Origin of the sequence: Brachybacterium squillarum M-6-3 (assembly GCF_000225825.1) — a bacterium.
GTDB lineage: Bacteria > Actinomycetota > Actinomycetes > Actinomycetales > Dermabacteraceae > Brachybacterium > Brachybacterium squillarum.
The window spans coordinates 279286-336196 of record NZ_AGBX01000001.1; the positions used below are offsets into that span (position 1 = coordinate 279286).

At 72.9% G+C, this 56911-nt stretch carries 46 protein-coding genes, 1 tRNA gene and 2 pseudogenes (2 of these 49 running past the window's edge); 37 read left to right on the forward strand and 12 right to left on the reverse strand.

The genetic code is table 11. The features are described from left to right. Nucleotides 1-136: pseudogene (locus tag OM98_RS01365) on the forward strand (ABC transporter ATP-binding protein) (its annotated part extends 458 nt beyond the left edge of the window); the annotation flags it as partial. A 145-nt stretch (nt 137-281) separates the two neighbouring features. Next, the gene (locus OM98_RS14945; protein WP_083837662.1) at nt 282-1805 is read left to right on the forward strand and encodes a glycosyltransferase; all 1524 of its coding nucleotides are present in this window, start codon (nt 282-284) and stop codon (nt 1803-1805) included. Between the two features lie 22 nt (nt 1806-1827). On the opposite strand, the gene OM98_RS01380 is transcribed toward OM98_RS14945, so the two are convergent. Further along, entirely contained in the window at nt 1828-3318 is a 1491-nt protein-coding gene (locus OM98_RS01380; protein WP_010532768.1) for a CDP-glycerol glycerophosphotransferase family protein, read from the reverse strand. A gap of 2 nt (nt 3319-3320) precedes the next feature. Between OM98_RS01380 and OM98_RS01385 the strand changes: the two are divergent. Together OM98_RS01385 and OM98_RS01390 are read left to right on the forward strand one after the other, a co-directional pair. Then, nucleotides 3321-3701: pseudogene (locus OM98_RS01385) on the forward strand (ABC transporter ATP-binding protein); the annotation flags it as partial. A 99-nt stretch (nt 3702-3800) separates the two neighbouring features. After that, complete coding sequence (locus OM98_RS01390) at nt 3801-5414, forward strand: glycosyltransferase (protein WP_010532770.1); 1614 nt, start codon at nt 3801-3803, stop codon at nt 5412-5414. Between the two features lie 62 nt (nt 5415-5476). Here OM98_RS01390 and OM98_RS01395 read toward each other — a convergent pair whose 3' ends face one another. Next, on the reverse strand, nt 5477-7303 hold the full coding sequence (locus tag OM98_RS01395; protein WP_010532771.1) for a CDP-glycerol glycerophosphotransferase family protein: 1827 nt from the start codon (nt 7301-7303) through the stop codon (nt 5477-5479). 445 nt (nt 7304-7748) lie between these two features. On the opposite strand from OM98_RS01395, the gene OM98_RS01400 reads away from it, so the two are divergent. Both OM98_RS01400 and OM98_RS14950 read left to right on the forward strand, forming a co-directional pair. Continuing rightward, a complete protein-coding gene (locus OM98_RS01400; RefSeq protein ID WP_010532772.1) occupies nt 7749-8435 on the forward strand; it encodes an IspD/TarI family cytidylyltransferase in 687 nt (228 codons plus the stop codon). After that, the gene (locus OM98_RS14950; protein ID WP_010532773.1) at nt 8428-9135 is read left to right on the forward strand and encodes an SDR family NAD(P)-dependent oxidoreductase; all 708 of its coding nucleotides are present in this window, start codon (nt 8428-8430) and stop codon (nt 9133-9135) included. The genes OM98_RS01400 and OM98_RS14950 overlap by 8 nt, the downstream gene beginning before the upstream one ends. Before the next feature lie 100 nt (nt 9136-9235). Here OM98_RS14950 and OM98_RS01410 read toward each other — a convergent pair whose 3' ends face one another. Next, nucleotides 9236-10798, reverse strand: a complete 1563-nt coding sequence (locus tag OM98_RS01410; protein ID WP_029362620.1) for a DUF3375 domain-containing protein — start codon at nt 10796-10798, stop codon at nt 9236-9238. Between the two features lie 166 nt (nt 10799-10964). Here OM98_RS01410 and OM98_RS01415 point away from each other — a divergent pair, with 166 nt between their 5' ends. Beyond that, nucleotides 10965-13964, forward strand: a complete 3000-nt coding sequence (locus OM98_RS01415) for a glycoside hydrolase family 2 TIM barrel-domain containing protein (protein ID WP_010532775.1) — start codon at nt 10965-10967, stop codon at nt 13962-13964. Between the two features lie 173 nt (nt 13965-14137). Here the strand turns inward: OM98_RS01415 and tgt are convergent, their stop codons facing one another. Next, nucleotides 14138-15463 (reverse strand): tRNA guanosine(34) transglycosylase Tgt, encoded by a 1326-nt coding sequence (tgt, locus tag OM98_RS01420; protein WP_010532776.1) that lies wholly within the window; start codon nt 15461-15463, stop codon nt 14138-14140. 441 nt (nt 15464-15904) lie between these two features. Between tgt and OM98_RS16325 the strand changes: the two genes are divergently transcribed. From OM98_RS16325 to OM98_RS01445, 5 genes are all read left to right on the forward strand, one after another. Continuing rightward, complete coding sequence (locus OM98_RS16325) at nt 15905-16036, forward strand: hypothetical protein (protein WP_280990795.1); 132 nt, start codon at nt 15905-15907, stop codon at nt 16034-16036. 71 nt (nt 16037-16107) lie between these two features. Further along, nucleotides 16108-17082 carry a hypothetical protein gene (locus OM98_RS01430; protein WP_010532778.1) on the forward strand — a complete coding sequence of 325 codons (975 nt, stop codon included), beginning with the start codon at nt 16108-16110 and terminating at the stop codon, nt 17080-17082. A 197-nt stretch (nt 17083-17279) separates the two neighbouring features. After that, complete coding sequence (locus OM98_RS01435; RefSeq protein WP_010532779.1) at nt 17280-19559, forward strand: acyltransferase family protein; 2280 nt, start codon at nt 17280-17282, stop codon at nt 19557-19559. A gap of 70 nt (nt 19560-19629) precedes the next feature. After that, on the forward strand, nt 19630-21630 hold the full coding sequence (locus OM98_RS01440) for a DUF6541 family protein (RefSeq protein ID WP_010532780.1): 2001 nt from the start codon (nt 19630-19632) through the stop codon (nt 21628-21630). Further along, the gene (locus OM98_RS01445) at nt 21627-22946 is read left to right on the forward strand and encodes a M18 family aminopeptidase (RefSeq protein WP_010532781.1); all 1320 of its coding nucleotides are present in this window, start codon (nt 21627-21629) and stop codon (nt 22944-22946) included. The genes OM98_RS01440 and OM98_RS01445 overlap by 4 nt, the downstream gene beginning before the upstream one ends. A gap of 26 nt (nt 22947-22972) precedes the next feature. Here the strand turns inward: OM98_RS01445 and OM98_RS01450 are convergent, their stop codons facing one another. Continuing rightward, nucleotides 22973-23266, reverse strand: coding sequence for a hypothetical protein (locus OM98_RS01450; protein WP_010532782.1), 294 nt, complete (start codon nt 23264-23266; stop codon nt 22973-22975). Nucleotides 23267-23363: 97 nt separating this feature from the next. On the opposite strand from OM98_RS01450, the gene OM98_RS01455 reads away from it, so the two are divergent. Continuing rightward, nucleotides 23364-23759 carry a hypothetical protein gene (locus tag OM98_RS01455; RefSeq protein ID WP_010532783.1) on the forward strand — a complete coding sequence of 132 codons (396 nt, stop codon included), beginning with the start codon at nt 23364-23366 and terminating at the stop codon, nt 23757-23759. Here the strand turns inward: OM98_RS01455 and OM98_RS01460 are convergent. Beyond that, entirely contained in the window at nt 23721-25121 is a 1401-nt protein-coding gene (locus tag OM98_RS01460) for a glutamyl-tRNA reductase (protein WP_010532784.1), read from the reverse strand. The two genes, OM98_RS01455 and OM98_RS01460, sit on opposite strands and share 39 nt — an antisense overlap. 102 nt (nt 25122-25223) lie before the next feature. On the opposite strand from OM98_RS01460, the gene hemE reads away from it, so the two are divergent. The 8 genes from hemE to hemL all read left to right on the forward strand — a co-directional run bounded on the left by hemE (nt 25224) and on the right by hemL (nt 34316). Beyond that, a complete protein-coding gene (gene hemE / locus OM98_RS01465; RefSeq protein ID WP_083837664.1) occupies nt 25224-26453 on the forward strand; it encodes a uroporphyrinogen decarboxylase in 1230 nt (409 codons plus the stop codon). Next, nucleotides 26450-27901, forward strand: a complete 1452-nt coding sequence (locus OM98_RS01470) for a protoporphyrinogen/coproporphyrinogen oxidase (RefSeq protein ID WP_010532786.1) — start codon at nt 26450-26452, stop codon at nt 27899-27901. The genes hemE and OM98_RS01470 overlap by 4 nt, the downstream gene beginning before the upstream one ends. Then, entirely contained in the window at nt 27898-28665 is a 768-nt protein-coding gene (gene hemQ, locus OM98_RS01475; RefSeq protein WP_010532787.1) for a hydrogen peroxide-dependent heme synthase, read from the forward strand. Before OM98_RS01470 ends, hemQ begins: the two co-directional genes overlap by 4 nt. Nucleotides 28666-28702: 37 nt before the next feature. Beyond that, the gene (locus tag OM98_RS01480; protein WP_010532788.1) at nt 28703-29953 is read left to right on the forward strand and encodes a ferrochelatase; all 1251 of its coding nucleotides are present in this window, start codon (nt 28703-28705) and stop codon (nt 29951-29953) included. Then, nucleotides 29950-30918: a hydroxymethylbilane synthase gene (hemC, locus tag OM98_RS01485; RefSeq protein ID WP_010532789.1), complete on the forward strand. Its 969-nt coding sequence runs from the start codon at nt 29950-29952 to the stop codon at nt 30916-30918. The genes OM98_RS01480 and hemC overlap by 4 nt, the downstream gene beginning before the upstream one ends. Further along, nucleotides 30915-31859, forward strand: a complete 945-nt coding sequence (locus tag OM98_RS01490; RefSeq protein WP_050812606.1) for a uroporphyrinogen-III synthase — start codon at nt 30915-30917, stop codon at nt 31857-31859. The genes hemC and OM98_RS01490 overlap by 4 nt, the downstream gene beginning before the upstream one ends. After that, complete coding sequence (gene hemB, locus OM98_RS01495) at nt 31856-32887, forward strand: porphobilinogen synthase (protein ID WP_010532791.1); 1032 nt, start codon at nt 31856-31858, stop codon at nt 32885-32887. Before OM98_RS01490 ends, hemB begins: the two co-directional genes overlap by 4 nt. Nucleotides 32888-32978: 91 nt before the next feature. Next, nucleotides 32979-34316, forward strand: coding sequence for a glutamate-1-semialdehyde 2,1-aminomutase (gene hemL / locus OM98_RS01500; protein ID WP_010532792.1), 1338 nt, complete (start codon nt 32979-32981; stop codon nt 34314-34316). Nucleotides 34317-34553: 237 nt separating this feature from the next. On the opposite strand, the gene OM98_RS01505 is transcribed toward hemL, so the two are convergent. Further along, nucleotides 34554-35978, reverse strand: a complete 1425-nt coding sequence (locus OM98_RS01505) for a tagaturonate epimerase family protein (protein WP_033194869.1) — start codon at nt 35976-35978, stop codon at nt 34554-34556. Nucleotides 35979-36299: 321 nt separating this feature from the next. Here OM98_RS01505 and dctP point away from each other — a divergent pair, with 321 nt between their 5' ends. The 5 genes from dctP (at nt 36300) to OM98_RS01530 (ending at nt 40290) form a co-directional block, all read left to right on the forward strand. Continuing rightward, a complete protein-coding gene (gene dctP / locus OM98_RS01510; protein WP_010532794.1) occupies nt 36300-37367 on the forward strand; it encodes a TRAP transporter substrate-binding protein DctP in 1068 nt (355 codons plus the stop codon). Further along, the gene (locus OM98_RS01515; RefSeq protein ID WP_010532795.1) at nt 37367-37888 is read left to right on the forward strand and encodes a TRAP transporter small permease; all 522 of its coding nucleotides are present in this window, start codon (nt 37367-37369) and stop codon (nt 37886-37888) included. Before dctP ends, OM98_RS01515 begins: the two co-directional genes overlap by 1 nt. Before the next feature lies 1 nt (nt 37889). After that, complete coding sequence (locus OM98_RS01520) at nt 37890-39212, forward strand: TRAP transporter large permease (protein WP_010532796.1); 1323 nt, start codon at nt 37890-37892, stop codon at nt 39210-39212. Nucleotides 39213-39301: 89 nt separating this feature from the next. After that, nucleotides 39302-39375 (forward strand) — tRNA-Met (locus OM98_RS01525). A 240-nt stretch (nt 39376-39615) separates the two neighbouring features. Then, nucleotides 39616-40290, forward strand: coding sequence for a pentapeptide repeat-containing protein (locus OM98_RS01530; protein WP_010532797.1), 675 nt, complete (start codon nt 39616-39618; stop codon nt 40288-40290). 38 nt (nt 40291-40328) lie between these two features. Here OM98_RS01530 and OM98_RS01535 read toward each other — a convergent pair whose 3' ends face one another. Both OM98_RS01535 and OM98_RS01540 read right to left on the reverse strand, forming a co-directional pair. Continuing rightward, complete coding sequence (locus OM98_RS01535; protein ID WP_010532798.1) at nt 40329-41447, reverse strand: glycosyltransferase family 4 protein; 1119 nt, start codon at nt 41445-41447, stop codon at nt 40329-40331. Between the two features lie 10 nt (nt 41448-41457). Beyond that, on the reverse strand, nt 41458-42606 hold the full coding sequence (locus tag OM98_RS01540) for an NAD-dependent epimerase/dehydratase family protein (protein ID WP_010532799.1): 1149 nt from the start codon (nt 42604-42606) through the stop codon (nt 41458-41460). Nucleotides 42607-42858: 252 nt separating this feature from the next. Here OM98_RS01540 and folP point away from each other — a divergent pair, with 252 nt between their 5' ends. Further along, the gene (folP, locus tag OM98_RS01545) at nt 42859-43734 is read left to right on the forward strand and encodes a dihydropteroate synthase (protein ID WP_010532800.1); all 876 of its coding nucleotides are present in this window, start codon (nt 42859-42861) and stop codon (nt 43732-43734) included. Between the two features lie 56 nt (nt 43735-43790). Next, nucleotides 43791-44138, forward strand: a complete 348-nt coding sequence (locus tag OM98_RS01550; RefSeq protein ID WP_010532801.1) for a MazG nucleotide pyrophosphohydrolase domain-containing protein — start codon at nt 43791-43793, stop codon at nt 44136-44138. A gap of 45 nt (nt 44139-44183) precedes the next feature. Here the strand turns inward: OM98_RS01550 and OM98_RS01555 are convergent, their stop codons facing one another. Together OM98_RS01555 and OM98_RS01560 are read right to left on the reverse strand one after the other, a co-directional pair. Continuing rightward, nucleotides 44184-44564: a DUF3817 domain-containing protein gene (locus tag OM98_RS01555; protein ID WP_010532802.1), complete on the reverse strand. Its 381-nt coding sequence runs from the start codon at nt 44562-44564 to the stop codon at nt 44184-44186. A gap of 125 nt (nt 44565-44689) precedes the next feature. Continuing rightward, nucleotides 44690-45544, reverse strand: a complete 855-nt coding sequence (locus OM98_RS01560) for a serine hydrolase domain-containing protein (protein ID WP_010532803.1) — start codon at nt 45542-45544, stop codon at nt 44690-44692. 250 nt (nt 45545-45794) lie between these two features. Between OM98_RS01560 and OM98_RS01565 the strand changes: the two genes are divergently transcribed. The 9 genes from OM98_RS01565 to OM98_RS01605 all read left to right on the forward strand — a co-directional run bounded on the left by OM98_RS01565 (nt 45795) and on the right by OM98_RS01605 (nt 56494). Continuing rightward, on the forward strand, nt 45795-46559 hold the full coding sequence (locus OM98_RS01565) for a L,D-transpeptidase family protein (protein WP_010532804.1): 765 nt from the start codon (nt 45795-45797) through the stop codon (nt 46557-46559). A gap of 185 nt (nt 46560-46744) precedes the next feature. Next, nucleotides 46745-47455 (forward strand): FHA domain-containing protein, encoded by a 711-nt coding sequence (locus OM98_RS01570; RefSeq protein WP_010532805.1) that lies wholly within the window; start codon nt 46745-46747, stop codon nt 47453-47455. 7 nt (nt 47456-47462) lie between these two features. Further along, the gene (locus tag OM98_RS01575; protein ID WP_010532806.1) at nt 47463-47972 is read left to right on the forward strand and encodes an FHA domain-containing protein FhaB/FipA; all 510 of its coding nucleotides are present in this window, start codon (nt 47463-47465) and stop codon (nt 47970-47972) included. Next, nucleotides 47969-49312 carry a PP2C family protein-serine/threonine phosphatase gene (locus OM98_RS01580; RefSeq protein ID WP_010532807.1) on the forward strand — a complete coding sequence of 448 codons (1344 nt, stop codon included), beginning with the start codon at nt 47969-47971 and terminating at the stop codon, nt 49310-49312. Before OM98_RS01575 ends, OM98_RS01580 begins: the two co-directional genes overlap by 4 nt. Further along, on the forward strand, nt 49312-50700 hold the full coding sequence (locus OM98_RS01585; RefSeq protein ID WP_010532808.1) for an FtsW/RodA/SpoVE family cell cycle protein: 1389 nt from the start codon (nt 49312-49314) through the stop codon (nt 50698-50700). Before OM98_RS01580 ends, OM98_RS01585 begins: the two co-directional genes overlap by 1 nt. Beyond that, the gene (locus OM98_RS01590; RefSeq protein WP_010532809.1) at nt 50697-52142 is read left to right on the forward strand and encodes a peptidoglycan D,D-transpeptidase FtsI family protein; all 1446 of its coding nucleotides are present in this window, start codon (nt 50697-50699) and stop codon (nt 52140-52142) included. The genes OM98_RS01585 and OM98_RS01590 overlap by 4 nt, the downstream gene beginning before the upstream one ends. Then, a complete protein-coding gene (locus OM98_RS01595; RefSeq protein WP_033194802.1) occupies nt 52139-53701 on the forward strand; it encodes a serine/threonine-protein kinase in 1563 nt (520 codons plus the stop codon). The genes OM98_RS01590 and OM98_RS01595 overlap by 4 nt, the downstream gene beginning before the upstream one ends. After that, complete coding sequence (gene pknB / locus OM98_RS01600; RefSeq protein ID WP_010532811.1) at nt 53698-55842, forward strand: Stk1 family PASTA domain-containing Ser/Thr kinase; 2145 nt, start codon at nt 53698-53700, stop codon at nt 55840-55842. The genes OM98_RS01595 and pknB overlap by 4 nt, the downstream gene beginning before the upstream one ends. Next, entirely contained in the window at nt 55835-56494 is a 660-nt protein-coding gene (locus OM98_RS01605; RefSeq protein ID WP_010532812.1) for an anthranilate synthase component II, read from the forward strand. The genes pknB and OM98_RS01605 overlap by 8 nt, the downstream gene beginning before the upstream one ends. Before the next feature lie 32 nt (nt 56495-56526). Here the strand turns inward: OM98_RS01605 and OM98_RS01610 are convergent, their stop codons facing one another. Beyond that, on the reverse strand, nt 56527-56911 hold the end of the coding sequence (locus OM98_RS01610) for a DUF881 domain-containing protein (RefSeq protein WP_245528699.1). 386 nt of this gene lie beyond the right edge of the window; only the last 385 of its 771 coding nucleotides appear in the window; its start codon lies beyond the right edge, outside the window — the gene reads right to left on this strand; it ends in the stop codon at nt 56527-56529.

Consider the following 56911-nt stretch of genomic DNA (forward strand, 5'->3'; position numbering starts at 1 on the left):
CACAATGTTCCTGGTCTCCCACAACAACGGCGACCTCAAGCGGTTCTGCGATCGCGGGCTCTACCTCCGCGAGGGCGCGCTGCGCGCCGACGGGGACCTCAAGGAGGTCCTGGACCAGTACGGCAAGGAGGGCTAAGAAGGCACCCGCAGGCAGAAACTCGATCCGACCGCCCTTGCTCCGACGGCGGCCAGCGACCCAAACGATATAGCAGAACACACCGCGATCAGACGTGAGCCCTCAAGTCGTGGGGACGATCTGCGGTCGAAAGAACGAGGGGAACATGAGAGCCATTGTGTTAGCCGTCCACCAGCTGGGCTCGGGCGGTGTCACCAACGCCGTCCTGGACCAAGCGCAGATGTTCACAGGGGCGGGCTACGAAACCTGGATCGCCACCCTGGACGATTCGCCAGCGATGACCGAGCACGCAGAGCAGCTGCGTCGACGTGGACGACTCCCCGCCGGTGTGAAGTTGGCAAACCCTCACCTCGAGGCTCGCGGTACTCCTGCGGACGAAACTCCAGCAGGAACCCGTCGATCCGGGCCCGAGGACTCTGAACAACTGCTGGCTGAGACCGGAGACGACCGCCACGGACGGTACCGTCGTTTGTTCACGCCTGGCGGCGAGTACCGGTCGTTTGAGAGATTGCGAAGCGACGGCAGCATCAAACATGTGAATCACTTCGAGAACCGCGTTCTGGTCCGACGTGACCACATCCATAACGATGCGGTACATAAGAGCACGTATTTCACTGTCGATGGTCGCGAAAATCGGGAAGCCTTTTTTGCGCCGAGCGGATTTTGCTACGTCCAACGATGGATCGATCCGGCCAGCGGTAAGGGAGCCGGCGTCTACGCTTCGGAGCGAGGCAGCGGTACCGTCACCCGATTCCCCGGCATGCCCGATTGGCACGTGGCATGGCTCCAAACCTTCGTCGACCGTTTCGAAACGCCTCCGATCGTGATCTCGCAGACGGCGTCCGTCATCCCGAAGATGATTCGGCTGCGCCGAGCAAGCGCGGTGCGCATCGCCATGATGCACAACAGCCAGGTAGCGACTCCGTTCTCCATCGACAGCCCATTGCGTTCGGACTACAACGGAACGTTCTCCCAGCTTGAAGAGCTCGACGCCTTCGCCATCCTCAGCGAGGCGCAGCGTGTGGACATGGCCCGTCGCCTCGGCTCCCCGGAGGTCTTCACCGTCGTGCCCAACGCACTGCACCAGACGTCGGAGGTGCCGGTCCGAAGAGATCCGAATCTTGTGTCCATCGTGTCCAGACTCGCACCCCAGAAGGCAATACACGAAGCGATTCACGCGTTTGCGCGCGTGCACCGCAAACTCCCCCACGCGCGGCTTGAGATCTACGGGGACGGAGCGGTCAAGGGCGATCTGCAGGAGACCATCGAGACGCTTGGACTGAGCGGCATCGTTCGCCTGATGGGGCGGACGGATTCACCGAGGGAGGTCATGGCGCGAAGCGTCTGCACGCTCTCGACCTCCGAATGGGAAGCGCTGCCGCTCTCCATCGCTGAGTCCTTGGTAGTGCGGACGCCGGTTGTCGCATACGACTGCCTGTATGGGCCTTCGACGCTCATTCTCGATGGTAGGACGGGCTACCTCGTCCCTCGCCATGGTCGAGAGGAACTAGCCCGCGCAGTGATCTCGCTCTTGAAAAACCCCCGCTTGGCCGCGGCGATGGGCGACGCTGGCCGCGAGGACATCACGTCGCGGCTGAGCTTCCCCGCTGTGTTGGGCGCATGGCGCGCCACCTTCGAGCACGCAGAGCGTCGGGCAGGTCTCTCCTGAGAGCAGGTGTCACAGACCGCCCTCAGGCCTGAGGGTCCTCGGCGTCGTCGACATCGGGATCCTCGAGCTCGCACGGGTCCTCGCCCGCGGCGGCGACCGCGTGGGCTCGCAAATCCTCCGCGGTGATCGCGAGTTCCTCGCGTGCCACCGCCACGAAGCGCTGCGCGTAGTTCTCCCGGGGGATGTCGCCCAGGTAGTAGGTGGCCAGCTCCTCGCGGCGGGCACGCATGGTGTCGGTCGCCAGCAGCTCGTCGAGCAGCGCCTCGAGGTTGTCCAGGCTTCCGTCCAGCACGTAGGCGGCGCGGGAGGTGGGGAACTGGGCCACGAACTCCTCTGCGTCCATGGTGGTCGCGACCATCGCGAAGGGCTTGCGGGAGTGGAGGTAGTCGCCGACGACGCTGGAGACGTCGGAGATCATCGCGTCGCTGGCGTTGAAGCACTCGAAGATCGAGAGGTCCTTCTCGGCGACCCGACCCCAGAGGTGCTCGCGACCCGTCGCCGCGGCGTCTTCCTCGAGCATCCGCTTGATCTCGGTGCAGGCGGCACGCAGCTCGGGGTCGCGGTAGCTGTAGGGGTGGGGGCGGAACACGACGGTGGCGCCGCGCTCGAGCAGCGCCCGCACCATCTGCGGTCCCACCAGCAGCGAGGAGTAGTCGGTCTCCTTCTGGTAGCCGCGCCAGGTGGGGGCATACAGCACCGTCTTCTGCTCCAGCGATCCGATCGGGCCGCGGGCGGGCTCGACGTCCTCCACCTGCGGACGGCCGACGATGCGGAAGATCTCGGGCGGCATGTCGATGCCCCACAGCCCGAAGCGGTCGATCGCGGCCTGGCCGGCCACGAAGTCGCGGTCGAACATCCGCATCACGGGGTTCACGCTGGCGGCCTTGTCGGACTCGCCGTGCAGCAGCTGGATGTGGGTGAGCTGCGAGTAGCGGATCATGTGGTTGTTGCGGACGCCGTTGTTCACGTAGAACACGGCCTTCAGCGAGGGGACCACCACCGGGTCGAGATCCTTCAGGGAGCGGCGCAGCAGGACCGGTCGATCGGTGATCGCGGCGACCTCGCGCAGGTTGGTGGCGGTGCGCACGATGACGGCGAACGGCACCCCGATGCGCTCCAGGTACGGCAGCCACATCTTCACCTGGAACTGCGAGCGCGCCTCGGCGTGCCAGTACAGGTAGAAGACGGGGCCGATCTGCTCGAGCACCTCGCCGATCTCCGCCTGGAAGCGCCGCCGGGCCCGGATCCGGGCGACGACGTCGGCCAGGGCGAAGGCCCCGAAGACGAGGGCGCCGGCCGTGACCGCGAGCGGCACCAGCTGGAACCAGGGCGGCAGCAGCGGGGCGATCACGAACAGCGCCAGGCCGATCAGGCTGGCGGGGAACAGATAGCCGTAGCGGAAGGCCGCCTTGTTACGGGTGGCGCGATCGGGCAGGTGGAAGGCGTACGGGGCCGCGATCCCGTGCAGGGTGCGCAGCAGGCGCTCCAGCTCGATCCCGGCCGCGGCGAGCACGGCACGGCATGCCGCGGGACATGGTCGACGAGAAGTACGGCGAGATCGTGGACTTCGCGGAGACCAAGGACTTCATGGAGACCCCCTTCCGCCACTACTCCTCCGGCATGAAGGTGCGCCTGGCCTTCGCCGTGATCTCCCAGCTCGAGGAGCCCATCCTGCTGGTGGACGAGGTGCTCGCCGTCGGCGACAAAGCCTTCAAGGAGAAGTGCTACCAGCGCATCGAGTCCCAGCTCGCCGAGGGGCGCACCATGTTCCTGGTCTCCCACAACAACGGCGACCTCAAGCGGTTCTGCAACCGCGGCCTGTACCTGCGCGAGGGCGCACTCCGCGCCGACGGGGACCTCAAGGAAGTCCTGGACCAGTACGGCCGGGAGGGCTGAGGGACCGCCGCTGCCCGAGGGTAGGCTCGACGCAGGATCGACCGCACCGGCTGTGACGCCATCTGCACGTGTCCACGCCACCGAATCTTGGAGATCATCGTGACCGCTGCATACATCATCGTCTACGCCTTCGGCACCGGCGGGCGGACCGTCGCCATTCTCGATCAGTGCAGGATGTTCCTCCGGCTGGGGATCTCCCCCACGATCGTGACCTTCAACTTCGACGCGAACTTCTCCCAGAGGATCCAGAGCCGCCGCGATAACGGGGATATCCCCGATGGCACCCGCGTCATCAACATCTACGAGGAACTCCGCAGTGAGGCGGCCCCCGCCGACGAACCGACGTCGCTGACAGAGCCCGCGGAGACCTGCATGACGGCCTCCCACCTCGACGGCTCGACGACTGTCACCTCGCACTTCGACCGCGCCGGTCGACTTCTTGAATCCCGCCACCTGCGGCAGGACGGCACCGCGCTCAGGACGATCGGCTACGCCGACGAAATTCCCGTGCGCCGTCTCGAGTTCGACGCGACAGGCTCACCGTTGCGAGAGCTGACCCTCACAGCTGCTGGTGCCGTCGCCTCTGAGAGGTACCTGGCCGCGGACGGGTTCTGCTACGTGACCCGCAAGCTGAATCCCGACACCGGTAAGCAGGAAGGCATCTTCGTCCACGATCGGAACGGTGCGCCGTCGACGCGATATGCCCACAACACGCCGTGGCACACGTCTTGGCTGGACACCATTCTTTCCCGCGAGCCCCGCACCCTGATGGCCATCGCGGAGTCGCCGAGCGCGATGACCAAGCTGCTGGACACCTCCGCGAACAGCGCGACCAAGATGTACTTCGTCCACGACAATCACTTCAAGAGCCCGTACACGCTGGGCTCGCCCCTTCGCGACGACTACAGCGGCCCGTTCCGCCGGTCCCAGGACATGGACACGATCATCTGCCCCACCGCGGCGCAGGCGGACGATCTGCGCGCCACGCTCCCAGATGCGCCGCGGATCTCCTCCGTTCCGAACGTCATCCGAGACAAGCGGTCCCCTAAGCCTGCCTCCAGCGTCCCCGGGAGGATCGGGGTCTTCTGTCGCTTGGCCGCGGAACAGAAGCGGGTCGACCTCCTCCTTCGCATCTTCTCGACCGTTCTCGAGCGTCGACCGGATGCCCGCCTGGAGATCTTCGGCGACGGTCCGGACCGAGGAAGGCTGGAGAAGATCGCCAAGGATCTGAGCCTCACGGGGTCCGTGACCTTCCACGGGCGCATCGACGGTGTCGGAGACGCGATGGCCTCGTGCGCCGTCACCGCGACCACGGCGAGCAGCGAAGCATTCGGGCTCTCGATCGGGGAATCACTCGCCGCGGGCACGCCCGTGATCTCCTTCGCCATCAACTACGGGCCGCGAGACCTTATCCGAGACGGGGTCGACGGTCGACTGATCGACGAAGCCGACGAGTCGGCCTACGCCGAAGCGCTCATCGCCCTGCTCGACGTGCAGGAGCAGACCGCCGCGATGGGTGAGCGAGGCGCGCAGCGCATGGCGGAGGAGTTCTCGCTCGAGGCCGTGACCGAGGAGTGGGGTGCACTCATCCAGGACGTGACCGGATGGGACCTGAACCGCGCGGACGGCCGCCCTGACGTAACGACCGGAGGCACGGCCAGCACGACGGGCCGCCTCCGCCGATGGCTTCGGGGCGGGACGACGACCGACTGATCCTGGACCAGGCGCCGGAGGAATCAACGCTCCCACCGGCGGGCCTGAGCGGCTGGGGCCGCTCAGGCCCGGGCGTCCTCCCCCGGCTCCTCGACCTCGCCGTTCTCCTCGTCCTCGCCGTCCGCGTCCTCGTCGGACTCGGACTGCTCTTCCTCGAGGGCCGGCGCATACATCACCAGGTCCTCCTCGGTGACGCCCAGCTCACCGCGCGCGACGTCCACGAAGCGCTGCGCGTAGTTCTCCCGGGGGATGTCGCCCAGGTAGTAGGTGGCCAGCTCCTCGCGGCGGGCACGCATGGTGTCGGTCGCCAGCAGCTCGTCGAGCAGCGCCTCGAGGTTGTCCAGGCTTCCGTCCAGCACGTAGGCGGCGCGGGAGGTGGGGAACTGGGCCACGAACTCCTCTGCGTCCATGGTGGTCGCGACCATCGCGAAGGGCTTGCGGGAGTGGAGGTAGTCGCCGACGACGCTGGAGACGTCGGAGATCATCGCGTCGCTGGCGTTGAAGCACTCGAAGATCGAGAGGTCCTTCTCGGCGACCCGACCCCAGAGGTGCTCGCGACCCGTCGCCGCGGCGTCTTCCTCGAGCATCCGCTTGATCTCGGTGCAGGCGGCACGCAGCTCGGGGTCGCGGTAGCTGTAGGGGTGGGGGCGGAACACGACGGTGGCGCCGCGCTCGAGCAGCGCCCGCACCATCTGCGGTCCCACCAGCAGCGAGGAGTAGTCGGTCTCCTTCTGGTAGCCGCGCCAGGTGGGGGCATACAGCACCGTCTTCTGCTCCAGCGATCCGATCGGGCCGCGGGCGGGCTCGACGTCCTCCACCTGCGGACGGCCGACGATGCGGAAGATCTCGGGCGGCATGTCGATGCCCCACAGCCCGAAGCGGTCGATCGCGGCCTGGCCGGCCACGAAGTCGCGGTCGAACATCCGCATCACGGGGTTCACGCTGGCGGCCTTGTCGGACTCGCCGTGCAGCAGCTGGATGTGGGTGAGCTGCGAGTAGCGGATCATGTGGTTGTTGCGGACGCCGTTGTTCACGTAGAACACGGCCTTCAGCGAGGGGACCACCACCGGGTCGAGATCCTTCAGGGAGCGGCGCAGCAGGACCGGTCGATCGGTGATCGCGGCGACCTCGCGCAGGTTGGTGGCGGTGCGCACGATGACGGCGAACGGCACCCCGATGCGCTCCAGGTACGGCAGCCACATCTTCACCTGGAACTGCGAGCGCGCCTCGGCGTGCCAGTACAGGTAGAAGACGGGGCCGATCTGCTCGAGCACCTCGCCGATCTCCGCCTGGAAGCGCCGCCGGGCCCGGATCCGGGCGACGACGTCGGCCAGGGCGAAGGCCCCGAAGACGAGGGCGCCGGCCGTGACCGCGAGCGGCACCAGCTGGAACCAGGGCGGCAGCAGCGGGGCGATCACGAACAGCGCCAGGCCGATCAGGCTGGCGGGGAACAGATAGCCGTAGCGGAAGGCCGCCTTGTTACGGGTGGCGCGATCGGGCAGGTGGAAGGCGTACGGGGCCGCGATCCCGTGCAGGGTGCGCAGCAGGCGCTCCAGCTCGATCCCGGCCGCGGCGAGCACCGCGATGACGACGGAGAGCGCGGTGAGCTCCTCGGCCGCGACCAAATGCACCACGCCCGCGGCGAGCACGAGGTAGCGCGCCGTGAAGTACCGGGTGATGCCGCCGACGCCGCGGGGCCGACGCAGCAGGGTCTTGCGCTGGCGGTAGGTGATCAGCGCCAGGGGCAGCAGGAGCAGGACGAGGGAGATCCATGTCTGGGGGGCCAGCGCGGCCCCCAGCACCGCGGCGATCCCCAGCAGGTTCGCGACGATCGACCAGAAGTTCACGATCCGCAGGGCACGCTGGACCTTCTTGCTGCGCTTGCTCATTCCACCGGGTCTTCACATCGAGGGACTCGTCGGGAGATGTCCGAGACGGGCGGTCCCGCGACAGGAACTGCGCGGCGTGCCGACCGACCTCGGCGCGGCGGAGCGGGACGAGGAGGCCGCTCGGCTCGTCGGCATTCTGTCACGCCGGGGACGAGCAACGACCACCCGAGGTCGGGACGTGACCCCACCGGCACCATGCACCGTCACGTCAGGTCCTGGGCGCTCGGTCTCGACCCACTGCCGCGGACCACGGATTCGCGCCGTGCACCCCGGGGACCGCACGACGCGCCACTGCATCGGATCACCCCAGTTCACCCCGCGTTCATGCAGTAGGGTCGTCTCACCCCCCAGCGACGGCCCCGACGGGTTCGACAGCGGCGTCGACCAGCACGGACGCCGCTCCTGAGCCCCGGCACCGGGCCCTGGACGGCATGAAGGGAAGAGAATGTACTCACTGATCCTGCTGAACGGCGGGGTGGGCGCGCGAATCGGCGCCGACCAGCCGAAGCAGCTGCTCAAACTGCGAGGGATCCCGATCCTGGTCTACTCGCTGATCACCGCGAACCGGGTCAAGGACATCACGCAGATCGTGGTGAACTACCCGCCCGAGTGGCGCGAGGCGATCGAGGAGCTGCTGGAGGCCTACGCGATCACCACCCCGGTGGTGCTGGTCGAGGCCGGCGACTCCCGCCACAGTTCCGTGGCCGCGATGCTGCCGCACGCCACCAACGAGAACGTCATCATCCACGAGGCGGCGCGTCCGCTGGCGTCCAAGGCCGACTTCGAGGCCCTGATCGCCGACGAGCACGCCAACGTCTCGCTGATGACGCCGATCTCCTTCACCGTGGCGCCGGTCGACCCAGAGACCCATGAGGTCACCGGCTCGCTGGACCGGAACCGTCTGCGCAACGTGCAGCTGCCGCAGAAGTTCGCCAAGGCGGACCTGCAGCAGGCCCACGACAAGGCCGCCCACGACCACACGGTGTACACCGAGGACGCGACGCTGGTCGCGGACGCCGGCCACCCCGTGTACTTCATCGAGGGCTCGGACGTGAACTTCAAGGTGACCACGCCCACCGATCTGCGCATGGCAGGGTTCCTCCTGCGCCCGGAGGAGGAAGACGATGACTAAGACCGCCCTGGTCACCGGTGCATCCCGCGGCATCGGCCTGGAGACCGTCCGCCGGTTCATCCACAACAGCGAGGACATCACCACCGTGGTGATGTTCGCCCGCGCCTCGGAGGACTTCGACGCCGCCGTGGCCACCCTGCAGGAGGAGGCCCCCGTCGGGCGCCGCATCATCGCGCGCAACGTCGACGTGGGCGACCGCGGGGACCTGAAGAAGGCCGTCAAGGCGGCCTACGACGAGGTCGGCAACATCGACATCCTGGTCAACAACGCGGGCTACACCAACCCGGTGCCGCTGCAGCAGGTGAAGATGTCCGACTTCGAGAAGACGATGAACGTGAACGTCTACGCGCCGTTCCTCATCGTCAAGACGCTGCTGAACCGCGGCAACGAGTTCTCCCTGATCGTGAACATCGCCTCGACGGCCGGCATCAACGGCCGCTCGGGCTGGCTCTCCTACTCGGCCTCCAAGGCTGCCGTGATCAACATGAGCCAGGTGATGCGCGAGGAGCTCGCCATCTACGGCACCCGTGTCGTCTGCCTCTCCCCCGGCCGGACCGCGACCGCCCTGCGGCGCACCCTGGCCCCCGAGGAGGACCCCTCGACGATCATGCAGCCCGAGCACGTCGCCAAGGTCATCGAGACCTTCGCGTCCCCGATCGGGCGCTTCATCGATTCCGAGAATGTCGTCGTGCGCCAGTGAGCGCCGCCCGCCACGGCGGGAGCATCGACGCACGGGGCGCGTGACCGGGCCGGGAGGTCCGCGCACGCGCCCCGTCCGCATGTGCGGGGACGGTCCCTGCCTACTGCGCGGGCACGTCCTCGAGGAAGAAGTAGGAGGGCACCCGGGCGGCGTAGGGCACCTGGCCGCCCTCCTGCGGCTCGTGCCAGGTGACGATCTCCGTGGAGCCCTCGCGGGCCTGGGCGTACTGGGTGGCGAGGAACATCAGGCCGATGACGCTGGCCAGACCCTGGCTGGCGGGCTGGGCGCGCAGCACCTCGCCGATGGAGGCCTGCCCGGCGCGGGCGCGCACGGCGTTGACGTCGCCGGTGAGGCCGACGAGGTCGATGTCGTTGGTGCGCACGAGGTCGGTGAGCACCTCGACGCTGAGCGCGGTGGCGTCGTGCACCTCGGCCTCGACGGGGGCGCCGGGGTCGGTGGGGTCCTTCAGCCGGTGCTGGGAGACGGAGCCGAGCTGGACGCGGGAGAGGTCGAGCTCGAGGGGGAAGGGCGCCCGGGTGGGCACCTCGTCCTTCTGCGCCAGGGCCAGGCCCTGCGCCTCCTGCAGCGCCTCCATCAGCACCCGGTGCTGGCGGAAGTCCTGCGAGCGCACGAAGCGGGCCAGCGAGCGGTACAGCTCGGTCTTGACGTCCAGCACCTCCTGCGCGGGTTCGTAGAGGTCGCTGAACACGTTGGCCAGGTGCTCGCGCTCGGCGCGGCTGAGGGTGCGGGCGAAGTCGCGCTCCAGCAGCCGGTCCACGACGTCCTGGGCGGTGCCGGTCTGGACGGGGTCGTTGAGCATCCGGAAAAAGGCGGTGAAGGTGCGGCCGACGGTGGACTGGCCGAGCAGGTCGTCCCCGGCCAGGAGCTGCTCGAGGATCTCGCCGCGAGAGGACTCCGGGGAAAGGATCTGCTCGCGCAGGTGCAGGTCGACGGCGCGGAGGTCCTCGCGGTACTGCAGGAAGTCGCCGGAGAGCTCGCCGGCGATCTGCAGGATGTCGCGCAGCCGGTCGACGGAGGCCTCCGGGCTGGGCAGCATCAGCTCCCCCTCGGAGAGCTCGCGGATCTCCGCCTCGATGCGCTCGCGGCGGCGCTGCAGGTCGGCCAGGCGCACGTCACGGTCGGTCTCGGTCTCGTGGGCGAGGCGCTCGAACTGCTGCAGCACCAGGGTGAGGCGGGACTCGGTGGTGGTGGGCCGGTGCTCCTCGAGGGAGGCGATGAACTGGATCGCGTCGATCGTGGCGGGGGAGGGCTCGAAGGTGGTCTCGGTGTGCGAGGGGTCGTCGCGGCGAGTCAGGTAGCCCTCGCGCACCCAGGCGTCGGCGTACTCGGCGGCGCTGCGGCCGCGGGGCGGCCCGTCCTCGCCCGACTCCGCGGGCGACTCCGCGTCGCCGACGTCGGCGGCCCGGTCCTCGTCGCGCAGCAGGTCCAGGTGCGCGGCGACGCGGGCGACGAACTCGCTGCGGGGCAGGCGGCGGTCCCCGGCGGGGAAGGTGGCCTGGAGGATGGAGAGCACGGCGGGGGCCTTGGTGGCGGCCAGCAGGCGCCAGGTGCTGGCGCGGCGCAGCTGCTCGTAGGCCTCCTTGCGCGCCACGACGGCGTCGGCGCGGCGGTCGGTCCACCGGTCTGGGGCTGGGGAGGTCACGAGCGGGGAGTCTACCGGGGGTGCCGGGCCGGGGCCCGCGGGGGCGGGCCCCGGCCAACGCGCCGCCGGGACCGTCGCCGGTGGGGCGGCGGGACCGCTACCGCCACGCAGGAGAGGCGGCTAGGCTGGCCCGTGAACGTTCACGCGAACTCATCGAGGAGATCCGATGACACCCTCCCCCGCCGCTCCCGCACCCTCCGCCGGCCCCGCCGACCGCTGGTGGGAGGCCCTGCCCGGCGGCCGGGGCCGCCTGCCCGGCCGCGCCCACCTGCGCTCGGACGCCCCGGCGCTGAGCCTCGACGGCACCTGGGGCTTCCGCCACGGCTCGCGCGCCGACGGCTCGGACCTCGGCGAGGCCACCACCATCGAGGTGCCCGGCCTGTGGCAGCTGCAGGGCGTCGGCGCCCCGCAGTACACGAACGTCGTCTACCCGATCCCGCTGGACGTGCCGCACGTCCCGGACGAGAACCCGACCGGCCACTACTCCCGGACGGTGACCGTGCCCGAGGACTGGGCGGCACGGCGCGCGGAGGGGGCACGGCTGCTGCTGCGCTTCCAGGGTGTCGACTCGGCCGCGCGGGTCACGATCGACGGCGCCGAGGTCGGGGTGACCTCCGGCAGCCGCCTCACCCAGGAGTTCGACGTCACCGACGCCCTCGCCGCCCCCGGGGAGCACCTGCTGGAGGTGCGGGTGGTGCAGTGGTCGGTGAACACCTACGTCGAGGACCAGGACATGTGGTGGATATCCGGGATCTTCCGCAGCGTGGACCTGCTGCTGCGCCCGGCCGGCGGGATCCACGACCTGGTCACCGACGCCGACTACGACCCCGCGACCGGCCGCGGCACCCTGGCCGTCCGCGCCGAGGACGCGGACGGCGACGGCTTGCCGGTGCGCGTGCGCGTCCCGGACCTCGGGATCGACACGGAGCTCCCGGCGGACGGCGGCACGCTCGAGATCGGAGCCGTGGATCCCTGGTCGGCGGAGGTCCCCACCCTGTACGAGGCCGCCGTCTCCACCCCCGCCGAGACCGTCACGCTGCGGCTCGGCTTCCGCCGCGTCGAGATCGACGGGGACGTCTTCCGCGTCAACGGCGAGCGCATCGTCTTCCGGGGCGTGAACCGGCACGAGGCCGATGCGGAGGTGGGCCGCACCCAGCACCTCGGCAACCAGGACCTCGACGTCGCCCTGATGAAGCGCCACAACCTGAACGCCGTGCGCACCTCCCACTACCCGCCCCACCAGCGCTTCCTCGAGGTCTGCGACGAGGTCGGCCTGTACGTGGTCTGCGAGGGCGACTTCGAGGCGCACGGCTTCCACGCCGACGAGACCTGGGGCGAGGACCCGACGAACGCCGCCGACCGTCCCGCGGCCGACGAGCGCTTCCGGGAGCTGCTGGTCGAGCGCTCCGAGCGCTTCGTGCGCCGGGACCGCAACCACGCCTCGATCGTGCTGTGGTCCATCGGCAACGAGGCCTCCACGGGCCCGGTGACCTCCGCGATGGTGCAGGCGGTGCGGGAGAACGATCCCACCCGCCCGGTGATCTACGAGCAGGACTACCGCGCCGAGGACGTCGACGTGTTCTCCCTGATGTACCCGAGCGTCGAGGAGACCCGGCAGATCGGCGCGAAGGAGCTCAGCGCCGAGTACCGCGAGAAGCTGGTGGGGATGCTGCGGCACCTCGGCCTGGACGTCGGCGAGGACGGCTTCGGCTCGCCGGGCGCCGAGGTGCCGGCCCTGTCCAAGCCCTTCCTGTGGATCGAGTACGCCCACGCGATGGGCAACGGCGCCGGGTCCCTGAAGGAGTACATGGCCCTCACCGAGGAGCACCGCTCCCTGCACGGCGGCTTCATCTGGGAGTGGATCGACCACGGCCTGGTCACCACCGACGCCGAGGGCAACCGCATCTTCGGCTACGGCGGGGACTTCGGCGAGCGGCTGCACGACGGGAACTTCGTGGCCGACGGGCTGGTGCTGCCGAACCGCACCCCCTCCCCCGCCCTGCTGGACGCGAAGCACCACTACTCCCCCGTCGGCCTGGAGGTCACGGCGGACGCGCTGCGGCTGCGCAACCGCCATGCCTTCCGCGACCTCTCCCATCTGCGGGCCGAGGTCTCCGTGGACGGGCAGCGCAGCTGGGAGCCGCTGGAGCTGCCGGACCTCGCCCCCGGGGAGCGTGCCGAGGTGCCGCTGCCTCCCACCGACGCCCCGGCCCGGGTGGTGCGCCTGGTGACGCGCGAGGCCGAGGGGCCGGTGCCGGCCGGGCACCCGGTGGTCGCCGCCGATCACGTCGACGCGGGGCGCCGGGCGGCCCTGCCCGCGCTCGGCTCCCCTGCCGGTGTCGAGGCGGTCGAGGACGGGACGCGGCTCGGCCCGGTCCGCTTCGATGCGCTCGGCACCCTGGTGGAGCTCGGCGGGCTGGCGGTGAGCTCCTGGGGCGCCGACCTGTACCGCGCCCCGGTGGACAACGAGCGTGCCCGCACCCGTTACCCGCTGGAGCAGCGGTGGAAGCGGATCGGCCTGGACCATCCGCGCCGTCGCCTGGTGGAGCTGCGCGAGCAGGACGGCGGACTGCTGATCCGCACCCGCCTGGGCCTGGACGGCTCCTCGCTCGGCGCCGAGGTCACCGAGCACTGGCGCGCCGACGCCGGCGCCGCGGAGGTGCAGGTGACCATCACCCCCGTCGCGCACTGGCCGGCCGACCTGCCGCTGCCGCGGATCGGCTGGACCCTCGCCCTGCCCGGGGAGCTCGACGAGCTGGAGACCGACGCCGCCGGGCCGCACGAGGCCTACCCGGACACCGGCGGCGGCGCCACGGTCGGCGTGTGGCGCTCCTCGGTCGCGGACTGGCAGGTGCCCTACGTGTTCCCACAGGAGAACGGCAACCGCGCGGCCACCGTGCGCACCTCGCTGCGCGGCGGCGGGCAGGGCCTGGACCTGCTCACCCCGGAGGCCCCCGGGGTGGCGGTGCGCCCCTGGTCGACCGCCGAGCTGGACCGCCGCGCCCACGACGGCGCCCTCCGGGGCGACGGCCTGACCTGGGTGACTATCTCCGCGGCCCTGCAGGGCGTCGGCTCGGCCGCCTGCGGTCCGCCCCCGCTCGACCAGTACGTGCTGACCGCCCGCGAGGAGACCTTCACGATGCGCTTCGTGCCGCACGCGGGCTGAGACGCGCTCCGGCGTGCCCGCTGACACCTGCCCTCGCCCTCCGCCGGGCGTGCCCGATTTTTCGACGATCCGTGCCAGATCCTGGCAGGGATCGTCGAATTCTTCGGAGACGGGGCGCCGCGGCGAGGCGCCGCGGAGCGGTGGGACTTGCGGCGCTGCGGGAGCGCCCGGGGTCAGCGGGGGCTGCCGTAGTAGGCGCCGGTGGTCTCCTCGCGCAGCACCTCGAACTCACCCGCGATGAGGGCGGCGCGGATGCGATCGACCAGGCGCACCACGAAGCGCTCGTTGTGGATGGTGCACAGCGTCGAGGAGAGCATCTCCTTGGCGCGGAACAGGTGGTGGACGTAGGCCGCCGTGTAGTGGGTGCAGGTGTAGCAGTCGCAGGTCTCGTCGATGGGGGCGAACTGGCGGCGGTAGCGGGCGCCCGTGAGGTTCACCCGGCCCGTCGCAGTGTAGACGGCGCTGTTGCGCGCCACCCGGGAGGGGGAGACGCAGTCGAAGGTGTCCGCGCCCGCGGCGACGGCGGTGAACAGGTCGTCCACCTCGCTGATGCCGAGCAGGTGACGGGGTCGGTCCTCGGGCAGCTCCTCGGCGACCCAGCCGACGATCGTGCCCAGGTTCTCCTTCTCCAGGGCGCCGCCGATGCCGAAGCCGTCGAAGCCCCAGCCCTCCACCTCCATCGCCCCGAGGTCGGCGGCGGCTTTCCGGCGCAGGTCCTCGTACTGGGCTCCCTGGATCACGCCCCAGAGCTGCTGATAGGGGCGGTGGGTGCGGTCCGCGCTGAGGCGGGCGTGCTCGGCCAGGCAGCGCTCGGCCCAGAGCCGGGTGCGCTCGAGGGCCTGCTCCTGGTAGCCGCGGGAGTTCATCAGGGTGGTCAGCTCATCGAAGGCGAACATGATGTCCGCGCCGAGGCCGTGCTGGATCTGCATCGAGATCTCGGGGGTGAAGCGGTGCACGTCGCCGTTGATGAAGGAGCGGAAGGTGACCCCGTCGTCGTCCACGTGGGCCAGCCGCTCTTTGCCCTCGGCCACGGCGTCGTCCTCCCCGGAGGAGGTGCGGGCCTTCTCGCCGCCGGAGAACTCGCTGGAGAGCACCTTCTTGAAGCCGGCGCCGAGGCTCATCACCTGGAAGCCGCCGGAGTCGGTGTAGGTGGGGCCGGGCCAGTTCATGAAGGCGCCCAGGCCGCCGGCCTCGTCCACCAGGTCGTGCCCGGGCTGGAGGTAGAGGTGGTAGGCGTTGGCCAGCAGCGCCTGCGCGCCGAGGTCGCCCATCGCCTCGGGCAGCACGGCCTTCACGGTGGCCTTGGTACCGACGGGGATGAAGGCGGGGGTGGCGATCTCGCCGTGCGGGGTGGTGATCACCCCGGCGCGGGCGCGGTCCCCGTGGTGGGCGGTGACGGCGAAACCCGTGCCGGCGCGGCCGGGATGGGCCTCCGGGGCGGGCAGCGGGTCGGCGCTGGGACGGGCGGGGGCGGCGGGATCGGGCGAGGTCACCGGCACATGGTCCCACGGGCCGCCCGGCGGCTCTCGCTCTGCGACGGGTCCCGCGAGGGACAAGGCGTGCACGACAGGATCTTCGCGAGATTCTTCCCCGATCCCTCGGTGACGACCATGACCGTCCCCCTGTCGCGCCGCGCCCCGAGGCGGCCGCCCCCTCCTCCCCGTTCACGCGCCTCGCCGCCCGGCCCCGGCTGGTCGCGTTCCTCGGAGCCGGCCTGGCCGCCGGCTGCGCGCGCCGTCTCGCCACCGTGCGCACCCTGTCCTCGCTGCCGCTGCTGGGGCTCGTCCTGGTGTTGGGGGCGCGCCCCGTCCCGATGGCGATCACCCTGGCCGTCACGCTCGGTCTGGGGGGCCGAGCTCGGGCTGCTCGGCCTGGTCGTCCCGGTCGTCAACGGCGCCTCCACCGCGGACTCCTCCGCCGTCTTCGCCCTGCCGTCGCTGGTGATCGCGTTCCGGATCCTGGCGGGGTCGTTCGGCAGCGACGGCGGCGTGCTCGAGGGCGGCACGGCGGTTCTGCGCACGCTGATCTGGGCGCTCGCCGCCGTCGCGGCAACCCTTGTCCCCGCTCTGTGATCTGTGGCACGGTGAAGTGGTCGGGCTCTCCCTCCCCTGGCCCGGCCGCACCACCGGGAAGGGACGAGACCATGGCCTCCACCACCGCCTCCACCTCCTTCGGACGGGCCGACGCCCCGCCCCGGCCGCGCTCCCGCACCGTCCCCCTCCGCGGCCTCGCCCTGGCCGGGACCCCGGTCGCGCTGCTGATGGCGCTCTCGGCCCCGCTGGGACCGTGGGTGTTCCGGCTGTTCCCGTCCCTCGACGACCCGTGGCGGCTCGTGGGCCTCGCCGCGGTCCTCGCCCTCGGGGCCATCGGGCTCGCCCTCCTGGCCGGTGCGCCGCGCGGCCTCGACCGGAGCGCCCGGGTGATGCTCGGCGGCCCCGCCGTGATGGTGGGCATCTCCCTGGCGGCGCACGGAGCGGTGCTGTTCCTCGCCACGAACCTCCCCTCAGGCCTCGGGACGCAGGGGCAGACCACTCTGCAGTACGAGATCACCCGAGCGACCCTGGAGCAGTCCCGAACCCTTCCCGCCGTGCTCGCCCTGGCCGCCCTGGTCGTCGTCGCCGTGCAGGCACGCTCCTGGCCGCGCGAGGATCCGGCCGCACCGCCGCGCAGCACCTCCCCGGCTCTCGCCGCGGCGCTGGCGGGCGTCGTGCTGCTCGGTGCCCTCGTCGTCGCCCTGATCCCCACCCTGCTGAGCCGTCGCGTGCTGCCCTTCACGGACGCGGTGCGCCTCGACCCGTGGCCCACCGACTACCTGGGCGGCATGACCGGGGGCATCGCCGAGGCCACCGCGGGTCTCGCGCTGCTGCTCGGCATCGCCCTCACCGCTCGCGCCACCCGCTCGGTGCGCGCCGCGACCCTGGTCCTTCTGGGTCTGCTCGGGCTGCACATGCTGGTCGAGACGATCCACCTCTACGCCGAACGGCGCGTCGCCCCCGTCTCCGAGGTCGGGCGCATCCTGCACGACAGTCTGCCCCTCGTCCAGGTCTGGGGCTTCGTGGCCTGCGCTGTCCTGGGCGTCGCGGTGCTGATCGTGTCGTTCCTCGGCGAGCGCCGCTGACCGTCCACCAGGCCTGATCGCCCGGGACCCGCCAGCACCGTGCATGCCGGGCCTTCCGCCCATCCGGCACCCCGGATCGCGCGGGGTCCGCCACACCTCCCCGCTCCCGCCTCACCGCGGCACCGGGCCCGACTATCGTGGTCACCCGGATCGGTGCGGCCCGTCGGGAGCGACGGGGAGAAGATGGGGGCGACGACGTGAGCGCAGCCAGCCCTCCCTCGCCGGACTCGCCGCACGGCCGCCGCGCCCGGTCCGCCGCCCCGGCCGACGCCTCCGCCTGGATCCAGGACGCCCCCGACGAGCCCCCCGCGCAGGTACCCGCGGCGACACGACGAGCCGCGGAGCGGCGGCTCCCTCCTTCGGACCTCGAGGACTGGCTGGAGCCGGGGCAGGACCTCCGCCGCACCTTCCGACCCGAGATCCACGGCCTGCGCGCCGTCGCGATCCTGCTGGTCGCCGCCTACCACATCTGGTTCGGGCGGGTCTCCGGCGGCGTGGACGTCTTCCTGTTCATCTCCGCCTTCCTGCTGACCGGCACCTTCCTGCGGCGCATGGAGGCCGGGCGGCCGGTGGCCGTGGCCCACTACTGGCTGCGGACCTTCAAGCGGCTCCTCCCCCCGGCCGTGGTGGTGATCCTCGGGTCCCTGGCGCTGAGCTGGTGGCTGCTGCCCGCGACGTCCTGGAGCACGGTGCATCGCCATGCCGTCGGCAGCCTGCTGTACATCCAGAACTACGTCCTGGCGGCCGACAGCGTCGACTACTACGCGCACGACGCCGCGGCGGCCTCCCCGCTGCAGCACTTCTGGTCCATGTCCGTCCAGGGCCAGATCTTCCTGCTCTGGCCGGTGCTGTTCGCCCTCGGGGTGCTGTGGCTGCGCCTGCGTCGCGGACGGTCCTCGCCACGACGGGTCATGCTCGTGATCTTCGGGATCGTGGGGGCCGCCTCCTTCGCCTGGTCGATCGTGATCACGGCGGCGGACCAGGGCTTCGCCTACTTCGACACCGGGGCCCGTCTGTGGGAGTTCGCCGCGGGCTCCCTGCTGGCCCTGGCGCTGCCACTCCTGGACCGCCGACGCGAGCGGCGGGGCGCGGGGCGCCGGGGGATCCCCGCGACCCTGCTGGGCTGGGTGGGGCTGCTCGCCCTGATCGCCTGCGGCGCCCTGCTGGACGTGCAGGGACTGTTCCCGGGGTGGATCGCGCTGTGGCCGCTCGCCGCGGCGGGCCTCGTGATCCTGGTCGGGGAGACCGGCCGCGCCTGGGGCGTGGACCGGACGCTGTCGTGGGCGCCGATCAGCTTCCTCGGCTCGATCGCCTACGCCCTGTACCTGGTGCACTGGCCGCTGCTCATCGGCTGGCTGGCGTACTCCGACCGGGAGCGGGCCGGTCTGCTGGACGGGCTGGCAGTGTTCGGCGCGGCCATCCTGCTGGCCTGGCTGCTCACCCGGCTGGTCGACACCCCGGTGCGGCGCTCGCCCCTGCTGGATGCGCGGCCGCGCTGGGCCCTGGCCGTGGTCGCCGCCTCGCTCACGGTGGGACTGGTGGCCGCCCAGGTCGCCTTCCCCGCGCTGACCGCCCGGACCGTCGCCGACCCCGCGGAGGAGCCCACGGCGCAGGCCACGACGGCGGAGCCCAGCCACCCCGGGGCGGCCTGGAGCGGCGACCCCCTGACCGCGGGGCACGGCGCCCCGATCCCGGGCCCCGAGCAGATCATCGAGCCCGAGTCCCGGATGCCCACGGACTGCGGCGGCAGCTTCGCCCCCGAGGACGGGGTGGTCTGCCTGGCCATGCTCCCCGAGGGCGAGGAGCCGGAGGTCACGGTCATGCTCGCCGGCGACTCCCATGCCGCGCAGTACACCGCGGCCGCCATGTCCGTGGCGGAGGAGAAGGGCTGGGCGGTCTACTACGTCGGCTACCCCGCGTGCTCGATCACGACGCCCGCCGACGAGGAGCGCTGCACCACCCTCCACGAGTCATGGGACGCCGCCCTGGACTCCGTTCAGCCGGACGTGGTGGTCACCCTCGGCTCCTACACCTCGACCACCGGGACCGAGGAGACCGTCATGCCCGCGGACTACGGGGTGTTCCCCGGGGCGCGGGAACGGGGCATCCCCGTCCTGCTGCTGCGCGACAACCCCCGCTGGCCGGACGGCGAGTCCCGCTACGACTGCGCCACCGAGGCGATGCGCTCCGGTGGGGACGCCACGGACGCCGACCTCGCCTGCGGCGACGACATCGAGGACAAGTTCGCCGCGGGGAATCCGGTGGAGAGCCTGGCCTCGGACAACCCTGCCTCCCCGGTGCACGTCGCCGATCCCGGGGCGGAGGTGCTGTGCCCGAACGGTCGCTGCTCCCCGGTCATCGGGAACGTCTTCGTGTTCCGCGACAGCGACCACGTCACCTCCGAGTTCTCCGCGACGATGGGGCCGTGGTTCGCCGAGCAGGTGGATGCCACGCTCTCCCTCGCCGAGGGCGCCTGAGCGGACCCGCCCCCGCCCCGCTGGCGTGGGGTTCACCGGCCCGTCACCTGCCTGCCCTAGCGTCGGCCGGGTGTCCGATGCCCCCGCCGTCCTGGCCGCGCTGATCTCCTCGCTCGCCGTGCTCACCCTGCCGGGCCTGCCCCTCGCCCTGGCGCTGCGACTGCGGGGTCTCGTGCTGGCGGCGGGCCTGCCGCTGCTCTCGCTGGTGATGATCGCGCTCGCGGCGGAGCTGGGCCACCTGCTGGGCATCCCCTGGTCCCTCGCCTCCCCGCTGGTGCCGGGCCTGCTGCTCGCCGTGCCCGCGCTGCTGCGCCGCGGTACCGCGGAGGCCCTGGAGGACCCGCAGCACTCGCAGACGTCCTCCGCCGCCGCACGGTGGTGGGGCCCGGCCGCGCTCGGCGGCCTGGCCCTGGGCGGGGGCGCCCTGCTGTGGCGGCAGCTGCGACTGATGGGCTCGGTGGACGCGGTCAGCCAGACCTACGACGCGGTCTTCCATCTCTCCGCGGTGCGGCACGTGCTGCGCGCGCAGGACGCCTCGGCCTTCGTGGTCGGCGGCATGACGAGCCTTCCCGGGGAGGGGTCCTTCTACCCGGCGCTGTGGCACCAGACGGTGAGCCTGGCCGTGCAGCTCTCCGGGCAGGAGATCGTGCTGGTCACGAACGTGGTGATGCTGCTGGTGGGGTGCGTGCTGTGGCCGCTGGGCCTGATGGCGCTGCTGCGCATCGCGACGGCCGCGGGACCTCTCGGGGTGTTCCTGGTCGGGGCGCTGGCGGGGATCGCCCCGGCCTTCCCGCTCGCGCTGATGAGCTTCGGGCTGCTGCTGCCGCTGCTGCTCTCCCTGACCCTGCTGCCGCTGGTGGTGGCTTCCGCCGCGCAGGTGCTCGGGCTGGTCCCCGCGCAGCGCCGCTGGCCGGTCCCGGTGCGGGCGGTGCTGGCGGCCGCGAGCTGCCTCACCGTCGCGGCCGCCCATCCGCAGGGCGTGTTCGCGGCGTGGCTGCTGGTCACACCGATGCTGCTGGTGGCCCTCGCACGGCGGCTGCTCGGCGCGGACCGGGGCGCCCCCGCGGACGGACGCTCCCGGCTGCTGACGGTCGCGGCCCTGCCGGGGGTGCTCGCGGTCGTCGCGGGCGGCGCGCTGGCGTGGACCCGGCTGCGCCCGCCGCAGAGCTCGGCGGTCTGGGAGCCGAACGCGAGCTGGGGGCAGGCGATCGCGCAGACCGGCTCCCTGGCGGCGAACGCGACCGGCACCGTCCTGCTGCTCGGCGTGCTGATGGCCGCCGCGATCGCGGTGGTGCTGCGGCGATCCCGCAGCCGCTGGCTGGTGGCGGCCTGGGCGGCCGGCGCCGCCCTGGGGGTGGCCGGTCGGGCGGCACCCGTCGGCGACCTGCGCTACCTGCTCACCGGCCCCTTCTACAGCGATCCGTTCCGCACCTCCGCCGTCGCGGTGCTGCTCGCGGTGCCCGTGCTGGCCCTCGGCATCGACCAGGCGGTGCGCGCCCTGGCGGCGCACCGCGCAGGGCGAGGTCGCCCGGCCCTCCGGGCGGTGCTGCCGCCGCTCCTCGCCCTGGGACTGGCCCTTGCCGTGTCCGCGCCGGCCCTGCTCGCGCCGAGCACGACCGCCTTCCGGGCCCAGATGCTCGCCCAGTGGCGGTCGGAGTCCCTGCTGAGCTCCGACGAGGAGGCGCTGCTGGAACGACTGCCCGAGCTGGTGCCGGAGGACTCCCTGATCGCCACCAACCCCTGGAACGGCTCCTCCCTGGCCTCGGCGATCGGGGACCGGGAGGTGCTGACCGTGTTCATGGGCTTCCAGGCCGAGCCGCCCGTGCACCTGCTGAACGCGGAGCTCGACCAGGCGCAGGACGACCCGGAGGTCTGCGCGGCCGCCGAGGAGCTCGGCGTCGAGTACGCCCTGGACTTCGGCCCCGAGGAGCTGCACGGCCGGACCGCCACCTACACCGGGCTGGACGAGATCTCCACCTCGGGCGCCGCGGAGGTGGTGGCCTCCGAGGGCGAGGCGCGGCTGCTGCGGCTCCTGCCCTGCCGCCTCCCCGATGGTTCAATGAGCGGGTGACCTCCACTCCCGCCGCTCCCGTTCCCACCCGTGAGGCCCGCGAGGCCGCCCTCGACCTGGGCGCCTTCGTCACCGCTTCCCCCTCCAGCTTCCATGCGGCCGCCGAGGCCGCGCGGCGGCTGTGCCAGGCCGGCTTCACGGAGCTGCGTGAGGAGGATCCCTGGGATGAGATCGACGTGCGCGGGGACCGCTACGTGATCCGCGACGGCTCGATCATCGCCTGGTCCACCCCCTCCGGGGCCGACACCTCCACCCCCTGGCGAATCGTCGGCTCCCACACCGACTCCCCCGCGCTCAAACTCAAGCCGGAGCCGGGCTTCACCGCGGAGGGCTTCGCGCAGGTGGGGGTCGAGATCTACGGCGGTCCGCTGCTGAACTCCTGGCTGGACCGGGAGCTGCGCCTGGCCGGGCGGCTCGCCCTGGCCGACGGCACCACCGTGCTGGTGGACACCCCGCCCGTGCTGCGGGTCCCCCAGCTCGCCGTGCACCTGGACCGGCAGGTCAACGCCGAGGGGCTGAAGCTCGACCCGCAGCGGCACCTGCAGCCCGTGCTGGGCCTCACCGCCCTGGGTGAGGCGGACGTGCTGGGGCTGCTGGCCGAGCGCGCCGGCGTGGCCGCGGCCGACGTGGTCGGCTTCGACGTGGTGACCGTGGACGCCCAGGCCCCCGCCCTGCTCGGCGCCCACGAGGAGTTCCTCACCTCCGCCCGCCTGGACAACCTCGGCTCGGTGCACGCCGAGGTGGAGGCCCTGATCCGGGTGCAGGCCGACGGGCCGGCCTCCGGCGCCCCGATCGCCCTGCTGGTCGCCAACGACCACGAGGAGGTCGGCTCGGCCAGCCGCTCCGGCGCGGGCGGTCCCTTCCTGGAGGACGTGCTGGTGCGGATGCACGCGGCCCTCGGCGGGGACGAGGCCTCGAGGCGGCGGGCACTGGCCTCCTCGGTGGTGCTCTCGGCCGACGCCGGGCACGCCGCCCACCCCAACTATCCCGAGCGGCACGACCCCGTGACCCGGCCCCGCCTGGGCGGCGGGCCGATGTTGAAGATCAACGCCCAGCAGCGCTACGCGACCGACGCGGCGGGCATCGCCGTCTTCGCGTCGGCCTGCACGCGGGCCGGGGTGCCGTACCAGCGCTTCGTCTCGAACAACGCGATGCCCTGCGGCTCCACCATCGGCCCGATCACGGCCACCCGGCTGGGGATGACCACCATCGACGTGGGCATCACCCTGCTGTCGATGCACTCCGCCCGAGAGATGTGCGCGGTGGCGGACCCGCTGTGGCTGCGCGAGGCCTGCGCGGCCTTCCTGCGCGGCTGAGCCTCCCGGGCCGCGGGCGCGTCGACTCAGCTCTGGATGTCCCCGGACGCCCCGAGCGTCTCTCGGGCGATGCGTTCCACCTGGTCCACGACGCCGCGCGCGGCGTCCACGTCGGCGTGCTCGGGGCCGCGCTCGCGCTGGGCGTCCTTGAGCAGCTCGTCGGCCTGGAAGAAGGCGTCCTCGAGCTGCCCGGCGCGGGCGGTGGCCACGGCCAGCTCGCCGCGCAGGGCGATCGCCTCGGAGCCGGTGGGCTCGCCCTGCTCGAGCAGCGCGATCAGGCGCCGGGAGAGCTCGTGGACCTGCTGGGCGGGGGTGGTCATGCGGTCGCTCCCGGGAGTCGGTGGGGGGCTGGGGGACGGACCCCGCGAGTCTAGGGGGCTCGGGGTCCGGATCGCTCGCGCGCCGTAGGCTGGGCGGATGGAGATCAACCCCTACGACGCCCGGCTGCGGATGCTGCAGCAGCTCGACGGCGTCCAGCAGCAACGGGAGGCCGCGCCCGACGCGGAGACCGCCGGCTGCCCGGGGTGCCCCTACTACTGGACCTGCCCGGTGCCGCACCGCGGCGAGCGGGTCGACGCCCCCGCCGAGGTGGAGCGGGAGGACGTGCGGGAGGCCCTGGGTCCGGGCCGCACCTTCCGCCCCCGGGACGAGTCCGACGTGGGCTGGACCGACGTCTGGGTCGAGGACGACGAGGCGGAGGAGCGTCGTGATCCCGGCGAGCCCGCGGCCGGGGCGGAGCCGGCCCGCCGGGACGAGGCCGTGCGGGGGCGCCGCTCAGCGCGACGTCGGGGACTGCTGCGCCGCCGGACCTGAGACCGCGGCCCGCGCCAGCTCGGCAGCGGCGCTGGGCGGCACCGTGTGGTCCACCCGCATCCAGCCGGCCGGACGCGGCTCGGAGGGCTCGGCGACGGCGTCGTGCCGGTCCCCCTCGGGGGCGTCGGCCGAGATGTCGATCCCGAAGATGGTGTGGAAGGCCTCCACGTAGGTGTCCGCGAAACCGGTCTCGGCCAGGTGCTTGGCGCGCTCGGCCGGGTTGTGCATGACCTTGGCGAGGATCCGGTGGATGCTGCGCTCGAGCTGCTCGGCGGTCTCCCCGGAGACCTCGCGGCGCAACCGGTCCACCTCGGCGTCGGCGGAGTCGGCCACCTCCCGGCGCAGGGCGGCCATCGCCGGGTCGACCCGGCGCACCTCCTGCTGCAGGCGGAAGGCCTCGACGGTCTCCTCGACGATCTCGCGGGCCAGCACGAGGGCGGGGTCGCCGTCGCGGGTGCTCACGTGCAGGTCCGCCAGCCCCAGCACGGTGATGCCCTTGAGGTGGCGCACCAGCGGGTGCAGGTCCGAGTGCAGCGCCAGGTCCAGCACCACGGTGCGGCCGGCGCCCAGGAAGCGCTCGGGGAACAGGCTGGTGCCGCGGCCGGAGGCGGCCAGCACCAGCTCCGCCCCGGCGAGCGCCGCCTCGAGCTCCTCGGGGCCGACGGTCTCCAGTCCGTGGCGCTCCACGAAGCCGGGGGTGCGCCCGGAGGGCGAGTAGACGCGGATCGGCCCGGCGCCGCGGCGCAGCAGGTCGGCCGCGCCGAGTCGGGCGTAGGCGCCGGTGCCGACGATGAGCACGCTGCGGTCCTCGAGGCCGCCCAGCTCGGCGGCGGCGCGGTCCAGGGCGATCGCGGCCCCGGAGCGTCCGGCGGCGCCGACGGGAGCCTGGGTGGCCACGCGCTTGGCGCAGCGGAAGGCGTGCTGGAACAGGTCGTGCAGCAGGGAGGTGGTGGTGCCGGCGCGGCGCGCGGTCTCGTAGGCGGCGCGCACCTGCCCGGCGATCTCGGCCTCGCCGAGCACCACGGAGCGCAGCCCGGAGGAGACCTCGTAGAGGTGGCGGGTGACGGGGGCGTCCATCGCCGCGTCGAAGCAGAGGGAGACCAGGTCGCGGTCCAGCCCGCTGGTGCGGGTGACCGCGTCGATCACGAGCTCGATGCCGTCGTGGAAGCGCTGGGTGTCGAGGTAGACCTCGAGCCGGTTGCAGGTGGAGACGACCACCCAGCCGTCCAGCACCGCCTGCTCCTCGGCGCGCTCGGCCTGCACCTCGCCGAGGGCGGAGAGCAGGGTGTCCGCGCCCCGGGTGAGGGCGTCGAGCACATCGAGATCGAGGTGCTCGTGGGAGGCGCGGAGGGCGACGAGCATGGAGTCAGTCTAGGCACGCCCCGGGGCCGAGGTCCCGCGCTCGTGTGACCCTGCCCCCGCCGTCCTCCGCGGGGCCGCACCCGTGTGCACAATGGAGGGGTCATGGCACAGAACAGCACGTCAGAGCCCGTTTATCGCGACGCCGCGTCAGAAACATCGACCCTGGCGACGAGCCCGCAGGTGGGCGGCCCCTCCGCCGCCGCGGACACCGGTACCGCCACCCCCGCGCGGACCCCGCTGCCGGCCGGTCACCCGGCCACCGCGGACCGCGCCGCGGGCGGGGTGAGCGATGCGCCACTGCTCGCCGAGCTGTGTGGCGAAGCTCCCGACGCGCCGCCCAGCGTGTGGTTCATGCGACAGGCCGGGCGGTCCCTGCCCGAGTACCGGGCGCTGCGCGAGGGCATCAGCATGCTCGACGCCTGCGTGCACCCCGAGATGGTCGCCGAGATCACCGCGCAGCCCGTGCGCCGCCACCGGGTCGACGCCGGCATCTTCTTCTCCGACATCGTCGTGCCGGCACGACTGGCCGGACTCGGGGTGGAGATCCGCCCCGGCGTCGGCCCCGTCTTCGAGCACCCCATCCGCACCGAGGCCGACGTCGACGCCCTGCCGGACCTCGACCTGGCCTACGAGGAGGCACTGGCCCCGATCCGGGAGGCCGTGGCCCTCACCGTCGCCGAGCTCGGCACCACCCCGCTGATCGGCTTCGCGGGCGCCCCCTTCACCGTGGCCAGCTACATGGTCGAGGGCGGCCCCTCCCGCGACCACCTGCGCACCCGCGCCCTGATGCGCTCCCGCCCCGAGGTGTGGGACCGCCTGGCCGCCTGGGTCGCCGAGCTCTCCGGCCGCTTCCTGCGCGCCCAGGTCCTCGCCGGGGCCTCCGCCGTGCAGCTCTTCGACTCCTGGGTCGGCTCGCTCTCCGCCGAGCAGTACCGCGCCCACGTCCTCCCCCACTCCGCGGCGGTGCTCGCCCAGGTCGCCGACCTCCCGGTGCCGCGCATCCACTTCGGCGTCGGCGCCGCGCACCTGCTCGCCCCGATGCATGAGGCCGGCGCGACCGTGATGGGCGTGGACCACCGCCTTCCGCTGGAGCAGGCCCTCGCCGAGCTGCCGAGCGGCACCCCCGTGCAGGGCAACATCGACCCGGCCGTGCTGTTCACCGACGAGGCCGCCCGCCTCGCCGAGGCCCGCTCCGTGCTGGCGGCGGGCGCCGGGGCCAGCGGCCACGTGCTGAACCTCGGCCACGGCGTGCCCCCGGAGACCGACGCGCAGGTCCTCACCGACCTGGTGGCCTTCCTGCACGAGCAGCCCCGACCCCACCGGTCCGCATGAGCGCACGCACCGTGGTGGTCGGCGGCGGGCTGGCCGGGCTGCTGGCCGCGCGCCGGCACCTGGCCGCCGGGGAGCAGGTGACCCTGCTCGAGGCCGCCCCCGTGCTCGGCGGCGCGATCGCCCGCACCGAGGTGGCCGGGGTCGAGATCAGCTCCGGCGCGGAGGCCTACTCCACCGGTGCCGGGGCCGTGGACGCCCTGGTCGCCTCCCTCGGCCTCAGCGCGCAGGTGGTCGAGCCCCGCGCGGGCCTGGCCAGCCGCATCGTCTCCGAGGCAGGGGTGCACCGCGCCCCCGCCGGCTCCCTGCTGGGCATCCCCGCCCGGCCGCTGGGCCGCGAGGCCCGCACGGTGCTCGGACTGCCCGGCGCCCTGCGTGCCGCCGCCGAGCCGCTGCTGCCCGCCCGCCTCGGCCACCGCCCCGGCGCGAGCGTCGAGCAGGTGGTCTCCCGTCGACTGGGCCGACGCACCGCCCGCCGCCTGGTCGCCCCCGTGGTCGGTGGCGTGCACTCGGCCGACCCGCGCACCCTCGAGTTCGCCACCGCCTCCCCGCAGCTGCACGCGGGGCTGGCGCGCCACGGCTCCCTGGTGCGCGCGGTGCGGGCCCTGCGCGGCGGCTCCTCCCGCACCGCCGGCACCCGCGTCCACTCCCTGAGCCCGACGATGGCGGCCCTGCCGGAGGCCCTGGAGGCGGAGCTGCGCGACGGCGGCGCGGACCTGCGCACCTCCGCGGAGGTCACCGGCATCACTGATGGCACGGCCGGCTCCGCCGCCGTCCCCGAGTGCGCCCGCTGGACGGTGCGCACCGGCGTCGAGGAGCTGCCCGCCGACCGCCTGGTGCTCGCCTGCGCCCCCGACCTCGCCGCCTCCCTCCTCGCCGAGGCCGACCCGGAGCTGGCCGCCGCGATCCCCGAGGCCCCCGCCGCGACCGTGCGCCTGGTGGCGCTGGTGGTGGACGCCCCCGCCCTGGACGCCTTCCCCGTCGGCACCGGCGCCCTGGTCGCCCCGGGCACCGCGGGCATCCGCGCCAAGGGCCTCACCCACGCCAGCGCCAAGTGGGCCCACGTCCAGCAGGCCGCCGGCGCCGCCCACCCGGAAGCCGCAGGCCCGCACGTGCTGCGCCTGTCCTACGGCCGCCCCGGCGAGGAGCTGCCCGCCCGCGAGGACATCGTCGCCCAGGCCCTCGCCGACGCCTCCGCGATCCTCGGCACGGAGCTGACCGCCACGGACCTGCTGGGCTCCGCCGTGCTCGACTGGGACCGCGCCATGCGCCAGGCGCGCCCCGGCCACCGCGGGGCCCTCGCCGCGCTCACCGCCCTGCTCGAGGACCGCCCCGCGCTGGAGCTGCGCGGCTCCTGGCGCGCCGGCACCGGCCTGGACGCCATCGTCCGCGCCGAGAACACCCTGATCTCTCCCCCCACCGACGCCTCCACGGAAGGACGCCCCGCATGAGCACCCCCTCGCAGAGGACCACAGAGCAGACCACAGCCGCGCAGAGCACCGACGCCCCGGACACCCCGGCCTCGGGGCAGGGCAGCGAGGTCACCCGCTACACCAGCTACACCGTCTTCCGCCGCCTCGCGGGCCTGGCCGACGAGGGCGACCTGACGGCCGCGCAGATCGAGCAGTCGCTCGCCGAGACCGTCACCCTCATCGAGGCCGCCGGCGCCGAGCTGCTGGGCTTCTACGACATGACCGGCTTCCGCGCCGAGGACGACCTCATGCTGTGGCTCGCCGCCGACGACCCCGCAGCCCTGCAGGCCGCGCTGCGCGAGCTCGAGTCCTCCCTCGCGGGGACCTGGCTGCACCGCGAATGGGCGTCCGTCGGCGTGCACCGCCAGGCCGAGTTCTCCCGCGCCCACATGCCCTCCTTCATGATGGAGGGCTTCGAGCGCAGGGAGTGGATCTGCGTGTACCCCTTCGTGCGCACCTACGAGTGGTACCTGCTGCCCGACGACGAGCGCCGCGAGATGCTCATCGAGCACGGCATGCTCGGCCGCGAGTACCCGCAGGTCAACGCCAACACGGTGGCAGCCTTCGCGCTGGGCGACTACGAGTGGCTGCTCTCCTTCGAGGCCGAGGACCTGCACGACCTGGTCGACATGATGCGCCACCTGCGCTACTCCAAGGCCCGCCTCCACGTGCGCGACGAGCTGCCCTTCCACACCGGCCGCCGCCTGGCCGAGCTCGCCGACGTGGCCGCCCTGCTGGCCTGACCCCCGCCCCTGCCGAGATCCGACCCGAGGACACCCCGTGACCGACACCCTCCCCTCCCAGTCCCTGGCGCAGCCCCGCGAGGTCGTCAAGGACGCCGCCACCCACACCCGCCGCGGCGAGCAGCGCGCCTTCGACGCGATCCTCTTCGCCTCCTTCGGAGGCCCCGACGGCCAGGACGACGTGATCCCCTTCCTGCGCAACGTCACCCGCGGCCGCGGCATCCCCGACGAGCGCCTCGAGGAGGTCGCCGGGCACTACCGCGCCCTCGGCGGCCGCAGCCCCATCACCGCCCAGAACCGGGACCTCATCGGCCGTCTCGAGCAGGAGCTCGCCGAGCGCGGCATCGACCTGCCCGTCTACTTCGGCAACCGCAACTGGGAGCCGTACAACGCCGAGGCCCTGCGCGCCATGCACGCCGACGGCCACCGCCACGCCCTCGGCCTGGTCACCAGCGCCTACTCCTCCTACTCCTCCTGCCGCCAGTACCGCGAGGACTTCGGCATGGTGCTGGAGGAGACGGGCCTGGGCGATGAGATGACGATCGACAAGGTCCGCGTCTACTTCAACCACCCCGGCTTCCTCGAGCCCGTGGTCGACGGCCTCGCCGCCGCGCTGCGCGAGCTCGTGGCCGAGGGCCACGACGCCGACCGGGTGCGGGTGCTGTTCTCCACCCACTCGGTGCCGCTGTCGATGGCCGAGGCCTCCGGCCCGGAGGAGACCCGGGTCCAGGGCTCCGGCGGCTGGTACGTGGAGCAGCACCTGGCGGCCTGCCGCTGGGTGATGGACCAGCTCCACGACGACGTCCCGGCCCTGCCCGCCTGGCAGCTCGTCTACCAGTCCCGCTCCGGCGCCCCGCACATCCCCTGGCTCGAGCCCGACGTCAACGACGTCATCGAGCAGCTCGCCGCCGACCAGGACGACGCCGACGGCGCCGACGCGGTCGTGGTGGTGCCGATCGGCTTCGTCACCGACCACGTCGAGGTGGTGTGGGACCTGGACACCGAGGCCAAGGAGACCGCCGCCGAGACCGGCCTGGCCTTCCGCCGGGTCGCGACCTCCGGCACCGACCCCCGGTTCGTGGCGGCGCTGGCCGACCTGATCCAGGAGCGGCTGGACCCCGCCTTCCCGCGCCGCGTGGTCACCGACTTCGGCGGCACCCCCGACGTGTGCGGCGCGAACTGCTGCGTGGGCCGTATGTGCCGCCCCACCACCAGCGCCATCGATTCCGCAGAGGACGTCGCCCGGGCCCGCGAGCAGCGCACCGCCGAGGAGGGGGCCGCCTCGTGACCGCCCGCGCCGCCGAGGCGGGCACCGGGGCGCTGCCCCCGCTGCGTGTCGGCACCCGCGCCTCCCGCCTCGCCCTGACCCAGTCGGGCACGGTCGGCGAGGCGCTGGTGGCCGGCAGCGGCCGCGACGTGGAGCTGGTGCACGTGCGCTCCCAGGGCGACATCGACCGCACCAGCCCCCTCGCTCAGATCGGCGGCACCGGCGTGTTCGTCACCGCGGTGCGGCAGGCCCTGCTGGACGGCGAGGTCGACGTCATCGTCCACTCCTGCAAGGACCTGCCGACCGCGCCCGCGCCCGGCATCGCGCTGGCCTGCGTGCCCGTGCGGGAGGACCCGCGCGACGCCCTCTGCGCCCGAGACGGCCTGACCCTTGCCGCGCTGCCGCAGGGCGCGAGGGTGGGGACCGGCTCCCCGCGCCGCGCCGCCCAGCTGCTGCGGGCCCGCCCCGACCTGCGGGTCGTCGACATCCGCGGCAACGTCGAGACCCGCCTGGCGCGGGCCCTCGGCGAGCAGGCGGACCTCGACGCCGTGGTGCTGGCCGCCTCCGGCCTGCGCCGGGTGGGCCGCGAGGCCGTGATCAGCGAGCTGCTCCCCGTGTCGACGATGCTGCCCGCGCCCGCGCAGGGCGCCCTGGCCATCGAGGTGCGGGAGGAGACCGCCCCCTGGCTGGCCGCTGCGCTGGCCGCCCTCGAGGACCCGGCCGCCCGCGCCGCCGTCGCGGCCGAGCGGGCCCTGCTGCGCACCCTGGAGGCGGGCTGCTCCGCCCCCGTCGCCGCCCACGCCGAGACCGCCGACGGGGCGCTGACGCTGCAGGCCCTGGCGATCTCCCCCGACGGGGCCACCGTGGTCGAGTCCTCCGCGAGCGCCCCGGCGGACAGCGACCCGGCCGCGCTCGGCGCAGGCCTGGCCCGTGAGCTGCTCGCGGGCGGCGCCGACCGGATCCTCGCGGAGGCGAACGGGCGATGAGCGCAGGCGGGCGCGGGGTGCACGGGGGCGGCCGCGTGCGGGTCCTGCTGCCCCGTCCGGCCGGACGCGCCGGCTCCCTGCCCCACCGTCTGCTCACCGCGGGCGTGATCGTCGAGCACCACCCGCTGGTGGAGATGGAGTGCGAGGCCGGGCCCGCCGTGCAGGAGGCCCTGCGCGGCCTCGCTGCCGGGGAGTTCACCGACCTGGTGGTGACCAGCCGCAGCGCCGTCACCGCGCTGCTGGCGGCGACCGGCCTCAGCCCCGCGCGCTCCGCCTCCGGGCGCCTGCACGTGCACCCGGACACCCGGGTGGTCGCGGTCGGCGCACGCACGGCCGCCGCGCTGCGAGACGCGGGGGTGGAGGTGGCGCAGGTCGCCGGCGGCTCCGGCGCCGCCCTGGTCGCCGGGATGCCCGCCCCCGAGGGGAGGCGCACCGTGCTGTTCCCCGCCTCCGCGGCCGCCGCCGCGACCGTGCCGGACGGGCTGGCCGCCGCCGGGTACGCGGTGCGACGGGTGGAGGCCTACCGGCCTCGCGCCGTGGACCTGCCGGGCCCCGTCGCCGCGGACCTCTCCCGCGGGGCCTACGCGGCGATCGTCCTGACCAGCCCCATGATCGCCCGCTGCGCGGCGGCGAGCGGCATGGCCGCCTCCACCGCCGTGGTCACCATCGGCGGCCCCACCACGGCGGCGGCGGAGGCCGCCGGGCTCGACGTGGCCGCCCGCGCCGCCGCCCCCGACGACGAGCACCTCGCCGCCGCCACCCTCCGGGCGCTGGGCCTCCCGCCGGGCCCGCCCGCCCCCGGCGAGCGAGGAGCACCCCTGCACGCCCCGTTCCGGCGACCATCCGGTCCCGATGACCGCGTGGCCCCAATGACCGCCCGGACCCGGCACTCCCCACCCCGACTCCCCGACCGTCTCTCCCGGAAGGACCCCACCGCATGACCCTCCCGCAGCCCACTCCCGGCCCGCTGCCCGTGGACCGTCCCCGTCGCCTGCGCCGCAGCGCCGCGATGCGCTCCCTGGTGCGCGAGCACACCCTGCGCCCCGCCGACCTGGTGCTGCCGATGTTCGTGCGCGAGGGTGCCACCGAGGCGCGACCCATCACCTCCATGCCCGGGGTGTCCCAGCACTCGATGGACTCCCTCGTCCGTGCCGCGGTCGAGGCGGTCGAGAACGGCGTCGGCGGGCTGATGCTCTTCGGCGTGCCCGAGCACAAGGACGCGGTCGGCTCCGGCGCCACCGACCCGGACGGCATCCTCAACCGCGCGCTGGCCCGGCTGCGCGGCGAGCTCGGCGATGCCACCGTGGTGATGGCCGACCTGTGCCTGGACGAGTTCACCGACCACGGCCACTGCGGCGTCCTGGACTCTGACGGCGTCGTCGACAACGACGCCACCCTGCTGCGCTACCGCGAGATGGCCCTGGCCCAGGCGGAGGCCGGGGCGCACCTGCTGGGCCCCTCGGGGATGATGGACGGCCAGATCGCCGCGATCCGCGACGCCCTGGACGGTGCCGGCCACCTGGACGTCGCCCTGTACGCCTACACCGCGAAGTACGCCTCGGCCTTCTTCGGGCCGTTCCGGGAGGCCGTGGACTCCTCGCTGACCGGGGACCGCCGCAGCTACCAGCAGGACCCGGCCAACGGCCGCGAGGCCCTGCGGGAGCTGGCGCTGGACGTGGACGAGGGCGCGGACCTGGTGATGGTCAAGCCCGGACTGCCCTACCTCGACGTGCTGCGCGACCTCGCCGCCGCCTCCCCGGTGCCGGTGGGCGCCTACCAGGTCTCCGGGGAGTACGCGATGATCGAGGCCGCCGCCGCGAACGGCTGGGTGGACCGGCAGCGCACCGTGCTGGAGTCCCTGCTGGCCTTCCGCCGCGCCGGCGCCTCGACCGTCCTGACCTACCACGCCAGCGAGGTGGCGGGCTGGTTCCGGGCGGGCCTGCCCGAGCAGCTCGCCGAGTTCCGCTGAGCCGCCGGGCGGGGCCGCCCCGCCCCGCCCCGTAACGTCCGCCCGTCCCGTCGCTCGTCGCCCGTCGCCCGTCGCCCGAGAAGGAGACCCCATGACCAGCCCGTCCTCCCCCACCCAGCTCTCCGAGGAGCTCTTCGCCCGCGCCCGCCGCGTCATCCCCTCCGGCGTGAACTCGCCCGTGCGCGCCTTCGGCTCCGTGGGCGGCACCCCGCCGTTCCTCACCTCCGGCTCCGGGGCGATCCTCACCGACGCCGACGGCCGCGAGTACGTGGACCTGGTGGGCTCCTGGGGGCCGATGATCCTGGGCCACGCGAACCCGGGTGTGGTCGAGGCCGTGCGCGAGGCCGCCGGGAAGGGCCTCTCCTTCGGCGCCCCGCAGGCCGGGGAGGTGTCCCTGGTGGAGGAGATCACCTCCCGCGTGGGCCCGATCGAGCAGCTGCGCCTGGTCAACTCCGGCACCGAGGCCACCATGAGCGCCCTGCGGGTGGCGCGCGCCGCCACCGGTCGCGACGTGGTCGTGAAGTTCGCCGGCTGCTACCACGGGCACGTGGACTCCCTGCTGGCCGAGGCCGGCAGCGGGGTGGCGACCTTTGCCCTGCCGGGCTCGGCCGGGGTCACCGAGGGCGTCGCCCGGGACACGGTCGTCCTGCCCTACGGGGACGCCGAGGCCGTGCGCGCCCTCTTCGCCGAGCGCGGGGACGAGATCGCCGCGATCATCACCGAGGCCGCCCCCGCGAACATGGGCGTGGTGACCCCGCCGGAGGTCCCCGGCGCGGACGGCGCCCCGATCGCCTTCAACCGCTTCCTGGCAGAGACCGCCCACGCCGCGGGCGCGCTGCTGATCACCGACGAGGTGCTCACCGGCTTCCGCGCCTCCCGCGAGGGCTACTACGGCATCGACGGCGAGGGCTGGGCGCCGGACCTGATGACCTTCGGCAAGGTCATCGGCGGCGGCCTGCCCGTGGGGGCTTTCGGCGGCCGCGCGGACCTGATGGCGCAGCTCGCCCCGGCCGGCCCCGTCTACCAGGCGGGCACCCTGTCCGGGAACCCCCTGGCCACCGCGGCGGGCCTGGCGACCTTCGCCGGGCTGGACGCGCAGGCCTATGCGACCGTGGGCGCCGCGAGCGAGCACCTGCAGGGCATGGTGGGCGCGGCGCTCACCGAGGCCGGGGTCCCCCACGTCATCCAGACCGCCGGCACCCTGTTCTCCGTGTTCTTCCGCGAGGCGCCGGTGCGGGGCTACGAGGAGGCGAAGGCGCAGGACACCGAGGCCTTCCGCCGCTTCTTCCACTCGCTGCTGGCGGACGGCATCTACCTGCCGCCCTCGGCCTTCGAGGCCTGGTTCCTCTCCACGGCGCACACGGACGCCGTGCTGGACCGCATCGGCGAGGCCCTCCCCGCCGCCGCCCGCGCCGCCGCCCACGCCTGACCCGCCCGCCGGACACCGCGCCGGCCCGTCCCGCCGGGCGCCGCCCGGCCTATCTGGCCCGCTCGGCACGCTTTTCATCACCTGACTTCCACGCAGGGAAGTCAGGTGATGAAAAGCGTGCCGATCGGGCCGTGAGTCACCGCCTGCCGACCGTGCACGACCGTCGCGCCCGCGCGAGGGGCGGGCCGGGCGCGCAGGGCCGGACCGGGTACGGGGCCCGGCCGCTCGTCCCTCGACTCAGGCGCGGGCGAAGGCCTCGAGGTGGCGGGCCAGGTGGGGCTCCAGCACATCGCCGTAGGCCTCGTGATGCTCGCGGATCACGGCGCGGAAGCGCTCGACCAGCGGGGTGCCGTCGGCCAGGGTGGAGGTGAGGGAGTCGCCGTAGCCCACGTGGAGGATCTGGCGGCCGTCCTCCTGGTGGATGAGGGCCTGCAGGTCCACGCCGTCGAGGGACTCGGGGGTCTCCTCCACCTGGGCGGACACCTGGTAGGAGGCGGCGGCGCGGCCGTAGGCCTCGCGGGAGATCCGCCAGATCTCGGCGAACAGCTCCGGGTCGTGAGCCGCGATCACCTCGAGGGCGCCCAGGTAGCTGGTGCCGGAGGTCTTCAGGTGCACCAGGCCATCGGTGGCCTCCACGGCCAGGGGGTAGATGGAGAACTTGTCCGAGCCGGAGTGCAGGGAGATCTTGTAGCCGCCGAACAGTTCCCCGATGGCGTGGTGGGCGGCGAGGTTGCTGCGCAGCTCCTCCACGTCGCCGCGGAACTCGAGGCCCTTCTCGAAGCCGTCGACGTAGCGCGGAGCGAAGCTGAAACACCGCACGCCCAGCCTCGTCAGCTCGGTGGCCAGGTAGTAGTGCTCGAAGAAGGAGGTCTGCCAGGCGGTCTCGTCCACGGCGATCTCGGTCTCCACCGGATGCTGCGCGTGCTCGGTCAGGTGCCGCGACAGGCGCGCGGCCTCCGCGACCGCGCCGCCGTACTTCACGGCCGCGGTGATGACGTCCTCGCGGCTCGGCACGATCTCGGCGCCGGCCACGTCCAGGCGCAGCCCCTCGTAGCGGGCGAGAGTGTACTCCAAGGTGTCCTCGAGCGCGTCCCAGGGCAGCGCGGCGGCCTGCTCCTCGGTGGCGCCGGCGGTCACGTCCTGCACGTAGTCGCCCGGGTCGAGCGTGAACATGACGAAGCCGGCCTCGAGGCCGCGGTCGATGCCCTCGGTGGACTTGATGTGGTCGCAGTCGGCACCGAAGCCGCGGTCCCAGCCGGCCTCGACCAGGCCGAACACGGCCTCGTCCATCACCCCGCGGGCGCTGCGGCCCAGGCGGTCCATCTCGCGGATGGACTGCTGAGCCAGCACGGGGAACACGTCCCCGCCGACGGCGGCGAGCGCTCGGGCCTGCCCGGCGGTGGCCAGGCCGATGCGGTCGCCGGTGCCCACCGAGGTGCGGTGCTCGGAGACGAAGCCGGGGCGCAGCGCGGGGATCGCGGCCTGCAGGGCGCGGGCGTTCGCGGTGGAGGCGGGGCCCTCCAGCACGAAGCCCTCCCCCACCTCGCGGACATCGCCCTCGAAGGGTGCCAGCGCCTCGCGGTCCGAGGAGGTGAGCACCAGCATGGTGCCCTCGCGGTCGCGGCGGACGTCGGCGGTGAGCTGCTCGTGGCTGAGGGTCATGGGGTCCTCCTGGGTCGGGGCGGGCGGCACGTCCTCGGGCACCACCTCCTGCAAACGTTTCCAGGGTAGGGCGTCGAGTCCGCCACGTCACCCTCTCGCCACGAGTTGCCGCCCGGACACACTGGACGACGCACCCGGCCCCGGCGGTTGCCACCGCAAGCCATGACCCCTTGCCGGGTGTCGGAATCATGTGCAAACGTTTGTCGGACGCGGCCCGTCAGAGCGGACACCGAGGCCGCGCCGCCGAGATCTGTTCCCCGACTCGCCGGCGCCCCCGCGCCCCGCCGGAGACCGCGCGCCCGGCGACGAAGGAGTGCCCGCATGCGTCCGTCCCCACCCCGGCGACCCTCGGCGTCCCCGCCGCGGCGTCCGAGCCGGCGCGCCCTGCTGGCCGCCGCGCCGCTGGCCACCCTGGGCCTGGCCTCCTGCGGCGTACCCGAGGAGATGCAGGTGGACGCCGAGACGGTGCTGTCGATCGCCCTCGGCCAGGCCGAGTCCCATCCCAGCTACGGCGCCCTGGTCGACTTCGGGGACGACCTCGCCGCCGCCACCGACGGCCGCATCGGCTCCCGGGTCTACCCCAACGAGTCCCTCGGCGCGCAGCAGGAGGTCGTGCAGCTGGTCTCCGACGGCGCCGTGGACATGGCCGTCATCTCCTCCACCACCCTGGAGAACCTCTCGGTCCGCTTCCGCCCCATGAACCTGCCGGGCGTCTTCGACGACATCGACCACCAGGCCCTCGCCCTGGCCGACGAGGCCATCACCGGGGAGGTCTTCACCTCCCTGGAGGACTCGGCGAACCTGATGGTGCTGGGCGGCTTCACCCAGGGCGCCCGCCACGTCTACCCCAGCAGCGGCGTCGTGATGACGCCCGAGGACCTCACCGGCCGCAAGATCCGGGTGCAGGAGTCCGACGTGTTCCTCGACCTGATCCGCGCGATGGGCGGCTCCCCCACCCCCATGGCCTACGGCGAGGTGTACACCGCGCTGCAGGCCGGGGTGCTCGACGGGGCCGAGAACAACGAGATCTCCTACTGGACCCAGCGGCACTACGAGATCGCCGGCTTCTACAACCTGACCTCGCACTTCGTCGGCTTCGACTACCTGGTCATCAACGCCGCCCGGCTGCGGGAGCTCGGCGGCGACGAGGACGCCTTCCGCGCGACCGTCGCCGCCATGCAGGACACCTTCGTGGAGACCTGGCGCGCCGAGACCGAGGCGACGATGACGCAGATGGTGGAGGCCGGCGTGCAGGTGGCCGAGCCCGACGTGCCGGAGGTCTGGTCCCCCATCTACGAGGAGGTGGCGCGGTCCTTCCTCACCACCGCGGAGGACGAGCAGCTCTACGAGTCGATCCGGGCGCTCGCGCCCACGGAAGGAGGCGCGTGATGAGGACCCTTCGCGCACAGCTGGTCGGCGTCCTGCGCTGGACCTGCATCCTCATGTTCGCGGTGCTGGTGCTGGTGGTGCTGTGGCAGGTGTTCACCCGCCAGGTGGTGGGCCGCCCCTCCGGCTGGACCACCACCATCGCCCAGTACCTCTTCGTGTGGCTGTCCCTGTTCGGCCTCACCCTGGTGTTCGCCGAGCGCGGCCACGTGGCCGTGGACATCCTGGTGGACCGGCTGCCCGAGGGGGCACGACGCCGGATCGGCGTGCTCGTGCAGGCCGGCGTGGCCCTGTTCGCCCTGGCCGCCCTGGTCTGGGGCGGACTGCGGGCGGTGGGACTGTCCTGGACCCAGGTGGTGCCGGGCACGCCGCTCACCATCGGCCAGGTGTACCTGGCCCTGCCGATCGCCGGGGCACTGATCGCGCTGTTCGCCCTGGAGGACCTGTGGCGGCTGCTGCGGGACCAGGAGCTGACGGCCACGGCGACGCTGGACGACGGCATCGACACCTCCGGGGGTGTATGAGATGGGTCCGGCCCTCCTCGCCGCGACGATCCTGGTCATCGGGATCTTCCTGCTGCTCGCCATCGGCGCGCCGATCGCGATCGCCATCGGCCTGCCCTCCCTGGTCGCCCTGACCGCCGTCGCCGGTCCCGAGCAGGCGGTGCTGGTGGGCGCGCAGCGCATGGTCACCGGCTCCAGCTCCTTCACCCTGCTGGCGATCCCCTTCTTCATCCTGGCGGGGAACCTGATGAACGTCGGCGGCATCGCCGAGAAGCTCATCGACGCCGCGAAAGTCCTGGTGGGGCGCCTGCCGGGCAGCCTGGCGCAGACCAACGTCGTGGCGAATGCCCTGTTCGGCTCGGTCTCCGGGGCCGGCGTCGCGGCAGCCGCCGCGATCGGCTCGACGATGGCGCCGCGGGAGCGCCGCGAGGGCTACGACCCCGTCGTCTCCGCGGCCGCGAACGTCGCCTCGGCCCCCTCGGGGATGCTGCTGCCGCCCTCGAACACCCTGATCGTGTACTCCCTGGTGTCCTCCACCTCGGTGGCGGCGCTGTTCGTGGCCGGCTACGGGCCGGGCCTGGTGTGGGTGATCGCCTGCCTCGCGGTGGTGACCCTGGTGGCGCGGAGGCGGCCCGAGATGCGCGGCACCCGGGAGCGGATCCCGGTGGCGGTCGCGGCGCGGGCGCTGCTGGCCGCGCTGCCGGCGATCCTGATGATGGTGATCGTGATCGGCGGCCTGCTGGCGGGGATCTTCACCGCCACCGAGTCGGCCGTGATCGCGGTGGTGTACTGCCTGGTGCTGGGCTTCGCCTACCGCAAGCTCACCCTGCGTCGCCTGCCCGCGATCTTGCTGGACTCGGCCCGCACCACCGCCGTGGTGATGCTGCTGATCTCGGTGTCCTCGGTGCTGAGCTGGGTGCTGTCCTTCGCGCTGATCCCGCAGATGGTGTCCTACTCCCTGCTGGGGGTGGCGGGCTCCGAGGTGGTGATCCTGCTGCTGATGACGGTGATCCTGCTGGTGGTGGGCACCTTCATGGACCCCACCCCGGCGATCCTGATCTTCACCCCGATCTTCCTGCCGATCGCGACGGAGCTGGGCGTGGACCCGATCCACTTCGGCATGATCATCACCTTCAACCTGTGCCTGGGCACGATCACCCCGCCGGTCGGCGTGATCCTGTTCGTCGGCTCGAAGGTCGGCGGGGTGCGGGTGGAGAGCGTCTCGAAGGCGCTACTGCCCTACTTCGCGGCGCTCATCGTGGGCCTGCTGCTGGTGCTGTTCGTCCCGCAGATCTCCCTGGCCCTCCCCGAGCTGCTGGGCGTGCTGAGCGAGGTCCCGGAGTAAGCACCGACCTGGTGGGGATGACGGCCCACGACGGCGTGTGACGGGGCTCTGGCCAAGCCCGCCGCGCTGCGGCACCGTGGGTCCCGCAGCGCTCCGTAGCTCAGCCCGGTAGAGCAGCTCCCCCATAAGGAGTGGGTCGCAGGTTCGAATCCTGCCGGAGCGTCGACCCCGGCCCGGCCCGGCCCGGGCGAACTTTCCCGCGCCTCACTTCCGCTGGTGGAAGCCAGGCGGACATAAGTTCGATCCGGGCGACGGGCGACGGGCGACGGGCGACGGGCGACGGGCGACGGGCGACGGGCGACGGCGGATCCTGCCCCACCCCGTGGCCTGTCGGGGCCGGCCGATACGCTCGGGCCGACCGTCCGGGGCATGCCCCGGCCCGCACCCGTCGTCCGGAGGCCCGATGTCCGCCCGTTCCCGCGCTGCCGGCGGCCCCACCGCCCCGGCCGTCCCCGCCCTGGACCTGCACGACCTGGAGGACGGCCCCGCCGAGCTGCTGCTCGGCGGCCGGGCCCTGGAGGCGGTGCGGATCGGCTCGGCCGACGTCTCCGGCTGGAACCTCGCCGACCTCGCCCTGGACGAGTGCGAGCTGGTGGAGCTGACGGCCCACGAGACCGACCTGCGCGGCTCCCGGCTCACCGAGACCCGACTGCTGCGCCCGGCGGCCTCCGCCCTGCGCGCCACCGACTCCTCCTGGCGGCAGGTGGAGCTGGACGGCGCCCGCATCGGGGCGCTCGCCCTCGACGGCGCCCACATCGGCCAGCTCCTGATCCGCGGGGGCAAGATCGACTGGCTCAGCCTGCGCGGCGCCGAGGTGGCGGACCTGCGCCTCGAGGACGTCACCCTCGGCAGCCTCGACCTCTTCGAGGCGAGCGCCACCCGGGTGGCGCTGCCCGGCAGCACAGTCGAGGAGCTGAGCCTGCACCGCGCCCGGCTGTCCTCGGTGGACCTGCGGGGGCTGCGCCCGGGCGCCCTGCACGGGATCGACGGGCTGCGCGGGGCGACCGTGGACCCGGTGACGCTGTTGGACCTGGCTCCGGCCCTGGCCGAGCACCTGGCGATCCGGGTGCGGGACTGAGCCCGCTTCCCGACGTCCCAGGGGCCGGGGTCCCTCGCTCAGGAGTGCTTGGCGATGGCCATCTCGTAGTAGCGCAGCAGGTCGTCGGAGGCGGCCTCCCAAGAGAAGCTCTCGGCCTCGGCGCGGGCGGCGGCACGGATGCGCGCCACCAGCCCGGCGTCCTCCAGCCGGTCCAGGGCCGCATCCAGCGAGGCCTCGTCGCCGGAGTCGAACAGCAGGCCGTTCTCCCCGTCGGTGACCTGCTCCATGGTGGGGCCGGAGCGGGCGGCGACCACGGGCAGGCCGCTCGCCATGCCCTCGAGGATCACCAGTCCCAGGGTCTCGGTGACCGAGGGGAAGACGAAGCCGTCGGCGCTGGCGAAGGCCGTGGCCAGCTCCTCGCCCCCCATGAATCCGGGGAACAGGGTGTGCGTGCCCGCGAACATCTCCTCCAGCTCGCCCCGGAAGGGTCCGTCGCCCACGATGGCCAGGGCCACGTCATCGCGGCGGTCCATCATCGGCCGCAGCCGGTGGATCTCCTTCTCGGCCGCCAGGCGCCCGACGAAGACCAGCAGCTTCTTCTCCGGATGCCCCTGGGTGAGGCGCTCCCGCATCGCCTCCGAGGCGAAGTCGGGGCGGAAGCCGTAGGTGTCCACGCCACGGCGCAGCACGTGCAGGTTCTCGATGCCCTTGCCGGCCAGCTCGTCGCGCATGGTCTGCGAGGTCGCGATGTTCACGTCGGCCAGGGCGTGGTTGCGCTTGATCTGCCACCACACCGCGGGCTTGCCCCACTTCCACGCCGTGTACAGGTCGAGGTAGCGCGGGATGTGCGTGTGGTAGCTCGCGACCAGCGGGATCCGCTGCCGCTTGGCGGCGTAGGCCCCGGAGGAGGCCAGCAGGATCGGCTGGGCGGCGTGGACCACGTCGGGGTGGAAGCCCCGGATGATGCCGTCCACGGTGGGGCTGGGCAGGGTGAAGCGCCGGTGCTTGTAGAACGGCAACGTCACCGGGCGGATGCCGACCACCCGCGCTCCATGGTGCTCGGTGACCCCGAGCTCGGGGGCGACCACCATGACCTCGTGCCCGAGATCCGTGAACCGTTCGACGGCGTGGCGCAGGCGGGTCACCACGCCGTCGACGGAGGGCAGGAAGGTCTCCGTGACGATCGCGATCTTCACGGGACGGGGCTCACTTCCAGGTGACGGTCGGCATGACGAGCTCGCGCTTGACACGGTCGGCGTTCTCGCGCGCCACGGCCAGCACCTCGGCGAGGTGCTCGTCGGTGAGCAGGTGCGGCTCCAGGCCCAGGTCCAGCAGGTTGGTGTTGACCGCGTTGTAGTAGTGGTCGTACTTCTCCACGCGCGGGTTCTCGGTCTCGGCGAGCTGGGCGTCCAGGCCCTGGTCGCGGGCGACCTGGGCGACCTTCTCGGCCAGCTCCTTGACGGAGAACTGCTCGGTGAACTGGTTGTAGACCCGGAACTCGCCGCGGTCGGCGGGGTTCTCGCAGGCGATCTCGATGCAGCGCACGGTGTCCTGGATGTCCAGGTAGCCGCGGGTCTGGGACCCGTTGCCGTAGACGGTGAGGTCGTGGCCGATGGCCGCCTGGATCAGGAAGCGGTTCAGGGCGGTGCCGAACACGGCGTCGTAGTCGAAGCGGTTGACCAGGCGCGGGTCGAGCCGGGTCTCGTCGGTCTCGAGGCCGTAGACGACGCCCTGGTTGAGGTCGGTGGCGCGCACGCCCCAGATGCGGCAGGCGAACATGATGTTGTCGCTGTCGTGCACCTTGGTGAGGTGGTAGAAGGAGCCCGGCTGCTTGGGGAACGGCAGGCGGTCCGTGCGGCCCTTGTGCTCGATCTCGATCCAGCCCTCCTCGATGTCGATGTTCGGCTGGCCGTACTCGCCCATCGTGCCGAGCTTGACGAGGTGGCAGTCGGGGGCGAAGTCCTTGATCGCCCACAGCACGTTCAGGGTGCCCTCGACGTTGTTGCGGTGGTTCTCGATCGCGTGCTCGCGGTCGATCATCGAGTAGGGGGCGCTGCGGTGCTCGGCGAAGTGCACGAAGGCCTCGGGCTGCAGGTCGCGGAAGATCCCGGCGACGGTCTCGTAGTCGGTGAGGTCGCCGATGACGACGTCGATGTCCTTGCCGGAGACCTCCTTCCAGACCTGCACGCGCTCCTCGAGGGGGAGGATCGGGGTCATGGAGTTCGAGCCCAGCTCCTCGTCGATCTCGCGCCGCACCAGGTTGTCGACGATGGTGACCTCGTGACCCTTCTGCGAGAGGTACAGGGCCGTGGGCCAGCCGCAGAATCCGTCTCCGCCGGCGACGACGATCTTCATTCCGAGTGTCCTCCGATATGTTCTAGGCCGGCGCGCGTGGATCGCCACCGGGCGAGCGGGTCGCTCCCGCTCCACGGTAATGCAGGGGGCAGGCCGCTCAAAGACGGTCCGCACCCGTGGTGAACAGCGAAGGGACGGGCGATGACCTCCGAGGCGCGTGAACCCGACGAGGGCCCCGGCGACGGACGAATCGCCGGAAACCCGGCTGAGGACCCCACCGTATCCGCCCCGGCTAGACCCGAGGTGCGAGCCGTGCAGGGGAACGACGGGCCGATCGGCCCCCGGCCCCTGCCGGACCTCGCCCATCGGGTGCTGGTGATGGCGATCGTGAACCGCACGCCGGACTCCTTCTTCGACCGCGGCCGCACCTTCGGCCTGGAGCAGGCGGTCGCGGCCGGGCACGCCGCCGCCGCACAGGGCGCCGACGTGATCGACGTGGGCGGGGTGAAGTTCGCCCCCGGCGAGGCGCTGCCGGTCGCCGAGGAGATCGAGCGGGTGGTGCCCGTGGTCCGGCGGCTGCGGGAGGAGCTGCCCGGCGTGCTGCTCTCGGTGGACACCTTCCAGGCGGAGGTCGCCCGGGCCGCGGTCGCCGCGGGGGCGGACATCATCAACGACACCACGGGCCTGCGCGGGCCGGGCATGGCGGCCACGGCCGCCGCGACCGGCGCCACCATCGTGCTCACCCACTCCCTGGCCGAGCCCCGCACCCCGCTCCCCCGACCCACCTACGACGACGTGGTCGCGGAGGTGGAAGTGGCGCTGCACGACCTGGTGGAACGCGCCACCGCGGCGGGCATCACCCGGGAGCGGCTCGTGCTGGACCCGGGTCCGGACCTGAACAAGACCACCGAGCACACCCTCGCGCTGCTGCGCGGCTGGGAGCGCTTCACCGCGCCCGGCCTGCCGCTGCTGGCGGCCCTGTCCCGCAAGGACGTGATCGGCGAGACGCTCGGCCTGCCCAAGGAGGAGCGCCTGGAGGGCTCGCTCGCCGCGGCCGGCTGGGTCATCCCCCGCGGCGCGCGGATCCTGCGGGTGCACGACGTGGCCGCCACCGTGCGCGCGGCGCGGATGACGGAGGTGCTGCTGGGCTGGCGGGAGCCGGCCGGGCCGCTGCGCCACAACGTCTGAGCGCCCGCCGCGGAGCGCCGCCGTCACCGGGGATCGCCCGGTGGCACGATGGCGGCATGGAGCTGAACGAATGGGCCGATCGCATCGACGCGGTCTCGCGGGGATACGCCGACTACTACGACATCGACCGCACCGTCGAGTGGTCCCTGCTGAAGCTGACCGAGGAGCTCGGTGAGCTCACCCAGGCGCACCTCACGGTCACGGGGCAGAGCCGCCCCCGGGAGGGCGATGCCGCCGAGCAGGAGGCGAAGCTCGCCGTGGAGCTCGCCGACGTGCTGGGCATGGCGCTGGTATACGCGCGGATGCGGGGCATCGACATCGAGCAGGCGCTGGCCGCGAAGTGGCTGCACTTCGAGGCCTTCCACCGCGAGCGCGGCTTCCTGCCCGCCGAGCCCGAGGGCTGACCGCCCGGTGCCGGACGGCCCGCGGTCGTGCTGCCGGGCCCTGCCTCAGCGGCGCGGGGAGGAGGGGTCCTGCGGGGCGGCGAGACGGCCGGTGCGGCGCAGCCACAGCTCCAGCGGGACCGTGACCAGCGGCGGGATGGAGGCGGCGAGGGCGCACAGCGCGACCCACCAGCGCCAGCGGAGCTTCCAGGCGGCGATGAGGGTGACGGCCACGTAGAGCATGAAGGCGCCGCCGTGGAGGCGGCCGAACAGCCATACCCCGATCTCGGTGGTGCCGGTGACGTACTTCAGGAACATCCCGACCAGCAGTCCCGCCCAGGTGAAGGCCTCCAGGAAGGCGATCGCGGCGAACAGCCGGCCGAGCGGCGCGGCCTCGCGCGGCGCGGCGCTGGTCTCGGCGATGCGGTCGGGGGCGGCGGTGCTCATGCGGGCGGGCTCCAAGCGGGCGTCGGGGGTCGGTGCCGCCAGGATCCCAGAGCGTCCCTGGGCACGGCCGGGAGGGGTGACGGGCCTCTCACGGGACCTCGCCGGCCCGGGCTGCGCGGGGGGGGTCAGCAGCCGAAGCGCTCCAGGATCGCGTCGGTGACGCCGGGCCAGACCCGCACGTGATCCTCGCCGAAGGGGCGGTCGCCGAGGAAGGCGGCGGTGAGGCCGCGCTCGGGGTCGGCCCAGAGGAAGGAGCCGGACTGGCCGAAGTGGCCGACGGTGCGGGGGCTGCTGCCCGAGCCGGTCCAGTGGGGGTCCTTGTTCCCGCGGATCTCGACGCCGAGGCCCCAGTCGTTGGGCTTCTGCCGGCCGTAGCCGGGCAGGATCCCGGCCAGGCCCTCGAACTGGACGCGCCTCGCCTGCTCCCAGAGGTCCCGGGAGATCAGGGTGGGCTCCAGCAGCTCGCGGCCGACGGCGAGCAGGTCGCGGATGCTGCCGCGGTAGCCGGCGGCCGGGGAGCCGGTGACGTCGAGGTCGACCATGCCGAGCCCCGCGACCACGGTCTGCTCCATCCACTCCGCGTAGTCGTAGCCCGTGGCCTCCTCGAGGTGGGCGGCGAGCACCTCGAAACCGGTGTTGGAGTAGATGCGCCGCGCGCCGGGGGCGGCGACGGGCTCCTCGCCCTCGAAGGGGTAGCCGGCGGTGTGCGCGAGCAGGTGCCGCACGGTCGCCCCCTCCGGACCGGCGGGCTCGTCCAGTTCGAGGAGTCCGCGCTCGACAGCCACCAGGGCGCCGAGCGCGGCGATCGGCTTGGAGACGCTGGCGAGATCCCACACCTGCTCCGGCGCGCCCTGGGTGTGCAGGGTCCGGGCGGCGTCGGAGACCCCGAGGGCGTGGGCGAAGTCCACCCCGACGGGGATACCCCCGGGATGAGCGGTGTCGGCGGGGTCCACGGGGTCGGCAGGGGCGTCGGAGGTCATCACCCGCCCAGGGTCGCACGGCCCCCGGACCGGTCACCGGACAGCGTCGACACCCCCGGATCGTCGAGAGACCGTTTCGTGACGTATGCGCCTTTCCCGGCGCGACCAGGGCGTATGGAGATTTCTCCACAAGCCTCCATGCGGCCTGCACTTTTTACCTCTGGTTTACTTTCTTTCGGCTTGTCGATGATGACGACGAGGATCCGGGAGAACGAGCTCCCGGACCTCTCGCACCACCAGGGGCCTCCTCATGACGCACGCACCATCCACCCTCCTCCTGCCCGCACCCCGGCCTGCCGTCGAGCCCGGGTCGACCACCACCCCCGCGCCCCGCCCGGGTCGGCGACTGCTCCTGCTCGGGGCCGGCACGATGACCGTCTCCCTCGCCCTCGGCATCGGCCCGGCCGATGCCGCCCCGACCCTGCGCCGCGGCAGCCGCGGCTCCTCCGTCGGCCGCCTGCAGCGGAACCTGGCCGACCTCGGCTACTGGTGCGGACGGGCCGACGGCAGCTTCGGCCACCTCACCCAGCAGGCCGTCTGGGCGCTGCAGAAGGCCGCCGACCTGAAGGCCGACGGGGTGGTCGGCCCCAAGACCCACCGGGCGCTGGACCGCGACACCCGCCCGCGCCCGACGATCCGCTCCGGCACGGCCTTCGAGGTCGACCTCTCCGAGCAGCTGCTGATGTGCATCTCGGGCGGCCGCCTGACGTACATCCTGAACACCTCCACCGGCAGCGGGAAGCGCTACTACTCGGGGGGCCGCTGGAAGACGGCCACCACCCCGAAGGGCGACTTCTCGATGTTCCGCTTCCCCAGCCGCGGCTGGCAGCGCGCCCCGCTCGGCACCCTCTACCGCCCCGGGTACTACGACCGCGGCTGGGCCATGCACGGCTCCACCTCCATCCCGCCCTACCCGGCCAGCCACGGCTGCAGCCGGATCTCCACCGCCGCCTGCGACCACCTCTGGGACCGGTCATGGTTCCGGAAGGGCCGGCGGGTGCTGATCCACTCCTGAGCCGCCGCCGGGGCCGCCCGATCCGGGCGGCCCCGGCGTCTTCACCAGGCCTGCACGAATCCCCCGCCGCCCCGCCGCGCCATCACTCACGTCCTGACCAGGTCCCGCGCTACGATCGTGGGGCGACAAGCCCGTCGACCTCCCCGTCGACGCCTGGGCCGGAACAGCAGGAGAGCAGGGATACCGTGGGCATCTTGGACCGGATCGAGCGAGGGCTCGACCGCGGCGTGACGAGCGTGTTCTCGCCGGGACGCGGCCAGTTGAAGCCGCTCGACCTCGCCCAGGGCCTCAAGCGCGAGTGCGACGACCAGATCCAGGTGCTGGACCGGGCGCGCACCCTGGCCCCGAACGTCTACACCGTCTACCTGCACTCGCAGGACTTCGAGCGCTTCTCCTCCTGGCAGGAGACCCTCATCGAGGAGCTCCAGCGCGTGGTCATGGAGCACGCCGAGAAGCAGCGCTACATGTTCGTCGGAGCCGTCAGCGTCGACCTCGAGCAGGACGACGAGGTCAAGCCCGGCCGCTTCGAGACCGAGTCCCGCACCGAGCGCGGCAGCGTCGCCCCGGCCACCGCCGCCGGCAGCGGCGCGGGCGGCCACCCCATCATCGAGATCGACGGTCAGCAGTACCTGCTCACCGGCCCGGTCACCGTGATCGGCCGCGGCGGCGACTCCGACATCATCCTCGAGGACACCGGCGTCTCCCGGCACCACCTGGAGCTGCGCACCGAGGAGGACGGCACCCTGATCGGCACCGACCTCGGCTCCACCAACGGCACCTTCGTGGACGGCGAGCGCATCCGCACGCCCGTCGCCCTGCAGGACCGTTCGCTGGTGAAGATCGGCCGCACCCGCCTGACCGTGAAGCTCCCCGACGCCGCCCCCTCGACCTGGTGAGCCGCCCATGAGTGAACTGACCATCGTCGCCCTGCGCCTCGGCTTCGTGCTGGCGCTGTGGCTCTTCGTGATCGCCGTGCTGCTGATCCTGCGCGGCGACCTCTTCGGCACCACCGTGGTGAACCGCTCCAGCAAGGACCCCCGCCGGGACCAGCGCCCCGCGGCGAACCCCTCCGCCCCCGCCCAGATGGGCGACCAGCGCACCGACCCGAACGTCACCACCACCTCGCTGGTGGTCACGGCGGGTCCGCTGCGCGGCACCTCCATCACCCTCGGCTCCACCCCGATCCTCATCGGCCGCGCCCCCGAATGCACCCTGGTGCTGGACGACGACTACGCCTCCAACCGCCACGCCCGGGTCTACGAGCGCGACGGCGAGTGGATCGTGGAGGACCTCGGCTCGACCAACGGCACGCTGGTCTCCGGCCGCCGGATCGAGGGGGCCGTGCCCTTCCGACCCGGCGCGCAGGTGCGCATCGGCCGCACGGAGATCGAGCTGAGGCGAGGGCCCCGATGACCATCGCCCTGCGCTACGCCGCCCGCTCCGACGTCGGCCTGGTCCGCTCCAACAACCAGGACTCCGGCTACGCCGGCAGCCACCTGCTGGTGGTGGCCGACGGCATGGGCGGCCACGCGGGCGGCGACGTCGCCTCCTCGGTGGCGATCGGCCACCTGGCCCGCCTGGACTCCGACACCCCCGCCTCCGACATCGTCGCCACCCTCGAGGAGTCGGTGCTCGCCGCGAACCAGGAGATCCTGCGCCGCGCCCGGGACGAGCCGCAGCTCGCGGGCCTGGGCACCACCATCACCGCGCTGCTGCGGGCCGAGGACAAGTTCGCCCTCGCCCACATCGGCGACTCCCGCGCCTACCTGCGGCGCGGCGGCGAGACCACCCAGGTCACCAAGGACCACACCTTCGTGCAGCGACTGCTGGACGAGGGCCGGCTCACCGAGGAGGAGGCCGAGCGCCACCCCCAGCGCTCCGTGCTGATGCGCGTGCTGGGCGACGTGGACGCCGACCCCGAGCTCGACCTCTCCCTGCGCTCGGCGCGGGTGGGCGACCGCTGGCTGCTGTGCTCGGACGGTCTCTCCGGCCTGGTCTCCTTCGACACCATCGACGCCACCCTGGCCGAGATCGAGGACCCCGGCGAGTGCGCCGACGAGCTGGTGCGGCTCGCCCTGCGCGGCGGCGGCCCCGACAACATCACCTGCATCATCGCGGACGTGGTGGACCTGGACCGGCTGCCGCGGCACTCCGAGTCCCCCACCTCCACCCCGCAGATCGTGGGCTCCGCCGCCCGCAACCGGCACCGTCCGAGCCTCGGCTCCGGGCCGGCCGCGAAGGCCGCCGCGCTCACCCGCGAGGAGGGCGAGGCGCCCTACCAGGACGAGGACTTCGGCGAGGAGCCGCCCCGGCGCAGCCCCTGGCCCGCCCTGGTGGCGGTGCTGCTGCTGATCGGGGTGCTCGGCGGGGCGCTGTGGGCGGGCTACGCCTGGTCCCAGCAGCAGTACTACGTCGGCACCGACGGCACCCGCGTGGTCGTCTACCAGGGCCTGTCCGAGGACCTCGGCCCGGTCTCCCTGTCCAGCGCCGTCGAGGTCACCGACATCGAGATGTCCGACCTGCCGGCGGTCACCCAGGACCAGGTCGAGGCCACCATCTCCGCGAGCGACCGCGAGTCCGCCGACGCCATCGTCGAGCGGCTCGAGCGCGCCGCCGTGACCTCCCTGCCCCTGGACCCGGAGGCCACCGAGACCCCGTTGGAGAGCACCACCCCCGCCGAGTCCGCCACGGAGGACGCCTCCTCCACCCCGGCGAGCACCCCGGAGGACACCCCGAGCAGCGAGGAGGGTTGATGGCGACGATCGTCTCCTACACCGCCCGGCCTCGCCGCACCCTGCAGGGCCTGCTGCTGCTGTTCGCCGTCGCCATCGGCGTGACCGCCTACGCCCTGGTGGGCCTCGGCCGCTTCGAGGAGGTGCCCGCGGACCTGCCCGTCGTCGCGATCGGCGCCCTCGTGCTGGCCGCGGCCCTGCAGGTGGTGGTGAGCCTGCGCGCGCCCTACGCGGACCCGGTGATCCTGCCGCTGGTGGTGCTGCTGAACATGATCGGCATCGCCGTGATCTCGAGCGTGGACTCCGCGAATCTGCTCTACTCCGACCAGGAGACCTCCGTCGCCACCCGGCAGATGATCTGGGCCGTGGTCGGCGTGATCCTCTGCGTGACCGTGCTGGCACTGCTGCGCGACCACCGCTGGCTGCGCCGCTACACCTGGACCTTCGCCGCGGCCGGCGGCATCCTGCTGCTGATGCCCCTGGTGCCGGGCCTGGGCGCCGAGCGCAACGGCTCGCGGATCTGGATCTCCATCGCCGGCAACTCCTTCCAGCCCGCCGAGCTCGCCAAGATCGCCTTCGCCGTCTTCTTCGCCGGCTACCTGGTCTCCCGCCGCGACACCCTCGCCCTGGCCGGGCCGAAGGTGCTGGGCGTGCGCCTGCCGCGCTGGTCCGACTTCGGGCCGATCCTGGTGGCCTGGGGCTTCGCGATGGCCGTGCTCGTGTTCGAGACCGACCTGGGCACCTCGCTGATGTTCTTCGGCCTGTTCGTGGCGATGCTGTACGTCGCCACCGACCGGCTGAGCTGGCTGATCATCGGCGCCGTCATGTTCCTGCCGCCCGCCGTCTTCGCCGCCACCCAGATGGGGCACGTCCGCCGCCGCCTCACCTGCTGGCTGGACCCCCTGGCCAGCGAGAACTTCGACGCCTGCGGGCAGGTCAACGCCGGCCTGTTCGGCCTGGCCAACGGCGGCATCACCGGGGCCGGTCTGGGCACGGGCCGCCCCGACGTGGTGCCCTTCGCCGAGTCCGACTACATCTTCACCTCGATGGCCGAGGAGCTGGGCCTGGTCGGCGCCTTCGCCGTGCTGCTGCTGTACCTGCTGCTGGTGCAGCGCGCGCTGCGCGCCGCCGTCGGCATCTCCGACGGCTTCGGCACCCTGCTGGCCGCGGGCCTCGGCTTCGTGATGGCCCTGCAGGTCTTCGTCGTCGTCGGCGGCGTCACCCGGGTGATCCCCCTGACCGGCCTGACCCTGCCGTTCCTGGCCGCGGGAGGCAGCTCCCTGGTGTGCAACTGGATCATCGCCGGGATCCTGGTGCGGCTCTCGGACGCGGCCCGCCGCCCCGCCGCCCGCCAGCTCCAGGGCGACCTGCCCGCCCCCGGCCGACGCGACGCGGAGGTGCCCGCATGAACCGCCCCCTGCGCCACGTCTGGCTCGTGATCAGCGTGCTGTTCGCGCTGCTGTTCGCCTCCACCACCTACTTCCAGGTGATCGCCCAGGGCCGTCTGAACGCCGACGGCCGCAACGCCCGCGCCATCTACAACGAGTTCGGCCGCCACCGCGGCCCGATCGTGGTGGACGGCGAGGCCGTGGCCTCCTCCAGCGAGTCCGACGACACCTACGGCTACCAGCGCTCATACGACCCCGGCAGCCTGTACGCCCATGCCACCGGCTACTACTCCGTGGTCTACGGCTTCTCCGGGATCGAGAACGCCCTGAACGACACCCTCTCCGGCGAGGCGGACGCGCTGTTCTACCAGCGCATCTCCGATATCCTCTCGGGCGAGCAGGGCCAGGGCGCCACCGTCGAGCTGACCCTGGACTCGGGCGCGCAGCGGGCCGCCGCCGAGGCGATGGGCGACCGCAAGGGCGCCGTGGTGGCGCTGGACCCCGAGACCGGCGCGATCCTGGCGATGGTCTCCACCCCCAGCTACGACCCCAACGAGCTGGCCTCGCACTCCAGCTCCGAGGTGCAGCAGGCTTGGAGCGAGCTGAACGCCGACGAGGACAGCCCCCTGACCAACCGGGCGATCTCCGGCGACCTCTACCCGCCGGGCTCCTCCTTCAAGCTGGTGGTGGCCGCGTCCGCCCTGGAGACCGGCGAGTACACCCCGGACACGGTGATCCCGGGCCCGGGCACCTACACGCTGCCCAACACCTCCTCGGTGATGAACAACCACGCCGGCGGCAACCAGGAGGCCTGCGGACCGAACGACGAGTCGACGCTGATGTCGGCCCTCGAGCAGTCCTGCAACACCTCCTTCGCGCTGTTGGCCAACGAGCTGGGCGAGGACGAGCTCTCCGCCACCGCGGAGGAGTTCGGCTTCGGCCAGGACCTCTCGATCCCGATGTCCGTGACCCCCTCCACGATGGGCTCGGACCTCAACAGCGCGCAGCTCGCCAGCACCGGCATCGGCCAGTACGACACCCGCGTCACCCCGATGCAGATGGCGATGGTCGCCGCCGGCGCCGCGAACGACGGCGTGGTGATGCAGCCGCAGCTTGTGCAGGAGGTGCGCACCAACGACCTCTCCACGATCACGGCGCTCAGCCCCCGGGAGCAGGGGCAGCCGATGAGCGCCTCGAACGCGGCGCTGCTGCGGCAGATGATGGTCGGCGTGGTCGAGGACGGCACGGGCACCGCCGCCGCCATCGACGGCGTCGAGGTGGGCGGCAAGACCGGCACCGCCGAATGGGGCGAGGACCGCGCCGCGCACTCCTGGTTCGTGGGCTACGCCGACGCCGGGGATCAGCAGGTGGCCGTGGCCGTGGTGGTCGAGGAGGGCGGATACGGGTCGACGACGGCGGCACCGGTCGCCCAGGACGTGATGGAGGCGGTGGTCGGCGGATGAGGACGGCAGCAGGACTGGTGCTCGAGGGTCGCTACGAGCTGACCTCGCTGATCGCCACCGGCGGCATGGGGCAGGTCTGGAAGGGCCGCGACCGCGAGCTGGACCGGGACGTGGCGATCAAGGTGCTGCGCGAGGAGTACGCCTTCGACGAGGGCTTCCTCAAGCGCTTCCGGGCCGAGGCCCGCCACACGGCCGCCCTCTCCCACGACGCGATCGCCGCCCTGTACGACTACGGGGAGATCGACGGCCGCGCCTACATCGTGATGGAGCTCTGCCCGGGCCGTCCGCTCTCGGACATCATCGAGGAGAACCCCGGCGGGCTGCCCGAGAAGCGCGTGATCACCGTGCTGATCGAGCTGGCCCGGGCGCTGGACGCCGCCCACGCCAAGGGCGTCGTGCACCGCGACGTGAAGCCCGAGAACGTGCTGGTGGACGAGAAGAACGGCTGGTCCATGAAGATCACCGACTTCGGCATCGCCCGCAGCGCGGACCAGACCAAGCTCACCAAGACCGGCCTGGTGATGGGCACCGCCCAGTACCTCTCCCCCGAGCAGGCGATGGGCAAGCAGGCCACCTCCCTCTCGGACATCTACGCCCTCGGGATCGTGGCCTACGAGATGCTGGTGGGGCACCGCCCCTTCACCGGCTCCAGCCAGGTCGACATCGCGATGGCGCAGGTCAAGCAGCAGCCGCCGAAGCTGCCGGAGTCGATCAACCCGGACCTGCGGCAGCTGGTGATGATGGCCCTCGCGAAGGCGCCCGCGAACCGTCCCCGCTCGGCGGCGGCGGTGGCCCGGATCCTCGAGGCCATCCAGCGCGGCGTGGAGCCCCGCTTCACCACCGGAGCGATCCCCGTGACCCGGGTGGAGGACCACGACTGGACCGGGGAGACCGCCGCCGGCAGCGCCGCGCGCTCCGCCTCGGCGTCCTCGGGCACCTCGGCCGCCTCGGGCGGATCCGCGGCCCGGGAGGGCAAGACCCGTACCGCGGCGATGCCGCTGCCGCTGTCCGGCCGCGGACGGGGCATCCGGCACCGCTCGGGCGGCTCGGCCTCCTCGGCCTCGCGCCGCTCGGCCCGCTCGGCCCCCTCGGCCGCCTCGGCCCCGTCAGCCCACTCGGCGTCGTCGGCCTCCTCGGCCCGCTCGGCGGCCTCCCCGGCGCCGGCTCCCCTGCCCGGGGAGTCCTCCGCCCCGAGGAGCTCGGGTCCGGGAGCGTCCGGCTCCTCCGGGCCGCGCCGTTCGCCGGGGTCCCCGCGGGCGCTGGACGGCGTGGACACCCCCACCTCGGAGAGGACGGTGCGCGGCACCTCCACCGGTCGACGCATGGGCGGCATGTCCCTGCCCGGCCTGGTCCTGATCGTGATCCTGCTGGTCGTGATCGCGGTCGCGATCATCGGCGGGCTGGGTCTGCTGCCGATCTCGGCGGCCTCCGCCGCCGCGTCGACGGTCCCCGCCCAGGGCACCCTGGCCGCGGTCGGGATGCTGGCAGCCCCTAGGATGGTCCCGGCGATCGGGGTCGATCCCCGCCCGTGCACGGACGTGAGGACGGAACAGCAGTGAGCGAGAACGAACTGGTCCTCGGCGGACGCTACCGGCTCGGGCGTCTGCTCGGGCACGGCGGCATGGCCGAGGTGTACCTCGCGGAGGACACCCGCCTGCACCGCACGGTGGCCGTGAAGGTGCTGCGCTCGGACCTCGCCCGCGACGACTCCTTCCAGGAGCGCTTCCGCCGCGAGGCGCAGAGCGCCGCCGCCCTGAACCACCCCTCGATCGTCGCGGTGTACGACACCGGCGAGGAGCACCAGACCTCCGTCACCGGCGCCGAGATGACGATCCCGTACATCGTCATGGAGTACGTCCAGGGCACCACCCTGCGCGAGCACATCGACCCCGAGCACCCGATGGACGCCGCGAAGGCCGGGGAGATCATGGCGGCGCTGCTCAGCGCCCTGGAGTACTCCCATCGCGCCGGCATCGTCCACCGGGACATCAAGCCCGGCAACGTGATGATCACCGACACCGGCGCGGTGAAGGTGATGGACTTCGGCATCGCCCGCGCGGTCGCCGACGCTACCAGCGCGATGACCGCCACCCAGGCCGTGATGGGCACCGCTCAGTACCTCTCTCCCGAGCAGGCCCGCGGACAGCTCGTCGACGCCCGCTCCGACATCTACTCGGCCGCCTGCGTCATGTTCGAGATGCTGACCGGGCGCCCGCCCTTCACCGGCGACACCCCCGTCTCGATCGCGTACCAGCACGTGCGGGAGGACCCGGCGGCGCCCTCGGCCTACAACCCGGCCGTCACCCCGGCGATGGACGCCGTGATCCTCACGGGTCTGGCCAAGGACCGCGAGGAGCGCTACCCGAGCGCCGTCGCCTTCTCCCGGGACATCGCCGCCGTCATCTCCGGCCGCGAGCCCCGCCTGGTGGGCGGCGCCGTGCCCGTCGGCGCGGAGGCCGAGGAGACCACCGTGCTGGGCTCGGTGGAGGACTCCACCGACTCGATCCCCGTCACCGGACCCACCGCCGTGCTGCCCGCCGCCGCGGGCGTTGCCGCGGGGGTCGGGATGGCCTCCACCGGCAGCCTTTCCACCGGCTCGCCCACCCCGGCGGGCTCCCCCGCGCCGCACCCGGCGCAGGAGGTCGAGGAGGAGGAGGAGCCGAAGCGCCCCTGGTGGCTGCTGATGCTCGTCATCGTCGCCGTGCTCGCCCTGCTCGGGGCGCTGCTGTGGTACCTCGACCCCTTCGGCACGGACGGGCCGGAGCAGGTGGCCGTCCCGGCCCTGGCCGGGGAGACCCAGGAGGATGCCGAGGCCCTGCTCGACGAGGCGGGTCTGGAGGGCGAGTACACCGAGGAGGCCTCCGAGGACGTCGACGACGGCACCGTCATCTCCTCGGACCCGGGCGAGGGCCAGGAGGTCGATGCCGGCTCCACCGTCGCCGTGACCGTCTCCGCCGGCCCCTCCCCCGTGGACGTGCCGGACGTGACCGGCATGAGCGAGTCCGAGGCCGAGTCCGCCCTCGAGGAGGTCGGCCTGAGCATGTCCGTGGCCGGCGAGGAGGACCAGGCCGGCACCGAGGCGGACGAGGTCATCCGCTCCGATCCGCAGTCCGGCGACACCGCCACCCCCGGCGAGGAGGTGGAGGTGTGGGTCGCCACCGGAAACTACACCGTCCCGAACGTCGTCGGGCAGACGCAGGAGAGCGCCACCGAGATGCTCGAGAGCGCCGGCTTCGAGGTCGACGTCACCGAGGCCGAGTCCGAGGACGCCACCGCAGGCACCGTCACCTCCCAGACCCCGCCGGCGGAGTCCTCGCAGGCGGTCGGCTCGACCGTGCAGATCGTGGTCGCCGCCGAGCCCGGCCCGGTGACCGTCCCCAATGTCACCGGCCGCACCGAGGAGGACGCCCGCCAGGTGCTCGGCGATGCCGGCTTCGGCATCAGAACCGAGCGCGAGGCCTCCGACTCCGTCGCCGAGGGCTCCGTGATCCGCACCGATCCGGAGGCGAACTCCGAGGTCGAGGAGGGCGCGACGATCACCCTGGTGCTCTCCACCGGCCCCGAGGAGACCGAGGAGCCGACCACCCCCGAGGAGACCACCACCGAGGAGGAGCAGACCACCGAGGAGGAGACCACCCAGGAGGAGCAGACCTCCGAGGAGGCCGAGGACGAGAACGCCGAGGAGGGTGGCGATGAGTGAGCAGGCGACCGGCGCCCGGGTGCTGGTGATCGACAACTACGACAGCTTCGTGTTCACCATCGTCGGCTACCTCGAGCAGATGGGAGCCGTGTGCACCGTGGTGCGCAACGACGCGGTGCCCACCACCGCCGAGGGGTCCGTGGACCTCACCGGCTTCGACGGGGTGCTGGTCTCCCCCGGCCCCGGCAACCCGCAGACCGCCGGCAGCTCCCTCGAGGTGATCGGCCGCTGCGCCGAGCAGGAGGTGCCGATGCTCGGGGTGTGCCTGGGCCATCAGGCCCTCGGCGAGTTCTACGGCGGCACCGTCACCCACGCGCCGCAGCTCATGCACGGCCGCACCAGCGTGCTCTCCCATGACGGCGCGAGCGTCTTCGACGGGGTGCCGAGCCCGATGACGGCCACCCGCTACCACTCCCTCACCGTGGTGCCGGAGACGGTGCCCGCGGCGCTCGAGGTGACCGCCTGGACCGCCGACGGCGTCGTGATGGGCCTCGCCCACCGGGAGCTTCCCCTGCACGGCGTGCAGTTCCACCCCGAGTCGGTGCTCACCGAGCACGGCCACCTGATCCTGGCGCGCTTCCTGGAGCTGTGCGACGGGATCGACGCCGTCGAGCGCTCCCGCGGCCTGGCGCCGCTGCTCGCCGCCGGCTGAGCGCCAGGCCCGTCAGCGGGCGCCGATGACCGTCAGCGGGCGGAAGCGGCGTCCAGGGTGAGGGTGCCGTCGAAGGCCGGCAGGGTGGTCTCCTCCAGCGTCTCGGTGCGCTCCCCGAGGCCCACGTAGTCCACCCATTCCCGGTAGACCTGCACGCCCGGGGCGGCGTCGAGGGCGGCGAGCATCTCCTCGGTGGGGCCGACGGCGGTGATCACGAAGGGTGGGGAGTAGACCCGGCCCTCCAGCAGCAGGGTGTTCCCGGCGCAGCGGAAGGCGCTGCCGGCCACCACCCGCTGGTCCTGCAGCATCATCGCCTCGGCGCCGCCGGCCCAGAGGGCGTTGATGAAGGCCTCCATGTCCTGCTGGTGGACCACGAGGTCGTTGGCCTCGATGCCGTCCATCGTCTGCAGGGTGCTG

What these genes read in the sequence shown, in the direction of transcription:
- OM98_RS14945 (WP_083837662.1), top strand. Translation starts at nt 282, where the DNA reads ATGAGAGCCATTGTGTTAGCCGTCCACCAGCTGGGCTCGGGCGGTGTC.
- OM98_RS01395 (WP_010532771.1), bottom strand. Translation starts at nt 7,303, where the DNA reads ATGAGCAAGCGCAGCAAGAAGGTCCAGCGTGCCCTGCGGATCGTGAAC.
- OM98_RS01400 (WP_010532772.1), top strand. Translation starts at nt 7,749, where the DNA reads ATGTACTCACTGATCCTGCTGAACGGCGGGGTGGGCGCGCGAATCGGC.
- OM98_RS14950 (WP_010532773.1), top strand. Translation starts at nt 8,428, where the DNA reads ATGACTAAGACCGCCCTGGTCACCGGTGCATCCCGCGGCATCGGCCTG.
- OM98_RS01415 (WP_010532775.1), top strand. Translation starts at nt 10,965, where the DNA reads ATGACACCCTCCCCCGCCGCTCCCGCACCCTCCGCCGGCCCCGCCGAC.
- OM98_RS01430 (WP_010532778.1), top strand. Translation starts at nt 16,108, where the DNA reads ATGGCCTCCACCACCGCCTCCACCTCCTTCGGACGGGCCGACGCCCCG.
- OM98_RS01450 (WP_010532782.1), bottom strand. Translation starts at nt 23,266, where the DNA reads ATGACCACCCCCGCCCAGCAGGTCCACGAGCTCTCCCGGCGCCTGATC.
- OM98_RS01455 (WP_010532783.1), top strand. Translation starts at nt 23,364, where the DNA reads ATGGAGATCAACCCCTACGACGCCCGGCTGCGGATGCTGCAGCAGCTC.
- OM98_RS01460 (WP_010532784.1), bottom strand. Translation starts at nt 25,121, where the DNA reads ATGCTCGTCGCCCTCCGCGCCTCCCACGAGCACCTCGATCTCGATGTG.
- hemE (WP_083837664.1), top strand. Translation starts at nt 25,224, where the DNA reads ATGGCACAGAACAGCACGTCAGAGCCCGTTTATCGCGACGCCGCGTCA.
- OM98_RS01470 (WP_010532786.1), top strand. Translation starts at nt 26,450, where the DNA reads ATGAGCGCACGCACCGTGGTGGTCGGCGGCGGGCTGGCCGGGCTGCTG.
- hemQ (WP_010532787.1), top strand. Translation starts at nt 27,898, where the DNA reads ATGAGCACCCCCTCGCAGAGGACCACAGAGCAGACCACAGCCGCGCAG.
- OM98_RS01490 (WP_050812606.1), top strand. Translation starts at nt 30,915, where the DNA reads ATGAGCGCAGGCGGGCGCGGGGTGCACGGGGGCGGCCGCGTGCGGGTC.
- hemB (WP_010532791.1), top strand. Translation starts at nt 31,856, where the DNA reads ATGACCCTCCCGCAGCCCACTCCCGGCCCGCTGCCCGTGGACCGTCCC.
- hemL (WP_010532792.1), top strand. Translation starts at nt 32,979, where the DNA reads ATGACCAGCCCGTCCTCCCCCACCCAGCTCTCCGAGGAGCTCTTCGCC.
- OM98_RS01505 (WP_033194869.1), bottom strand. Translation starts at nt 35,978, where the DNA reads ATGACCCTCAGCCACGAGCAGCTCACCGCCGACGTCCGCCGCGACCGC.
- dctP (WP_010532794.1), top strand. Translation starts at nt 36,300, where the DNA reads ATGCGTCCGTCCCCACCCCGGCGACCCTCGGCGTCCCCGCCGCGGCGT.
- OM98_RS01515 (WP_010532795.1), top strand. Translation starts at nt 37,367, where the DNA reads ATGAGGACCCTTCGCGCACAGCTGGTCGGCGTCCTGCGCTGGACCTGC.
- OM98_RS01520 (WP_010532796.1), top strand. Translation starts at nt 37,890, where the DNA reads ATGGGTCCGGCCCTCCTCGCCGCGACGATCCTGGTCATCGGGATCTTC.
- OM98_RS01530 (WP_010532797.1), top strand. Translation starts at nt 39,616, where the DNA reads ATGTCCGCCCGTTCCCGCGCTGCCGGCGGCCCCACCGCCCCGGCCGTC.
- OM98_RS01540 (WP_010532799.1), bottom strand. Translation starts at nt 42,606, where the DNA reads ATGAAGATCGTCGTCGCCGGCGGAGACGGATTCTGCGGCTGGCCCACG.
- OM98_RS01550 (WP_010532801.1), top strand. Translation starts at nt 43,791, where the DNA reads ATGGAGCTGAACGAATGGGCCGATCGCATCGACGCGGTCTCGCGGGGA.
- OM98_RS01555 (WP_010532802.1), bottom strand. Translation starts at nt 44,564, where the DNA reads ATGAGCACCGCCGCCCCCGACCGCATCGCCGAGACCAGCGCCGCGCCG.
- OM98_RS01560 (WP_010532803.1), bottom strand. Translation starts at nt 45,544, where the DNA reads ATGACCTCCGACGCCCCTGCCGACCCCGTGGACCCCGCCGACACCGCT.
- OM98_RS01565 (WP_010532804.1), top strand. Translation starts at nt 45,795, where the DNA reads ATGACGCACGCACCATCCACCCTCCTCCTGCCCGCACCCCGGCCTGCC.
- OM98_RS01575 (WP_010532806.1), top strand. Translation starts at nt 47,463, where the DNA reads ATGAGTGAACTGACCATCGTCGCCCTGCGCCTCGGCTTCGTGCTGGCG.
- OM98_RS01580 (WP_010532807.1), top strand. Translation starts at nt 47,969, where the DNA reads ATGACCATCGCCCTGCGCTACGCCGCCCGCTCCGACGTCGGCCTGGTC.
- OM98_RS01585 (WP_010532808.1), top strand. Translation starts at nt 49,312, where the DNA reads ATGGCGACGATCGTCTCCTACACCGCCCGGCCTCGCCGCACCCTGCAG.
- OM98_RS01590 (WP_010532809.1), top strand. Translation starts at nt 50,697, where the DNA reads ATGAACCGCCCCCTGCGCCACGTCTGGCTCGTGATCAGCGTGCTGTTC.
- OM98_RS01595 (WP_033194802.1), top strand. Translation starts at nt 52,139, where the DNA reads ATGAGGACGGCAGCAGGACTGGTGCTCGAGGGTCGCTACGAGCTGACC.
- OM98_RS01605 (WP_010532812.1), top strand. Translation starts at nt 55,835, where the DNA reads ATGAGTGAGCAGGCGACCGGCGCCCGGGTGCTGGTGATCGACAACTAC.